The 55,851-nt window shown below is 72.2% G+C and carries 54 protein-coding genes and 1 pseudogene (2 of these 55 only partly in view); 28 read left to right on the top strand and 27 right to left on the bottom strand.

Translation table 11 applies throughout. The features are described 5' to 3' along the window. From AC6CKD_RS20650 to AC6CKD_RS20635, 4 genes are all read right to left on the bottom strand, one after another. Positions 1-637 carry the 5' portion of a TIGR04222 domain-containing membrane protein gene (locus AC6CKD_RS20650; RefSeq protein ID WP_498328907.1) on the bottom strand. It extends 56 nt beyond the left edge of the window, so only the first 637 of its 693 coding nucleotides appear in the window; it begins with the start codon at positions 635-637; the stop codon falls past the left edge of the window. Positions 638-887: 250 nt separating this feature from the next. After that, entirely contained in the window at positions 888-1,805 is a 918-nt protein-coding gene (gene pucL / locus AC6CKD_RS20645; protein WP_489405292.1) for a factor-independent urate hydroxylase, read from the bottom strand. A gap of 255 nt (positions 1,806-2,060) precedes the next feature. Then, positions 2,061-3,464 carry an aspartate aminotransferase family protein gene (locus AC6CKD_RS20640; protein WP_498328906.1) on the bottom strand — a complete coding sequence of 468 codons (1,404 nt, stop codon included), beginning with the start codon at positions 3,462-3,464 and terminating at the stop codon, positions 2,061-2,063. A gap of 98 nt (positions 3,465-3,562) precedes the next feature. Further along, on the bottom strand, positions 3,563-4,303 hold the full coding sequence (locus AC6CKD_RS20635) for an SDR family NAD(P)-dependent oxidoreductase (RefSeq protein WP_498328905.1): 741 nt from the start codon (positions 4,301-4,303) through the stop codon (positions 3,563-3,565). 247 nt (positions 4,304-4,550) lie between these two features. Here AC6CKD_RS20635 and AC6CKD_RS20630 point away from each other — a divergent pair, with 247 nt between their 5' ends. The 7 genes and pseudogenes from AC6CKD_RS20630 to AC6CKD_RS20600 all read left to right on the top strand — a co-directional run bounded on the left by AC6CKD_RS20630 (position 4,551) and on the right by AC6CKD_RS20600 (position 11,223). Beyond that, entirely contained in the window at positions 4,551-4,730 is a 180-nt protein-coding gene (locus AC6CKD_RS20630) for a hypothetical protein (protein ID WP_498328904.1), read from the top strand. Continuing rightward, complete coding sequence (kdpF, locus tag AC6CKD_RS20625) at positions 4,727-4,816, top strand: K(+)-transporting ATPase subunit F (protein WP_243330869.1); 90 nt, start codon at positions 4,727-4,729, stop codon at positions 4,814-4,816. Before AC6CKD_RS20630 ends, kdpF begins: the two co-directional genes overlap by 4 nt. Before the next feature lie 5 nt (positions 4,817-4,821). After that, positions 4,822-6,486, top strand: a complete 1,665-nt coding sequence (gene kdpA, locus AC6CKD_RS20620) for a potassium-transporting ATPase subunit KdpA (protein WP_498328903.1) — start codon at positions 4,822-4,824, stop codon at positions 6,484-6,486. After that, on the top strand, positions 6,483-8,594 hold the full coding sequence (gene kdpB, locus AC6CKD_RS20615; RefSeq protein ID WP_498328902.1) for a potassium-transporting ATPase subunit KdpB: 2,112 nt from the start codon (positions 6,483-6,485) through the stop codon (positions 8,592-8,594). Before kdpA ends, kdpB begins: the two co-directional genes overlap by 4 nt. A 72-nt stretch (positions 8,595-8,666) precedes the next feature. After that, on the top strand, positions 8,667-9,299 hold the full coding sequence (gene kdpC, locus AC6CKD_RS20610; RefSeq protein ID WP_498328901.1) for a potassium-transporting ATPase subunit KdpC: 633 nt from the start codon (positions 8,667-8,669) through the stop codon (positions 9,297-9,299). 409 nt (positions 9,300-9,708) lie between these two features. Then, positions 9,709-10,649: pseudogene (locus tag AC6CKD_RS20605) on the top strand (SMP-30/gluconolactonase/LRE family protein). Positions 10,650-10,692: 43 nt separating this feature from the next. Next, positions 10,693-11,223 carry a GNAT family N-acetyltransferase gene (locus AC6CKD_RS20600; RefSeq protein ID WP_498328900.1) on the top strand — a complete coding sequence of 177 codons (531 nt, stop codon included), beginning with the start codon at positions 10,693-10,695 and terminating at the stop codon, positions 11,221-11,223. A 144-nt stretch (positions 11,224-11,367) separates the two neighbouring features. Here AC6CKD_RS20600 and AC6CKD_RS20595 read toward each other — a convergent pair whose 3' ends face one another. Next, positions 11,368-12,954: an NsdA family TPR-like regulatory protein gene (locus AC6CKD_RS20595; RefSeq protein WP_498328899.1), complete on the bottom strand. Its 1,587-nt coding sequence runs from the start codon at positions 12,952-12,954 to the stop codon at positions 11,368-11,370. 128 nt (positions 12,955-13,082) lie between these two features. Here AC6CKD_RS20595 and AC6CKD_RS20590 point away from each other — a divergent pair, with 128 nt between their 5' ends. The 5 genes from AC6CKD_RS20590 to AC6CKD_RS20570 all read left to right on the top strand — a co-directional run bounded on the left by AC6CKD_RS20590 (position 13,083) and on the right by AC6CKD_RS20570 (position 17,374). Further along, complete coding sequence (locus tag AC6CKD_RS20590; protein ID WP_498328898.1) at positions 13,083-14,420, top strand: 3-oxoacyl-[acyl-carrier-protein] synthase III C-terminal domain-containing protein; 1,338 nt, start codon at positions 13,083-13,085, stop codon at positions 14,418-14,420. Positions 14,421-14,455: 35 nt separating this feature from the next. Then, positions 14,456-15,325: a hypothetical protein gene (locus AC6CKD_RS20585; RefSeq protein ID WP_498328897.1), complete on the top strand. Its 870-nt coding sequence runs from the start codon at positions 14,456-14,458 to the stop codon at positions 15,323-15,325. Between the two features lie 580 nt (positions 15,326-15,905). Next, positions 15,906-16,568, top strand: a complete 663-nt coding sequence (locus AC6CKD_RS20580; RefSeq protein ID WP_498328896.1) for a class F sortase — start codon at positions 15,906-15,908, stop codon at positions 16,566-16,568. A 133-nt stretch (positions 16,569-16,701) separates the two neighbouring features. Next, a complete protein-coding gene (locus tag AC6CKD_RS20575) occupies positions 16,702-17,082 on the top strand; it encodes a hypothetical protein (RefSeq protein ID WP_498328895.1) in 381 nt (126 codons plus the stop codon). A 133-nt stretch (positions 17,083-17,215) separates the two neighbouring features. Next, positions 17,216-17,374 carry a hypothetical protein gene (locus AC6CKD_RS20570; RefSeq protein WP_498328894.1) on the top strand — a complete coding sequence of 53 codons (159 nt, stop codon included), beginning with the start codon at positions 17,216-17,218 and terminating at the stop codon, positions 17,372-17,374. Positions 17,375-17,596: 222 nt separating this feature from the next. On the opposite strand, the gene AC6CKD_RS20565 is transcribed toward AC6CKD_RS20570, so the two are convergent. The 3 genes from AC6CKD_RS20565 to AC6CKD_RS20555 form a co-directional block, all read right to left on the bottom strand. Beyond that, positions 17,597-18,010 (bottom strand): hypothetical protein, encoded by a 414-nt coding sequence (locus tag AC6CKD_RS20565; protein WP_498328893.1) that lies wholly within the window; start codon positions 18,008-18,010, stop codon positions 17,597-17,599. A gap of 71 nt (positions 18,011-18,081) precedes the next feature. After that, entirely contained in the window at positions 18,082-18,477 is a 396-nt protein-coding gene (locus AC6CKD_RS20560) for a RidA family protein (RefSeq protein WP_498328892.1), read from the bottom strand. Between the two features lie 33 nt (positions 18,478-18,510). Beyond that, entirely contained in the window at positions 18,511-18,984 is a 474-nt protein-coding gene (locus AC6CKD_RS20555) for an RrF2 family transcriptional regulator (protein WP_498328947.1), read from the bottom strand. 121 nt (positions 18,985-19,105) lie between these two features. Between AC6CKD_RS20555 and AC6CKD_RS20550 the strand changes: the two genes are divergently transcribed. From AC6CKD_RS20550 to AC6CKD_RS20535, 4 genes are all read left to right on the top strand, one after another. Next, positions 19,106-19,933, top strand: a complete 828-nt coding sequence (locus AC6CKD_RS20550) for a hypothetical protein (protein ID WP_498328891.1) — start codon at positions 19,106-19,108, stop codon at positions 19,931-19,933. Between the two features lie 92 nt (positions 19,934-20,025). Continuing rightward, a complete protein-coding gene (locus AC6CKD_RS20545) occupies positions 20,026-22,053 on the top strand; it encodes an FUSC family protein (protein ID WP_498328890.1) in 2,028 nt (675 codons plus the stop codon). A gap of 97 nt (positions 22,054-22,150) precedes the next feature. After that, positions 22,151-22,876: a hypothetical protein gene (locus tag AC6CKD_RS20540; RefSeq protein ID WP_498328889.1), complete on the top strand. Its 726-nt coding sequence runs from the start codon at positions 22,151-22,153 to the stop codon at positions 22,874-22,876. Between the two features lie 16 nt (positions 22,877-22,892). Next, positions 22,893-24,149 (top strand): sensor histidine kinase, encoded by a 1,257-nt coding sequence (locus tag AC6CKD_RS20535; protein WP_498328888.1) that lies wholly within the window; start codon positions 22,893-22,895, stop codon positions 24,147-24,149. Between the two features lie 88 nt (positions 24,150-24,237). Here the strand turns inward: AC6CKD_RS20535 and AC6CKD_RS20530 are convergent, their stop codons facing one another. Continuing rightward, positions 24,238-26,328, bottom strand: a complete 2,091-nt coding sequence (locus tag AC6CKD_RS20530; RefSeq protein WP_498328887.1) for a PhoX family protein — start codon at positions 26,326-26,328, stop codon at positions 24,238-24,240. 292 nt (positions 26,329-26,620) lie between these two features. Here AC6CKD_RS20530 and AC6CKD_RS20525 point away from each other — a divergent pair, with 292 nt between their 5' ends. Continuing rightward, positions 26,621-28,327 carry a VWA domain-containing protein gene (locus AC6CKD_RS20525; protein WP_498328886.1) on the top strand — a complete coding sequence of 569 codons (1,707 nt, stop codon included), beginning with the start codon at positions 26,621-26,623 and terminating at the stop codon, positions 28,325-28,327. 25 nt (positions 28,328-28,352) lie between these two features. Here the strand turns inward: AC6CKD_RS20525 and AC6CKD_RS20520 are convergent, their stop codons facing one another. Together AC6CKD_RS20520 and aspS are read right to left on the bottom strand one after the other, a co-directional pair. Continuing rightward, positions 28,353-28,517 carry a hypothetical protein gene (locus tag AC6CKD_RS20520; protein WP_498328885.1) on the bottom strand — a complete coding sequence of 55 codons (165 nt, stop codon included), beginning with the start codon at positions 28,515-28,517 and terminating at the stop codon, positions 28,353-28,355. A gap of 248 nt (positions 28,518-28,765) precedes the next feature. Beyond that, the gene (gene aspS, locus AC6CKD_RS20515; RefSeq protein ID WP_498328884.1) at positions 28,766-30,571 is read right to left on the bottom strand and encodes an aspartate--tRNA ligase; all 1,806 of its coding nucleotides are present in this window, start codon (positions 30,569-30,571) and stop codon (positions 28,766-28,768) included. Positions 30,572-30,708: 137 nt separating this feature from the next. Here aspS and AC6CKD_RS20510 point away from each other — a divergent pair, with 137 nt between their 5' ends. Continuing rightward, the gene (locus tag AC6CKD_RS20510) at positions 30,709-32,907 is read left to right on the top strand and encodes a SpoIIE family protein phosphatase (protein ID WP_498328883.1); all 2,199 of its coding nucleotides are present in this window, start codon (positions 30,709-30,711) and stop codon (positions 32,905-32,907) included. A 38-nt stretch (positions 32,908-32,945) separates the two neighbouring features. Further along, positions 32,946-33,992: an AI-2E family transporter gene (locus AC6CKD_RS20505; RefSeq protein WP_498328882.1), complete on the top strand. Its 1,047-nt coding sequence runs from the start codon at positions 32,946-32,948 to the stop codon at positions 33,990-33,992. A gap of 26 nt (positions 33,993-34,018) precedes the next feature. On the opposite strand, the gene trpS is transcribed toward AC6CKD_RS20505, so the two are convergent. Continuing rightward, entirely contained in the window at positions 34,019-35,077 is a 1,059-nt protein-coding gene (gene trpS, locus AC6CKD_RS20500) for a tryptophan--tRNA ligase (RefSeq protein WP_498328881.1), read from the bottom strand. A gap of 196 nt (positions 35,078-35,273) precedes the next feature. Then, positions 35,274-35,882: a TetR/AcrR family transcriptional regulator gene (locus AC6CKD_RS20495; RefSeq protein WP_498328880.1), complete on the bottom strand. Its 609-nt coding sequence runs from the start codon at positions 35,880-35,882 to the stop codon at positions 35,274-35,276. Positions 35,883-36,003: 121 nt separating this feature from the next. Between AC6CKD_RS20495 and AC6CKD_RS20490 the strand changes: the two genes are divergently transcribed. After that, complete coding sequence (locus AC6CKD_RS20490) at positions 36,004-36,906, top strand: NAD(P)-dependent oxidoreductase (protein WP_498328879.1); 903 nt, start codon at positions 36,004-36,006, stop codon at positions 36,904-36,906. 35 nt (positions 36,907-36,941) lie between these two features. Here AC6CKD_RS20490 and AC6CKD_RS20485 read toward each other — a convergent pair whose 3' ends face one another. From AC6CKD_RS20485 to AC6CKD_RS20455, 7 genes are all read right to left on the bottom strand, one after another. Next, positions 36,942-37,250, bottom strand: coding sequence for a hypothetical protein (locus AC6CKD_RS20485; RefSeq protein ID WP_498328878.1), 309 nt, complete (start codon positions 37,248-37,250; stop codon positions 36,942-36,944). 349 nt (positions 37,251-37,599) lie between these two features. Beyond that, the gene (locus AC6CKD_RS20480; protein ID WP_498328877.1) at positions 37,600-38,601 is read right to left on the bottom strand and encodes a pirin family protein; all 1,002 of its coding nucleotides are present in this window, start codon (positions 38,599-38,601) and stop codon (positions 37,600-37,602) included. Positions 38,602-38,795: 194 nt separating this feature from the next. Continuing rightward, entirely contained in the window at positions 38,796-38,951 is a 156-nt protein-coding gene (locus tag AC6CKD_RS20475) for a hypothetical protein (RefSeq protein ID WP_498328876.1), read from the bottom strand. Positions 38,952-39,005: 54 nt separating this feature from the next. Further along, the gene (locus AC6CKD_RS20470; RefSeq protein WP_498328875.1) at positions 39,006-39,359 is read right to left on the bottom strand and encodes a peptidase inhibitor family I36 protein; all 354 of its coding nucleotides are present in this window, start codon (positions 39,357-39,359) and stop codon (positions 39,006-39,008) included. A 104-nt stretch (positions 39,360-39,463) separates the two neighbouring features. Beyond that, positions 39,464-40,423 (bottom strand): ArsR/SmtB family transcription factor, encoded by a 960-nt coding sequence (locus AC6CKD_RS20465; RefSeq protein WP_498328874.1) that lies wholly within the window; start codon positions 40,421-40,423, stop codon positions 39,464-39,466. A gap of 36 nt (positions 40,424-40,459) precedes the next feature. After that, entirely contained in the window at positions 40,460-40,933 is a 474-nt protein-coding gene (locus AC6CKD_RS20460) for an SseB family protein (protein ID WP_489405257.1), read from the bottom strand. A gap of 129 nt (positions 40,934-41,062) precedes the next feature. Continuing rightward, the gene (locus AC6CKD_RS20455) at positions 41,063-41,980 is read right to left on the bottom strand and encodes a helix-turn-helix domain-containing protein (RefSeq protein WP_498328873.1); all 918 of its coding nucleotides are present in this window, start codon (positions 41,978-41,980) and stop codon (positions 41,063-41,065) included. Positions 41,981-42,093: 113 nt separating this feature from the next. On the opposite strand from AC6CKD_RS20455, the gene AC6CKD_RS20450 reads away from it, so the two are divergent. The 5 genes from AC6CKD_RS20450 (at position 42,094) to AC6CKD_RS20430 (ending at position 46,922) form a co-directional block, all read left to right on the top strand. Then, positions 42,094-42,303: a hypothetical protein gene (locus AC6CKD_RS20450; RefSeq protein WP_498328872.1), complete on the top strand. Its 210-nt coding sequence runs from the start codon at positions 42,094-42,096 to the stop codon at positions 42,301-42,303. Beyond that, on the top strand, positions 42,300-42,659 hold the full coding sequence (locus AC6CKD_RS20445) for an ATP-binding protein (protein WP_498328871.1): 360 nt from the start codon (positions 42,300-42,302) through the stop codon (positions 42,657-42,659). The genes AC6CKD_RS20450 and AC6CKD_RS20445 overlap by 4 nt, the downstream gene beginning before the upstream one ends. Positions 42,660-42,775: 116 nt before the next feature. Then, positions 42,776-44,602: an acyl-CoA dehydrogenase gene (locus AC6CKD_RS20440; RefSeq protein WP_498328870.1), complete on the top strand. Its 1,827-nt coding sequence runs from the start codon at positions 42,776-42,778 to the stop codon at positions 44,600-44,602. A gap of 184 nt (positions 44,603-44,786) precedes the next feature. Further along, entirely contained in the window at positions 44,787-45,527 is a 741-nt protein-coding gene (locus AC6CKD_RS20435; RefSeq protein WP_498328869.1) for a hypothetical protein, read from the top strand. 99 nt (positions 45,528-45,626) lie between these two features. Next, a complete protein-coding gene (locus AC6CKD_RS20430) occupies positions 45,627-46,922 on the top strand; it encodes a M18 family aminopeptidase (RefSeq protein ID WP_498328868.1) in 1,296 nt (431 codons plus the stop codon). A gap of 72 nt (positions 46,923-46,994) precedes the next feature. Here AC6CKD_RS20430 and AC6CKD_RS20425 read toward each other — a convergent pair whose 3' ends face one another. From AC6CKD_RS20425 to AC6CKD_RS20410, 4 genes are all read right to left on the bottom strand, one after another. After that, positions 46,995-48,836 carry an NHL domain-containing thioredoxin family protein gene (locus tag AC6CKD_RS20425; protein ID WP_498328867.1) on the bottom strand — a complete coding sequence of 614 codons (1,842 nt, stop codon included), beginning with the start codon at positions 48,834-48,836 and terminating at the stop codon, positions 46,995-46,997. A 26-nt stretch (positions 48,837-48,862) separates the two neighbouring features. Further along, the gene (locus AC6CKD_RS20420) at positions 48,863-49,777 is read right to left on the bottom strand and encodes a serine hydrolase (protein WP_498328866.1); all 915 of its coding nucleotides are present in this window, start codon (positions 49,775-49,777) and stop codon (positions 48,863-48,865) included. A 201-nt stretch (positions 49,778-49,978) separates the two neighbouring features. Continuing rightward, entirely contained in the window at positions 49,979-50,854 is an 876-nt protein-coding gene (locus AC6CKD_RS20415) for a hypothetical protein (RefSeq protein WP_498328865.1), read from the bottom strand. Then, the gene (locus tag AC6CKD_RS20410; RefSeq protein ID WP_498328864.1) at positions 50,851-51,372 is read right to left on the bottom strand and encodes a SigE family RNA polymerase sigma factor; all 522 of its coding nucleotides are present in this window, start codon (positions 51,370-51,372) and stop codon (positions 50,851-50,853) included. Before AC6CKD_RS20410 ends, AC6CKD_RS20415 begins: the two co-directional genes overlap by 4 nt. Positions 51,373-51,709: 337 nt before the next feature. Here AC6CKD_RS20410 and AC6CKD_RS20405 point away from each other — a divergent pair, with 337 nt between their 5' ends. Next, a complete protein-coding gene (locus AC6CKD_RS20405; RefSeq protein WP_498328863.1) occupies positions 51,710-52,132 on the top strand; it encodes an SCO4225 family membrane protein in 423 nt (140 codons plus the stop codon). A gap of 60 nt (positions 52,133-52,192) precedes the next feature. On the opposite strand, the gene AC6CKD_RS20400 is transcribed toward AC6CKD_RS20405, so the two are convergent. Next, positions 52,193-52,993 (bottom strand): hypothetical protein, encoded by an 801-nt coding sequence (locus tag AC6CKD_RS20400; RefSeq protein WP_498328862.1) that lies wholly within the window; start codon positions 52,991-52,993, stop codon positions 52,193-52,195. A 32-nt stretch (positions 52,994-53,025) separates the two neighbouring features. On the opposite strand from AC6CKD_RS20400, the gene AC6CKD_RS20395 reads away from it, so the two are divergent. Continuing rightward, positions 53,026-53,529 (top strand): LURP-one-related/scramblase family protein, encoded by a 504-nt coding sequence (locus AC6CKD_RS20395; protein ID WP_498328861.1) that lies wholly within the window; start codon positions 53,026-53,028, stop codon positions 53,527-53,529. Positions 53,530-53,553: 24 nt separating this feature from the next. On the opposite strand, the gene AC6CKD_RS20390 is transcribed toward AC6CKD_RS20395, so the two are convergent. Further along, complete coding sequence (locus AC6CKD_RS20390; protein WP_498328860.1) at positions 53,554-54,189, bottom strand: hypothetical protein; 636 nt, start codon at positions 54,187-54,189, stop codon at positions 53,554-53,556. A gap of 220 nt (positions 54,190-54,409) precedes the next feature. Continuing rightward, on the bottom strand, positions 54,410-55,189 hold the full coding sequence (locus tag AC6CKD_RS20385) for a carbon-nitrogen family hydrolase (protein WP_498328859.1): 780 nt from the start codon (positions 55,187-55,189) through the stop codon (positions 54,410-54,412). Between the two features lie 171 nt (positions 55,190-55,360). Here AC6CKD_RS20385 and AC6CKD_RS20380 point away from each other — a divergent pair, with 171 nt between their 5' ends. Continuing rightward, positions 55,361-55,851, top strand: the 5' portion of a protein-coding gene (locus AC6CKD_RS20380; protein ID WP_498328858.1) for a maleylpyruvate isomerase family mycothiol-dependent enzyme. Its footprint extends 340 nt past the window's final position; only the first 491 of its 831 coding nucleotides appear in the window; the start codon lies at positions 55,361-55,363; its stop codon lies beyond the right edge, outside the window.

Raw genomic sequence — 55,851 nt, 5'->3', positions numbered from 1 at the left:
CTCCGTGGCCCCCGTGGCCTCCGCCACCTCCGTGGCCCCCGTGGCCTCCGCCGTCGGAGTGCGTGCCCGTATGCCAGCCGGGACCGGAGTCGACGTCCACGCGCGAGAACCTGCGCCCCGACGTCGGGCCCTGACCGCTGCTCCTCGGCGTCGGACCGGGGCGGGATGGAGCCGCCTGCGGGCGGCCGACCGGGCGCCGCACCGTTGGCTCCCTGAGCATGGCGCTTTCGACGAAGACGTACGCCGGCATGCGCGGGTCGCGCTCGGCCCGCTGGAGGTGTCGCCGGCCCGCACGGGTCGCCCGACGGTCCGCGCCCTCCACCAGGCCCCATGTGGCCAGCCCACGGGCGATCTCCTCGACCTCCCGGGAGCGTTGCAGGCCGGCGCGTACGGCGTCGATGCTCTTGGTGCGGCCGCAGAACGCGAACACGGCACGCTCGACCGCATGCCCGGGCAGCTCCCCGTCCACCGTGCGCACCTGCGCGGCGTGCACCACGAGCAGCCCGCGCCGGTTCAACGCGATGACCGCGCTGTCCACCACCCGCCGCGCCCCGCCCGCCAGGAACGCGACGTCATACACGTCCAGAGTCCGCGTCTCGCCCGAGCCCCTGACGATCCACCGGAACACCCACCCCATGTCAGACCCGCCCCCGCTCCGGCCCACTTCACCTGTCGGCAGTGTCACCTGACGGCGCAGCGCCCAACCCTCTTCCCGCCATCTCAGAGCAACACTTGAGCTTCACGGGCGCAGGGCGGGACCGACCGGGGCCTGCCGGACCGGGCGTACCGGGCGAGCCGGGCCTGCCGGACGCGTCCGGACCGTGAACGCGGAGCGGCCCGGACCCCGCGACGCGGTCCGGGCCGAAATTCCGTGGGTGGAGCGGGCGTTAGGCCACGATCCAGTCGCTCGTCGCGATGACCGGCTGGACGCCGTCGCGGTGCACCGTGCCCTCGATGAGGCCGTACATGCGGTCGGCCGCGAAGTAGACCTCGTTGTCGTTCTTGAGGCCGAAGGGCTCCAGGTCGACGAGGAAGTGGTGCTTGTTGGGGAGGTTGAGGCGCACCTCGTTGACCTTGGGGCAGTTGTCGAGCACGCGCTCGGCCATCTGGTTCAGGGTCTGCTGCAGGGAGTACGAGTAGGTCTCCGCGAAGGCTTCCAGCATGTTCTTGCGGACCTTCTTGTACGACTGGTCCCAGTCGTACCCGGCGTCGTCGGCGGCGAGCGCCGAGTGCGCCCAGCGCGCGGTGACCTTGGTCGCCAGGATGCGGTCGTACGCCTCCTGCAGCGTCGTGTACTTGTCCTTGATGAAGCCGTGGAACTCGGAGTTGGTCGAGTTCATCACGGTCAGGTCCTTCAGACCCGAGATCACCTGGAGACCGGTGGTCTCGCTGTACGTGATCTGCGCGGTGCGCACCTCGGTGCCCTTGAGGGCGAAGGAGTGCTGCTCCTTGCGCGTCGGAACCGGGATCCGCTCCCAGGCGTACTCCTCGACGCGGATCTGCGCCTCGCGGATCGGGGCCTGGGAGGAGACGAAGTGCTTGGCGAGCAGGATGCCAAACGCCTCGGGGGAGGCGACGCCGTGCTCCTTGGAGAAGGCGTACACCGTGTTCTTGGTGGTGTCCGTGGGCAGGCAGTTGGCATTGTCACCGGTGAGGTGGACGTCGCGGAACTCGCCCCGCAGCGCTACGGAGACGTTGAGGTCGCGGATCTCGTGCCAGGAACCGTCGCTGCCCTTGCGGGTGACCTTGACGATGCGGTTCTCGGCCTTGCCGTACTGGTTCTGGGCGAGGATGTGCTTGCTCATGCGCTGTCTTCCTTCGGGTACTCGGGAACACGGAGTCCGGTCGTCTGGATCCCGTACGCCCGGCGTCCGGCGGACGCGCAGCCCGCCCCCCGCCGTTCGGTCACGCCGATTCCTCGCGTGGACCGCCCCGGGACTGACGTGCATCCCGGTCCGTAGGTGCCTGTTGATTCCAGCACGTCCACATGCCGTTCGTAAGGGAGCGGATCCTCCGAGAACAGGCACCCACGGCTTGGGCAACCGTACGATCTGCGCAGGTCAGACCGTGTGCGCGTCGGCCACCGTCAGGGCCTCGTCGATGATCCGCAGCCCCTTCTCCACGTCCTCGGCCGACACGTTGCAGGGCGGCGCGACGTGGATCCGGTTCCCGGCGAGCAGCGGCCACAGCCCGGCCTTCTTCAGGGCCGCCCCGAACTCGGCCATCGGCGCGTTGTCGGCCCCGGCGGCGTTGTACGGAACCAGCGGCTCGCGCGTCTCCTCGTTCCGTACGAGCTCCAGAGCCCAGAACGTGCCCAGACCCCGGACCTCCCCGACCGACGGGTGGCGCTCCGCGATGGCGGCCAGGCCCGGCCCGAGCAGCTCCGCACCGGTGCGGGCGGACTGCTCGACGACGCCCTCCTCCTCCATGACGTTGATCGTCGCGACGGCGGCGGCGCAGGCCAGTACGTGCCCGGAGTACGTCAGCCCGCCCGGGTAGGGCCGGCGGGCGAAGGTCTCCGCGATGGCGGCCGAGATGGCGACCCCGCCGAGGGGTACGTATCCGCTGGTCACGCCCTTGGCGAAGCAGATGAGGTCGGGGGTGACGTCCCAGTGCTCGGAAGCGAACCACTTACCCGTGCGGCCGAAGCCGACCATGATCTCGTCGAGGATGAAGACGATGCCGAAGCGGTCGCAGAGCGCGCGGACGCCGGCCAGGTAGCCGTCGGGGTGCACGAGCACGCCGGGGGCGCCGCCGACGGTCTCCAGGATGATCGCGGCGATGGACTGCGGGCCCTCGAAGACGATGGTGTCTTCCAGGTGGCGCAGCGCGCGCTCGCACTCCTCGGCGGGGTTGGCCGCGTAGAAGGGCGAGCGGTAGGCGAAGGGGCCCCAGAAGTGCACGACGCCGGCGGTGGCGGTGTCGTTGCCGAAGCGGCGCGCGTCCCCGGTGAGGTTGATCGCGGTGGAGGTGGCGCCGTGGTACGAGCGGTACGCGGAGAGCACCTTGGGGCGGCCGGTGTGCACCCGGGCCATGCGGACGGCGTTCTCCACCGCCTCGGCGCCCGCGTTGGTGAAGAAGATCTTGTCCAGGTCGCCCGGGGTGCGCTCGGCGATGAGCCGGGCGGCCTCGGAGCGCACGTCGACGGCGAAGCCTGGGGCGACGGTGCAGAGCTTCCCGGCCTGCCCGGCGATGGCCGCGGCCACCTTCGGGTGCTGGTAGCCGATGTTCGTGTAGACGAGGGCGCTGGAGAAGTCGAGGAAGCGGTTGCCGTCGTAGTCCCAGAAGTAGGAACCCTCGGCACCGGCCACGGCGAGCGGGTCGATGAGCTCTTGGGCCGACCAGGAGTGGAAGACGTGACTGCGGTCGTCGGCCTTCACGGTGGCCTGTGCGGTGGCCTGTGCGGCGGCCTGTGCGGAGGTGGCCGGTGTGGCGGCGTCGCGTGCGTCGGCTTCTGCGTTCATATTCCGAGGGTAGTTGTCCACGATGTGGAATCCGGTGGGGAGGGGCCGGGGCGGCCGGGGCGGTGTCGGAGCCGCGCCGGCACCGCGTCCGAGCCGGGTCAGACGACGTGCCGGCCGCCGTCGACGGTGAGCACGTCGCCGGTCGTGTAGGCGGCGTCGACCAGGTAGAGCGCTGCATCGGCCACGTCCTCCGGGGTGCCCACGCGGCGCAGCGGGGTGTTCTCCGTGATCCACTCCCGCGAGCTCTCCCAGACCTGGTCCTCGCCTTCGTACCAGGGGGTGTCGATCAGGCCGGGTGCGATCGCGTTCACCCGGACGGCGGGTCCGAGATGGGAGGCCAGCAGCCGGGTCATGTGGTTGACCGCGGCCTTGCTGACGGCGTACGGGATCGAGCTGCCGAGCGCGCGGGTCGCGGAGACCGACGAGATGTTGATGATCGAGCCCGCCCCGGATTCCCGCAGGTGGGGCGTGGCGGCGGTGATCAGCTGCCAGGTGCCGATGACGTTGACCTCGAAGATCTCGCGCCAGGCGTCGGCGTCGGCCGCGTCCAGGTCTCCCAGGGGTATGAACCGGGTGACGCCCGCGTTGTTGACCAGGACGTCGAGCCGTCCGTACGTGTCGATCGCCGTCCGAACGATCCGCCGCGCGTCGTCGGCGTCCGCGACGTCGCCCCGTACGTAGACCGCGTCGGGGAGTTCGGCGGCGAGCGCCTTGCCCGCGCTCTCGCTGCGCGCCGAGTTCAGGACCACGCGGATGCCGGCCGCGGCCAGCCTGCGGGCGATGCCCGCGCCGATGCCGGAGGAGGAACCGGTGATCAGGGCGACACGACTCTCGGACATGGCATTCCTCCTGGCAGGGATTCGCTTCGCTTGCCGCTTGCCGCTTGCCGCTTTGCGCAGGCGGACGGCCGGAGCATAACGCGGGATACCACATGTCGGAAATAGATTTCCGGTATACGGAATCTTGCCTCTTACCTCTCGACCCAATATCGCCACATACCGGGCACATCAACACATATCCACTCACTCCGAGCGAACGGCACGTCCCCGCGCGTTAGAGACCCGTCAAGGCCGCGCCGACGGGCGTATGGGGCCCGTCAAGGAAGCCTGTGAGGAGCCGAAAAGGCGTTCCACTCAGAGGTGTCCGAAAAACGCCCGCCCTCGAACCCTCCGGGAGCTCACGATGGCCGATCTGGCCTTCGTCGTCACCACGATCGCGGTCTTCGCGCTGGTGGTCCTCGTCGCCAAGGGGGTGGCCAAGCTGTGAACGCCGAAAACGTCATCGGCCTGCTGGTCGCCGTCGCGCTGTTGGGTTACCTCGTCGTCGCCCTCGTCTTCCCGGAGAGGTTCTAGCGTCGATGAGTCCCGTCCTCGCCGGGGTGCTCCAGCTGCTCGCGCTCGTCGCGGCCCTGGCCCTCGCCCATCGCCCCCTGGGCGATCACATGGCCCGCGCCTACTCCTCGAAGAAGCACTACGCCCCCGAGAAGTGGATCTACAAGGCGGTCGGCGCCGACCCGGACGCCGAGATGCGCTGGCCGGCGTACCTGCGCTCGGTCCTCGCCTTCTCGGCGGTGAGCGTCCTCTTCCTCTACCTGCTCCAGCGCCTGCAGGGCCACCTGCCCGGCTCGCTCGGCTTCGTCTCCATCAAGCCGGACCAGGCCTTCAACACGGCCGCCTCCTTCGTGTCGAACACGAACTGGCAGTCGTACGCCGGTGAGCAGGCCATGGGACCGCTCGTCCAGACCGGCGGCCTGGCGGTGCAGAACTTCCTGTCCGCCGCCGTGGGCATGGCCGTGGCGGTGGCCCTCGTACGGGGCTTCGCGCGCTCCCGCACCGGCGAGCTCGGCAACTTCTGGTCCGATCTGGTGCGCGGCACCGTGCGCATCCTGCTCCCGCTCGCGGTGATCGCCGCGGTCGTGCTGGTGGCCTGCGGGGTCATCCAGAACTTCTCCGGCATCCACGGGGTCGGACAGTTCACGGGAGGGAACCAGCAGTGGAACGGCGGGGCGGTCGCCTCGCAGGAGGCCATCAAGGAGCTGGGCACCAACGGCGGCGGCTACTTCAACGCCAACTCCGCCCACCCCTTCGAGAACCCGACCCCCTTCTCGAACCTCTTCGAGATCTTCCTGATCCTCCTCGTCCCCTTCTCCCTCACCCGCACCTTCGGCCGGATGATCGGCTCGGTCCGCCAGGGCTACGCGATCCTCGCCACGATGGTCACCATCTGGCTCGGCTTCACCGCCCTCATGATGTGGACGGAATTCGGCCACCACGGCCCGGCGCTCCAGGCCGCGGGCGGTGCGATGGAGGGCAAGGAGGCCCGCTTCGGGATCGGCGCCTCCGCGATCTTCTCGGTCGCCACGACGCTGACCTCGACCGGCTCCGTCAACTCCTTCCACTCCTCCTACACCGGTCTCGGCGGCGGCATCCAGCTCCTGGGCATGCAGCTCGGCGAGATCGCGCCCGGCGGCGTCGGCTCCGGGCTCTACGGCATGCTGATCATGGCGATCATCGCGGTGTTCATCGCCGGCCTGATGGTCGGCCGCACCCCCGAGTACCTCGGCAAGAAGATCGGCACCCGCCAGATCAAGTTCGCCGCCTGCTACATCCTCATCACCCCGGCCCTGGTCCTCGGCTTCACGGCCCTGGCGATGGCCCTGCCCACCCCCGGGCACTCGATGTCCAACGGCGGCGCGCACGGCTTCTCCGAGGTCCTCTACGCCTACACCTCGGCCGGCAACAACAACGGCTCGGCCTTCGCCGGCCTGAACGCCAACACCCAGTGGTTCAACACGACCACCGGTCTGGCGATGCTGCTCGGCCGCTTCCTGCCCATGGTCTTCGTCCTGGCCCTGGCGGGCTCGCTCGCCGAACAGCAGCCGGTCCCGGCGACGGCGGGCACCCTGCGCACCGAGAAGCCGCTGTTCACCTTCCTGCTCGTCGGCACGATCGTCATCGTCACGGGCCTCACCTACTTCCCGGCCCTGGCGCTGGGCCCGCTCGCCGAAGGGCTCGCCTCATGAGCACCGTCACCCCCACCGTCACCCCCACCCGAGCCCCGCACGGGGACCTGCCCAGCGGTCACAAGCCCGAGAAGGCCAAGATCGGCGGCGGGATCTTCGACCCGAAGCAGCTGCTGAAGTCCTTCCCGGACGCGGTGCGCAAGCTCGACCCCCGCGTGATGGTCAAGTCGCCGGTCATGTTCGTGGTGCTGATCGGTTCCGTACTGACCACCGCGCTGGCGATCTCCGACCCGGGCAACCTCTTCGGCTGGGCGATCACCGCCTGGCTGTGGCTGACCACGATCTTCGCCAACCTCGCGGAGGCGGTGGCCGAGGGCCGGGGCAAGGCCCAGGCCGACACCCTGCGCAAGGCCAAGACCGACACCGTCGCCCGTCGCCTGAACGGCGCCGTCGAGGAGCAGGTGCCGGGCACGGATCTGCGTATCGGCGACCTGGTCGTGTGCGAGGCCGGGGACGTCATCCCCGGCGACGGTGACGTCGTCGAAGGCGTCGCGTCCGTGGACGAGTCGGCGATCACGGGTGAATCGGCCCCGGTCATCCGCGAGTCGGGCGGCGACCGCAGCGCCGTCACCGGTGGCACCAAGGTGCTCTCCGACCGGATCGTCATCAAGATCACCACGAAGCCCGGCGAGACCTTCATCGACCGGATGATCAACCTGGTCGAGGGCGCTTCCCGGCAGAAGACCCCCAACGAGATCGCGCTCAACATCCTGCTGGCCTCGCTGACCATCGTCTTCCTGCTGGCCGTGGTCACCCTCCAGCCGTTCGCGAAGTACGCGGGCGCCGAGCAGTCGATGATCGTGCTGACCGCGCTGCTGGTCTGCCTCATCCCGACCACCATCGGCGCCCTGCTCTCCGCCATCGGCATCGCGGGCATGGACCGCCTGGTCCAGCGCAACGTCCTGGCCATGTCGGGACGCGCGGTGGAAGCCGCGGGCGACGTCTCGACCCTGCTCCTCGACAAGACCGGCACCATCACCCTCGGCAACCGGCAGGCCTCCGAGTTCGTCCCCGTCACCGGCGCCAACGCCGCCGAGCTGGCCGATGCCGCCCAGCTGTCCTCGCTGGCCGACGAGACCCCCGAGGGGCGCTCCATCGTGGTCCTGGCGAAGGAGAAGTACGGCCTGCGCGAACGCCACCAGGGCGAACTGACCGGCGCCGAATGGATCCCCTTCACCGCACAGACCCGCATGTCGGGCGTCGACGTGGACGGCCGCAAGGTCCGCAAGGGCGCCGCCAACTCGATCACCGCCTGGGTCGGCGAACAGGGCGGTACGGTCGCCCCCGACGCGGGAGCCGAGGTCGACGCGATCTCCGGCGCCGGCGGTACCCCGCTGCTCGTCGCGGTGGAGGACGAGAAGGGTGCCCGCGTCCTCGGTGTCATCCACCTCAAGGACGTGGTCAAGGAGGGCATGCGCGAACGCTTCGACGAGCTGCGGCGCATGGGCATCAAGACCATCATGATCACCGGCGACAACCCGCTGACCGCCAAGGCCATCGCCGAAGAGGCGGGCGTCGACGACTTCCTCGCCGAGGCCACCCCCGAGGACAAGATGGCCCTCATCAAGCGGGAACAGGCCGGCGGGAAGCTCGTCGCCATGACCGGCGACGGCACCAACGACGCCCCGGCCCTCGCCCAGGCCGACGTCGGTGTCGCCATGAACACCGGCACCTCGGCCGCCAAGGAGGCCGGGAACATGGTCGACCTGGACTCCAACCCCACCAAGCTCATCGAAATCGTGGAGATCGGCAAGCAGTTGCTGATCACCCGGGGCGCGCTGACCACCTTCTCCATCGCCAACGACGTCGCCAAGTACTTCGCGATCATCCCGGCGATGTTCGCGGCGGTCTACCCGGGCCTGGACAAGCTCAACATCATGGGCCTGCACTCCCCCGACTCCGCGATCCTCTCGGCCGTCATCTTCAACGCGCTGGTCATCATCGCCCTGGTCCCGCTCGCCCTGAAGGGCGTCCAGTACCGGCCCACCAGCGCCGACAAGATGCTCCGGCGCAACCTGACCCTCTACGGACTCGGCGGCCTCGTCGCCCCGTTCATCGGCATCAAGCTCATCGACATGGCCGTCTCCCTCATCTCCGGCCTGCGCTGAACCAGGGCTCCGCTGATTTTAGGGCTCCGCTGATTTTAGGGCTCCGCTGATTTTAGGAACGTGTTGATCCCCATGAACAACTCCGTAGGCAACACCGGCCGCCTGCTCGGGGCCGGGCTGCGCGCCCTCCTCGTCCTCACCGTGCTGTGCGGGGTCCTCTACCCGCTCGCGATCACCGGCATCGCCCAGGCGGCCTTCGGCCACCAGGCCAACGGCTCCGAGATCAAGGACGCGAGCGGCAAGGTCGTCGGCTCCTCCCTGATCGGCCAGTCGTACGGGGACGACCTGCGCTGGTTCCAGGGCCGCCCGGCGGCGGGACTCGCCGAGAACACCGTCAACACCCAGTACGGGCTGCTGGTCTCCGGCGCCACCAACAAGGCGGCGGACAGTCCGGAGCTGCTCAAGTCGGTGCGGGAGGCGAAGGCCGAGATCCTGCTCGACAACACCGTGCCGGGCTACGCCCCGCGGCTCGCCCAGATCCCGGCGGACGCGGTGACCTCCTCCGGCTCCGGCCTGGACCCGGACATCTCCCCGGCGTACGCGGAGCTCCAGACGGCCCGCGTCGCACAGCGCAACGGGCTCCCGGTGGCGGAGGTCGCGAAGCTGGTGAAGGCCCACACCGAGGGCCGCACCCTCGGCTTCATGGGCGAGCCGCGCGTCAACGTCCTGGAGCTGAACACGGCCCTGCGGGACCTGAAGCGCTGACGGTGCCGGCCACTGACGCGCGGCCAGACCACGCCGGGGCCGGGCGTGTGCACGAGGAGGTTCTCCGACTCCAGGAGCACCGCGACCGCGGGGCGGTTCAGGCTCCGCAAGACGCGCCGGGCGAGGGACTTCAGGGAGGGGGCGGTGGCCGACATGGTGCTCCTTCGCTGGTGCTGGACCGGTTGCGGGGCGGGGCTTTGCTCCCCCTTTGAAGAGTGACCTCCGGACCCCTCGTCCCGCCTCGCCTTTCGGCCGGTCCCGGCTCGCTCCGGCTCGCCCCGACGGGGGGGGCAGCGGCTGTGATCCACGCCTCTCCCTTCGGAAGGATCTTGCGTTGGCCATACCCAATCTTGCAGTGTTGCTACTCAGCCGAAGTAGATTCGGCTCAGGTGGGGTGAGGGGGAATCTCATGTACGAGATGTTCGACGAGCGGTTCCGGACCGGACGGTGCATGAACGGGGACGACGGGCTGGAAGTCCTGTACACCGGCTGCCGCGGGCCGAGGGACCCGTCTACGTACCCGCGTGGCGCCAGGTCGTCTGGAGCGACATCCCCAACGACCGGATGCTGCGGTGGGACGAGGAGACCGGGGCCGTCGCCGTCTTCCGGCGCGGGGCCGGGCACAGCAACGGAAACACCCTCGACCGGCAGGGCCGGCTGATCACCTGCGAGCAGGGAAACCGCCGGGTGACGCGCACCGAGCACGACGGCACGCTCACGGTGCTGGCCGACCGCTGGCAGGGCAAGCGGCTGAACAGCCCGAACGACGCCGCCGTCAGGTCCGACGGCTCGATCTGGTTCTCCGACCCGGACTTCGGCATCACCAGCGACTACGAGGGCTACGTCGCCGAGAGCGAGATCGGCTCCAACAACGTCTACCGCATCGATCCCGGCACCGGTGAAGTGCGCCTGGCCGCCGACTGCTTCGAGGCCCCGAACGGCCTCGTCTTCTCCCCCGACGAGCAGCGGCTCTTCGTCTCCGACACCCGCGGCGGCCGCATCCGCGTCTTCGACGTGTACGAGGACGGCACCCTCTCGGACGGCAAGGTGTTCGCGGAGGCGGCGGCCCGCCCGGGGGCCCGCTTCGACAACCTCCGGTTCGACGACGGCGGCCGGCTCTGGGCGGCCGCCATGAGCGACGGCGTGCACTGCTACGACCCCGACGGCACCCTGATCGGGCGGCTCGACGTGCCCGAAGCGGTGTCCAACATCGCCTGGGGCGGGGCCAAGCGCAACCGGCTCTTCATCACCGCCGAGACCAGCCTCTACTCGGCGGTCATGGGAGTCACCGGCACCCACCCGACCGGACCGGGGCGCAGGCCCTGGCTGGACGGCCCCGGCCGTCCCTGAAATCCCGGTGCCCGGCGCCGGACTCCGCTGGCACACTCCCCGCATGGACGACGCCACCGGCGCGGATGAAACCCGCCACTCCGTACGCGAGATGACCGAGGCCGACATCGACGCCGTCGCAGCCCTGCGCGTGAGCGGCTGGCGCCACGCCTACGCCGGGCTGATGCCGCAGTCGTACCTGGACGGCCTGAGCGCCGCCGAGTACGCGGAGCAGCGCCGCGCCGCCTTCGCCGACCCCGCGGACCCCGCGACCAACCTCGTGGCCGAGGGCCCCGGCGGCGCGGTCCTCGGCTGGGCCGCCTTCGGCCCCGCGCAGGGGGGCGAGGGCGAGCTGTACGCCCTGTACGCACGCCCCGACGTCATCGGCACCGGTGTCGGCCGCGCCCTGCTGAACGAGGTACTGCGCCGGGCGCCCTACCCCGCGGTGCGGCTGTGGGTGCTCGAAGGCAATGCCCGGGCACGCCGGTTCTACGAGCGCGCCGGCTTCCGCCCCGACGGCGGTGTCCAGGTCGACGAGGCGGACGGCTTCCCGGTGCCCGAACTCCGCTACCGGCGGACCGCCGCCCCGCACTGAGCGGCCGCGGGGGCCGCCGTACCGTCCGGGGGACGCCGTACGCGCGGGGGACGCCGTACGTCCGGGGACGCCGTACGTCCGGGGACGCCGTACGCCCGAGGCCCGCCGTACCGCCCCGGAGGCCCTGCCGTGCCGCCGCGGGCGTCACGGCAGCCGTTCCGCCAGCGCCCGGGCCATCGCGATGGTCGGGACCGCCTCCCGCGTCCGCCGGTACGGGGTCAGGTCGCGCAGCAGCCGGCCGAGGGCCTCGCGCACCGCGCGCGACTGCACCGCCGGGGCCGCCGTGAGGAACGCCCGCCAGTGCTCGCACGCCCGGGTGAGGTGGCCCAGGCGCAGCAGGGTCTCGGCGAGGGCGGCGTGGGTGAGCGCGGTGGCCCGGTGCTGGCCGGCCGCGCGACCGCGCAGGGACCGCTCCAACGCGTCGGCCGCGGCCGGGAACTCGCCGAGGGCGAGGTGCGTCCGGGCCCGGGCGAAGTCGAGATCGGCCCGGGCGTACGAATCGAAGGGGCCGTCGGGCGGCTTCACCGCGTGCCGCCCGTGCAACCGGTCGGCGGCGGCCAGATCCGCGGCGGCGGGCGCCCGTTGACCGGCATGGGCGTGCGCGGCCGCGCGCTGCACCAGGAGGAACGCCAGCGTGCCGGGCTCCCCGTCGGCGGGTGCGGTCTCCACCGCCGTCCTGGCGAGCCGCACCGCGTGCGCGGGCTGCCCGAGCCGGCCGGCGTGCGCGCTCATCGCGCGCAGGGTGATGGCGTACATCCGCCGGTCCCCGGCCTGCCGGGCCAGCCCGAGGGCGATGCCGTGGTACTCCTGCGCGAGCCCGTGGTACCCGGAGTCGGCCGTCATCTCCCCGAGCAGGTGCGCCAATTGGGCGTAGCCGCGCCATACGTCCGCCGCCCCGCACCCCGGCCCCGCCACCGCCCGCCCGGGGGCCGCCAGTCCGGGGGCCGCCAGTCCGGGGGCCCACCGTCCGGTGGCCCGGCCGCGGACGGCGAGCCCCGGGCCCTGGTGGCGGGCCGCGAAGGCGCCCGCGTCCTGGGCCAGCCAGGCCGCCAGGGCCGCGCGGGTGTGGACGCCGCCGTGGGTGAGGTAGAGCCCCGAGAAACTCGCCGCGAGGGCCCTCAACTGCTCGGCGTGCGCCGCGAGGTGGCGCCGCGCGGCAAGCTCCGCTATGCCGGCACCCGCAGCCGTAGGCATGCGCGTACCCGTGGCCGTGGCCGTGCGCGCATCCGCACCCCCACCCGCTGCCGCACCCGCACCCCCGGCGGCCTCGCCCGGGCCGCCCTCCGCCGGCTGCGGGTCCCACACCGGAGTCGGCACCGGCACCGGCTGGTACGGGCTGCGCAGCAGCGGCGCCCTGCTGTGCGGGTCCACGTCCGCCCTGGCCTGCAGCGCCAGCCGGAGCAGCCCCTCGGCCCCGACTTCGGCCGCCGCCCCCGGACCGGGCCCGGGCCGTACGCCCGGCCCCTCCGCGCCGCCCGCCCCGAGCCCCGCCTCCGCGACCGTGACCAGCCGCCCGCACCGCTCCGTCAGCGCCGCCGCTATCAGCTCGGGCACGGGTCGGCGCGGCCGGGTGCCCGACAGCCAGTGCGCGACGGCGGTCCGGTCGTAGCGCAGGGCCAGCCCGTGCAGGGTCCCGAGCGCGTTGACGGCCCGCGCCAGTTCCGCTCCGCTCCACCCGGCCTCGGCCAGCAGGTCCCCCAGCCGGGCGTTGGCCACCCGCCGCCCGCTCACGCGGCCCGCCCCGGGAGAGATCCCGTATTCAACGCTTTCACCACTGCGCCCCCCGCATTGCCTTCTCCCCGTCCGCTCCCTGGTGTTCGCTGGAGCCGTCCCCATCGGATTCCACGGACCGGAGAAGCATGTCTGCCTCGGAAACGGCCAATCCCCCCGCCCCCGCCGCGTACGCGTACCCGTTCCCCTATCGGATTTCCGGCGTCGGCGCCCAGATCGGCGAGGTCATCTCCGTCGAGGAATGGGCCCGGCTCGCGCACATCCCGCACCGCAAGCGGGCCGGCGAGGAAATCAGCGGCTCCGATATCGAGCGCATACTCGGGGTCACCTCCAAGAGCTGGGACCGGGAGCGCTTCGCCTCGCTCGACACCGTCGTCGACGTCGCCCGCGCCGCCCTGCGCTCCGCCCTCGCCGAACCCGAGGACATCGACGCCGTCTTCGTCGCCACGTGCACCCCGTACGAGATCATGCTCGACCAGGACGCCTTCAACCTGCTGCGCCGCCTGCGCATCCCGGACAGCGTGCCACCCCTCCAGCTCGGCGCGGGCTGCGGCGGGCTCTCCCGTGTCGCCGCGCACCTGGCCCGGACGGGGGCCCGCCGCGCCCTGGTGATTTCGTACAACGCCGCGAGCCCCATCGGAATCGACGAGAACGGCATCATCTCCCAGTACAGCGGCGCCGATGGAGAGCATCCTTTCGCGCACACTCTGTGGTGTTCCGGGGCGTTGTTCTCCGATGCCGCTACCGCGCTCGTATTCGAGCGGGACGAAAGCTTCGAGGGCGGCCTCGGTTTCTATTCGCGCGACTCCCACGATTTCGGGGGCGATCCCGGATTCAGCGATCCGCTCATCCATTACCCGGGCGGCGGCGCCGCCCACCCGCCGGGCTTTCCCGGAGCTGCCGAACTCTCCGCATTCGGACTCAACGGACCGGAACTGGCCCGCTATTACTCGCGTGGCATGCTGCTGAACCAGGAGACCATGGACGCCCACCGCCCCGGCTTCGTGGACGAGGTCCGGCGGATCTACACGCACCAGGCCGGCCCGGCCCTGGTCGAGAACTACCACCAGCTCGCCGGGCTGGACACCCACAAGGCCCCCGCGCACGCCCGCGAGCTCGGCAACCTGGTCACCTCCGCCACCCCGGTGCTCTTCTACACCGACGTGGTGAACGGCCTGGTCGGCGCGGGCGACACGGTGTGCTTCTCCGTCATCGGCGCAGGTCCCGAGCGCGGTGCCTTCCTCACCCGGGTGGCGATCCCGGGCGAGGTCACCGTCACCACACCGCTGCCCCCCGTCCCGGCCGCCGCCGAGACCACCGGGGCCACCCAGGCCGCCCGGCCCGTCCAGTCCGCCCGACCCACCGAGCCCGACCGGTCGGTCCAGGCCGCCCGACCCACCGAGCCCGCCCGGGCCGTCCAGGCCGCCCCGGCACCCGGAGCCCCCGGAAGCACCGCCACCGCGTAGACGCACGCGCCCCACCCCTTCGAAACGAGTCCGCCGTGCACATCGCCCTCGCCGGGGCCGCCAGCCCCACCGGCATCCGGCTCGCCGCCGAGCTGCTCGGCCGCGGCCACCACCTGACCCTGCTCACCGCCACCGACGTACGGCAGAGCAGGCTGCTGCTGGCCCGTCAGCTCGCGCTGATCGGGCTCTATCCCGAGTACGTGGACCTCTTCGCGGCCCGCCTCGACGCGCGCCGGGGCGCGGAGGTCCTGGCCGGGGCGGCGTCCGCCCCGGCCGGCGCGCCCACCGGCCGTTTCGACGCCGTGTGGTGCGTGGAGCAACCCGCCGCCACCGCGGCCGCGCTGCTGCCGCTCGCCTCCGGAGGGGAGGGGCGTACGGCGTTCCACCTGGTCACCGTCGGGGAATCGGGTCCCGCCGGGCGCACGGTCGCCGCCGCGGCCGTACGGGACGGGTTCCCGGCCGGGGTGCACTGCCTGGCCCCGACCGTCAGCGACCTGGCCGACCACGCGGAGCTGCCCCGGCCGGCCTTCACCCGGCTCGCGGTCGCCGAGTCCGTACGGGCGGCCCCGGCGGGGGCTTCGGGGTTCGGGGCCCCGGCAGTGATCAGCCTGCTGCCCCTGGCCCCCGCCGCCCGCGCCCTGGCGGAGGCCGCCGGGGAAACGGGCTGGTCGGGGCTGCGCCGCATCGGCTGGGTGCACGCCCACCCCACCGAGGCCTCGGAGCTGACCCGGGCGGTCGGCCCGGAGCTGGCTCCGGGCCTGCTGCGGCGCCTGTCGGGGCTCCAGCCCGCGGCCGCCACCACCGAAGTGGACGCCCCGCCGCTCGGCACCGGGTACCTCACCCGGGCTGCGGCGCCCGTCCTGCCTCCCGTCCGGAGGCCCGCCCGGACACCGGAGCGGGTGTGAGCGCGGCGGGGCGACCCTGGCGGGAGCGGCGCGTGGTGGACGGCCTGGCGGACGCCCTGCGGGAGGCGGCTTCGGAACGCTTCCTGGGCAGCGGGCGGACACCGACGACGCCCGCGTCGGTGGCGGGAACGGCAGGCGCAGGGGCAGCGGCGTCCGAGGCGGACCGGGTCGGACCGTCCGGCGGGTCCGGCAGGCTCGGGAAGTAATGGGGCGCCATGACCAGGGCATATGCGTATGGATCATTCATGGTTCCAGGACAAGCCGCCCGGCCCACGCCCGCAACTCAAGCCGACGACTCGTCACATCGTCCCGCTCGACAGGTTTTCGCATGTGGCAGAACGTGCCGCCGATCCGACACGCCCAAGGCCCGCCCTTGACGTTCTCACCCGTTCGGCCGCACGCCCCCCACGGCAGGTCCGCACCCGGCCCACCGGCCTCCATCTGCGAAGACACGCCCCGCGGAGGACGTCACGGCAGTGACGTGCCGTCAGTTCGACGCGTGGGGCTCCCCACCGGGGGGCGGAGCGGGGTCCACTGCTCTCGGGACCGGCCGCCCGAGCCGGACCAGGAGGGATTCCCCATGCCCCGCGCCAAGTGGGTGGCCGGCGTACTGACGGTGGCTCTGCTGTGCACCGGCCTAGGGGTGTTGCACACCACCGAAGGCGGCCGGCCGTCCGCCCCGACCGCAGGCGACGCCCTGCCCTCGCGGGTCCTGGGGCTGTCCGGCCCGCGCCGTCTGGCCCGGCAGTTGGAGCACTCCGGCGGACACGCCACCGGCAAGGGCTCCCGGCGGCCCGGGCGGTCGACGGCCGCGACCCTTCCGGCCTGGCGGCCGCTGCGGCTGGTCATCCCGGGCCTCGGAACGGACCTACCGCTCACGGGCGGTACCCCGCCGGACGGCCTGGAGGGACGGCAGGGCACGGGGGACTCGGAGCCCGGGGCCGCCGACGCCAAGCCCCCCGTCACGGACAGCGCCACCTGGGACTCCTCGGGCCCGGCACCGGGCTCGACCGGCACCGCCGCGGTCTCCGGAGACCTTCCCCGGCTCGGCGAACTCCGGCGCGGGCAGACGATCGAGATCCCGCGCGTCGACCGGCGTACGGCGGTGTTCACCGTGTACCGGGTCTCCCCCACCGGGATCGCCGAGCGGGGCGTGCCCTCCGGACGGGCCCAACTCCGGCTGACCAGCGGCGAAACGACCGTCCTGGCCCGCCTCACCGGCCACCGCCGCACCCCCCGCTGACCGGCGGCGGCACCCGAAAGACGGACACCGCCTGCGGCCACCTGACGGCCGTGGGGGGTGTCTTCGTCCCCCGGTCGGGGGACGCTGCGGTCCCGTTGGAGAGTCCGCCCGCGTGTCGGGGCACACCCTCCGCATGAGCGGTATCCGGCGTGCGCAGACGGCATCGGACAGGGCCCTGAAGACGGCCCTGACGGTGCTCTGCGCCGTGCTGCTGTGCCTGTTCGGCTTCGGCGGATCCGGTCCGTCCGGCGGGACGGCCGAAGGTGCCCGCTCCGCGCCCAGCGCCCCGGCCGAGCCCGCCGAGTCACCGGCCGATCCGGCCGGCGATCCCGAAGTACGGGCAGCGGTACGGGTTCCCACGCGCGGGGTCCCCGGCGTACGGGGACCGCGGCGGCCCGTGTTTCACGTGAAACCTCCCCGGTCCGGCCCCACGGCACCGGACCCGCGCCCGGCGGGGATCGGCGCACCGCCGGCATCCCTGCGGGCGGTACGGGGCGTGGTGCTGCGCTGCTGACCGGACCGGGAGGCCGAGCAGCAACACCGCGCGCCCCGCACAGCCGACTCACCGGGCACACCCGGCTCACCCGGCACTCCCCATGCCCTTGGCGCGCGTCCCCCACCCCCCCGAAACACCGTGAGGTTCCGCCATGCCCTTCGACCCGTACCTCGCCCTGAACGCCATGCTCCGCGCCGAGGCCGCCCGCTTCTCCCCGCCGGCCCCGCCCGTACGCCAGCAGGAACCCGAGCCCGCCAAGACCGCCCAGACCGCCGCGGAACCCCCGGCCGGGGACGACACGGCCGCGTAGGACGTCGCGCAGGGGCATCACGACATGAGGAGGCACCGGTTCCCGCGCCCTCGGCAACGGAGAGTGGTCACGTGAGGTTCGACCACGGAGCGCGGGAACCGGCGCCTCATCCAGTCTCATCCACCCGACCGCCCACGAACATCGGTCTTCCGTCCCGACTACCCGGCCGAAAGTACTGTTCAGCCGAGTTCCGCACCTTGCTTCGCGGGCCGCCCGGCCCGCCTACGAGGCGTGGCGCGTGTGGTAGCGGTAGTAGGCCGCCGCGCCGACGCCCGCGCCGACGAGCAGGCCCAGGCCCGAGCTCTTCAGGATCGACTCCCCGGCCAGGCTGTAGAGGTAGCCGAACGAGATGCCTGCGAAGATCCCGTACGCCGCCGCGTGCGGCTCCTGCGCCAGCTGCGGGCCGATCCGGGCGAGGGCCACCAGGCAGGCGGCGAAGATCGCGCCGCACAGGATCCCGTAGAAGACGTTGCCCGCGTCGACGGGCCCCATCTGACGTTGCATGAAGGCGGCGTAGACGCCGTAGACCAGTCCCATGAGCAGGGGTCGCACCAGGGCGGACCTGCTCGTGTGGGCCGTCGTACGGGACGCCGGCTGCCGGTGCCCCCGGGGGGCGGTGGGTGCCGCATGTGCCATGACGGGCTCCTCTCTCCCATCCTCCAGGGCACACCCGCAACCCGGGACCGGCAACCGGAGCAGTCGGCGGCCTAGGCGCGCACCGCCACCGCGTCGATCTCGAAGAGCATGTCCGGCAGGGCGAGCGCGGCCACGCCGATCAGCGTCTGGGCGGGCAGTTCGGTGCCCCAGGCGGCGTGCAGGTGCTTGAGCAGCACCTCCAGCTTCCGCTGGTCGTGTCCGACGACGTACGTCCCGATGCGGACCACGTCACCCAGGCCCAGGCCCACCGCCTCCAGGGCGGTGCGGAGGTTGGCGAAGGCCTGCCCGACCTGGTCGTCGAACACGTCGGAGACCACGTGACCGGCCGGATCGGAGCCGTACTGGCCGGCTATGAACACCTGCTGTCCGGGCGCGGAGACGACGTGGCTGTAGCCGTAGACGGTGGGGTCGTGGAGTTCTGCCGGGTTGGTGATGCTGCGCGTCATTCCAAGCTCCTGGGTCAGTTGTCCAGAGGGTGTCTAGCGGGCGGCGGCGAGCCAGGCGCGGAGCCGCTCGGGGGCTTCGGGGGCCTGCCGTTCGGCCTGCTGCCGGATCTCGTCGAGGGTCTGGGCGGCCAGCGCCCGGCGCCAGGCCAGCTCGGCCCGGCCCATCGCGTGGGCGATGGCGCAGTCGGCCGCGGGCGGCTCCTCGCCGCCGCCGGGGCCCTGCCGCCGGATCTCCGCACACCGGAAGGCCTCGTCCGGCCCTTCGACGGCGGCGACCACGTCCATCAGCGAGATGGAGTCGAGCGGCCGCGCCAGGCGGAAGCCGCCCCGCGGACCGGGGGTGGAGGTGACGATGCCCGCCCGTGCCAGGGCCTGGAGCTGCTTGTTGAGGTATGCGGCGGGCAGCTCGTGCCAGGCCGCCAGCCGGGCCGCCGAGACCGCCCGGCCGTCACCGCTCCAGGCCAGGTTGAGGCAGCTGTGCAGGGCCCATTCGACGCCCTCACTCATCTTCATAATCTGGATATTAGATGTCCAGATTAGAAGGGCCAAGGCGGACGCGCCCGGTCCGCACCACCCGGCCGCAGCAACCCGGCTCGCGCCGCGCGCCCGGCCCCCTTTCCCTGGTGACGTGCGGACCTTCCTCTCGGCGGTACTCATCGCGCTCGTGGCCCTGCTGGTGCCCGCGAGCGCCGTCGCGTACTGGGCCGATCACGAACTCGGCAGCGCCGACCGCTACACCGCGGCCATGTCCCCGCTCGCCTCGGATCCCGCCGTGCAGAACCTCGTCGTCACCCAGGCCGGCCGGGCCCTCTCCGGGCAGATCGACGCCGGCCCCTTCCAGGGCGGGGTCGACGCCCTGCTCGGCGAGGCCCTGCACTCCTTCGTCGGCACCCCGGCCTACCGAACCGCCTGGGACGCCGCGAACCGCGCCGCCCACGGAGCCTTCCTCCAGGCACTCACCACCGGCGACGGCAACGCCGTGACCATCGACCTCGCGCCCGTGATCGCCCGGGTCAAGGGCGATCTCGTCGACAACGGCGTGCCGTTCGCCGACCGCATCCCCGAGACCCGCCTCTCGGTGAAGGTCATGGAGTACGACAACCTCGGTGCGCTCCGGAAGGGTTTCCGCATGCTCCAGATCGCCGGGGTCTGGCTCCCCGTGCTCACCGTGGTGCTGGCCGCGGCCGCTATCGCCGTCGCCGTCCGGCGCCGCCGGGCCGTGCTGGCCACCGGGCTGGGGCTGGCCGTCGGCGCCGCCCTGCTGTGGGCGGCCGTGGTGCTGTGCCGCCGCCTCACCCTGGACGACCTGCCGGCCGACATCGACCGGGCGGCCGCCGAAGCGGTGTACGACGCGCTCACCGCGTTCCTGCGGACCACCACCTGGGTGGTGCTGGCCGTCGGACTGGCCGTCGCCCTGGCCGCCTGGCTGACGGGCCGACTGCGCCGCACCCCATAAGCTCGGAACGGCGGATTGGCACGCAAATCCGTAGAACATCCCGTAGAACAGCACAGAAGAACCGATTCACGAGCGGCGGCACGGAAGCGGGAATGAGCACCGAACGCACCGAAGACATACGGTCCGGGCGGGCCGGGCAGGCGGCCGGACGGTTCAGTCCGCTGGCCCCGCCCGCCTGGCTGCTGAAGGGGCTGCGGCCGAGTTCCGCACCGATCCCCTGGGCCGCCGCGCTGCGCGCGGCCGTCGCCCTGGCCCTGCCGCTGGCCGTCGGCTTCGCCGTCGACGAGCCCGAGTACGGCGCGCTCGTCTCGATGGGCGCCCTGTCCGGGGTCATCGGCGACACCGCGGACGCCTACCGGATGCGGATCCTGAACATCGCCGTGCCCCAGCTCTTCGGGGCCGTGGGCGTCGCCCTGGGCACCCTGGTCTTCGGGCACGGCTGGGTCGCGGTCGGCGTCCTCACCCTGATCGCCCTGGTCTCCGGGATGATCTCCTCCATCGGCACGGTGGCCTCCGTCTCCGGGCTGCTGCTCCTGCTGAACGCCGTCGTCGGGGCCGGCCTGCCCATGCCCCGGCCCTGGTGGACGGCTCCGCTGCTGCTGAGCGCCGGCGGCCTGTTCGTCCTCCTGCTGACCCTGCTGGGCTGGCCGCTGCGCGGCCGGCGGCCGGAGCGGGCCTCGGTGGCCGCCGCGTACCGGGCCCTGGCCGACACCCTGGAGGCGGCGGGCGGACCGGGACCCGCGTACGAGGAGCGCCGCCAGCAGGTCACGCAGGCCCTCAACCACGCCTACGACCTGGTGCTGGGCCGCCGGGCCCGGGTACACGGCCGCAGTCCCTCGCTCGTGCGGATGCTGGCCCAGTTGAACGTGCTGATCCCGCTGGTCGAGGCCGCGCCCGCCGCCCACCTGCGCCGCAGGCCCCTCTCCCCCGCGATCCCGGCGGCCGTACGGGAACTGGCGGCGGCCGTCGAGGAGGGCCGCACGGGGACCCCCGTGCTGGACCTGCCCGCGCCCGACAGCCAGTCCGAGCGGGCCATCGACGCGGCCCTGCGGCACGCGGCCACCATCGTGCTGATGGCCGAGCCGGATCCGTACAACGTCGACGACCGGCTCGGCCGGCCCGCCGCGCTCCGCGTCCGGGCCCGCCGGGCGGTGCGCGACATGATGTTCTCCGAGGCCTCGTGGCGGTACGGGCTGCGGCTCGCGCTGTGCATCGGGCTGGCGCAGTCCCTCGTATCGGTGGTGGAGATCGAGCGCTCCTACTGGGTCGCGCTGACCGTCACCTTCGTCCTCAAGCCCGACTTCGGCTCGGTGTTCTCCCGGGCCGTGCTGCGCGCGCTGGGCACCGCGGGCGGACTCGTCGTCGCGGCCGCCGTGCTCTCGGAGGTGCCGCGGGGGTGGTGGGACGTGCCGGTGATGGTGGTCCTGGCGGCCCTCATCCCCGTCTTCTCCGTGAAGGGGTACGCCTTCCAGACCGCGGCGATCACCCCGGTCATCCTGCTCCTGTCCGACCTGCTCAACCACCAGGGCTTCGACCTGGTCCGGCCCCGGCTGCTCGACAGCCTGATCGGCTGCGCCATCACCCTGATCGCGGGGTACCTGCTGTGGCCCGAGAGCTGGCACACCCGGATCGGCGACCGGCTCGCCGACGCGGTGGACGACGCCGCCCGGTACGTGGAGCGCGCCTTCGGCTCCGCCCCCGACACCGATGCGGGCCAACGGGCGGGCCGCACCGCCCGGCTCCAGGCCCGCCGGCGCATCTACCGGGACCTGTCGGGCGTGCGCAGCGAGTTCCAGCGGGCGCTGACCGAGCCGCCGCCGACCGGGGAGCGGGCCGCCGCGTGGTGGCCGCTGGTGGTCGCCGTCGAGCGGATCGTCGACGCGACGACGGCCGCGCGGGTCCGGGTCAACCACGGCGCGGAGCCCCCGGGACCTCACGAGGTCGAGGCGATCGCCGAAGACCTCCGCGCCCTGGCCCACGGCGTCCGCCGCGTCCACACCCCCACCCAGCTCCGCCCCGCACCACCCCCCGAGGTCGACGAAACCTCCGTCCTCGCCCCGGTCCGCCAAGAACTCACGGCAGCCCGAGCCATCGCGGACCCGACCCGCGGCTCCCGGTGAGCCACGTCCGGCCCCACCGGCGGAGCCCGGCGCCGCGCCGTCCCCCCAATGGCCCCGCCCCCGGGCCACCCCGCTCACGGCGGGAGAGCATCAGCACATGAGGTCCTTCCGCCGGCGCAGCCGGGCCCTCCTCCTGGCGGCCGCCCTGTCGGCAGCCGCGGGCTGCGCCGACGTGGAGGGCCTCCAGAGCGACGGCGACCTCGGCACGGCCCGCGCCCCCCGCACTCTGTGGAAGGACATCCGCCCCGACCCCCCGGCCCCCGGCCAGCAGCCCGGCACGGCCACCGCCGTCCCGGGCCTGGCCAAGGTCCCCGAGCTGTCCATGCGGGGCGTGAACGCCGTGGACGTCGTACGGGCCGACATCACCGCCGCCACCACCGCGGACGCCGGCACGGGCCGGCTCGTCGACCCCCGCGCGATCCAGCGCATGGCGCTCTGTACACAGGCTGTGGACGGCGGCCCCGACTGCCCCGTCCGGCCCGCGGTCCTCGCCGATGTGACGGGCAACGGCAGGGCGGAGCTGATCACCGCCCTGGACATCGACGGCCGGGTCAGCGAACTGCGCGTCTACACCGTCCGGGACGACGGGACGATCGCCCGCATCCTGTCCCGGCGCGGGGTCCTGGAGGGCGTGGAGGTCGCCGCCGAGCACCTGGCGGTCCGCGAGCCGACCTCGAACCCGAAGAAGGTCTCCATCTCCGACTACGTGTGGGACCCGGAGGCCGGGATCATGAACCTCGACCAGCTCACCCTCGACGAGTGCCCGAACCAGGGCGACGCCTCCCCCTGCCCGGCCCCGGGCACGGGCGCCGGCACGGGCTGAGGGGGCCGGGACCACGATGGGCCGGACGAGCAGCCTGCGCTGGAAGATCGCCATGACCACCACGGCGGTGTGCTGCGCCGTCGCGGCCGTGCTCGGCATCCTCGTGCACAACGTGGTCGCCCGCCAGCTCGTCGGCGAGGTCCGCAAGGACGTGGACCGCGAGCTGGACTACGCCCTGAGCCAGTACGAATACGGCACCGCGCACGGGGACGGGAACAGCGCCCTCGACCCGCCCGGCCTCCCGGCCCCGCTGCGCGAGCTGGTCGCGCGCGGGCTGACCGGCAGCATGACCGGCACCCAGGACGGCAAACCCGTCATGTGGGCGGCCGGGCCCGCCGACGGCAAGGCCCTCGCCGTCTGGGTCCCCTACGAGAGCACCCGCACCCGGCTCCGGGAGACCGACGCCGCCATCCTGGTCTCCGCCGTCCTCGCCGCCGGGCTGGTGGCCCTCGCCGGTCTCTTCCTCGCCAACCGCATCAGCCGCAGGCTCGCCACCACGGCCGCCGTGGCCCGCCGGATCAGCGCCGGGGACCTCGACGCGCGGGTCGGATTCCCGGCCGGTGCGGAAGGGCCCCGACCGCGCTCCCGCGACGAGGTACGGGACGTGGCACAGGCCCTCGACTCGATGGCAGCCTCGCTCCAGGCCCGGCTGGAGGCGGAGAAGCGGTTCACGGCGGACGTCGCGCACGAGCTGCGCACCCCCCTCACGGGGTCCCTGGCCGCGGCCGCGCTGCTGCCGGAGGGCCGGCCCAAGGAGATGATCAACGACCGGCTCAACGCCCTGCACCTGCTCACCGAGGACCTGCTGGAGATCTCCCGGCTGGACTCCGGCGTCGAACGGGCCGACCTGGCCCGGGTGGAACTCGGCCGCGCGGTGGAGCGGGCGGCGGCGGGCACCCGACTGCCCGTCGCGGTACGGATCGAGCGGGACGCGGTGGTGCTCACCGACCGGCGCCGGCTAGACCGGATCCTGGCCAACCTGCTGGTCAACGCCCACAAGCACGGGCGGCCGCCGATCGAAGTGACCGTCACCGGACCGCTGGTGACCGTACGGGACCACGGACCCGGCTTTCCGGCCGAGTTGATCGAGCAGGGGCCGCGGCGCTTCCGCACCGGGGATCCGGGGCGCGGGCGTGGCCACGGGCTGGGCCTGACCATCGCCGCCGGGCAGGCGGAGGTGCTGGAGATCGACCTGCGCTTCTCCAACGCCCCCGACGGGGGCGCGGTGACCACGCTCCTGCTGCCGGTCGGGCGCCTGCCGGACGTCAGTTGAGCGGCGCCGGCCGATGTTTCACGTGAAACACGCACGCGCATCGGCCGGCGCCCACCGGCTCAACTCACCTCGGCGCGGTTGCCAGACGTCAGACTCCGATGTTCTTGCCGTCCTTGCGCCAGACCGACACGACCGCCGGGCGGACGAGCTTGCCGGGACCGTCGGGCCACGCCGACTTCGGGTTCTCGACGGAGGCCCCGTCGATCTCGCCCGGGTGCTGGACGGCGACCAGGACGCGCTTGTCCTGGATGATCGGGCCGCAGGTCTCGGCGCCGCTCGGAACGGTCAGGAACTGCTTGAGCTCACCGCGGCGCTCACCGGCGGTCGCGACGCCGAACAGGCCGTCGTGGGAGCCGAGCTGGTTGCCGTCCGTGGAGATCCACAGGTTGCCGTGCGGGTCGAACGCCACGTTGTCCGGGCAGGAGATCGGACTGACCTTGTCCTTCGGGAAGCCCGCGAAGTAGGTCGACGGGTCGTTCGGGTCACCGGCGACGAGGAAGAGCCGCCAGGCGAAACCATCGCCCGCCGGGTCGTCGAAGTTCTCGGCGAGCTCCAGCACCTGGCCGTGCTTGTTGCCGTTGCGCGGGTTGGCCTCGTCGGCCGGGGCCTTGCCCGCCGCGCCGCGGTCCTTGTTGTTGGTCAGCGCGATGTAGACGCGGCCGGTCCGCGGGGACGGCTCGACGTCCTCGGGGCGGTCCATCTTGGTGGCGCCCACCTTGTCGGCGGCCTGGCGCGTGAAGACGTAGACCTCCTCGGCGGTCATGCCCTCCACGTGCGAGACGTTGCCGGTGGCCAGCTTGATCCACACGCCGGAGCCGTCGAACTCGCCGTCGTCGGGCAGCTTGCCCGAGCCGTCGATCCGACCGGCCGGTGAGTCGCCGGTGAGCTTGGCGACGTAGAGGGTTCCCTCGTCGAGGAGCGTGAGGTTGTGCTCCTTGGCGGCGCGCGAGCCGCCCTTCTTCATCTGCTTCGACGAGACGAACTTGTAGAAGTAGTCGAAGCGCTCGTCATCGCCCATGTAGACGACGGGGCGGCCGTCCTCGGTCAGGCGGGGCTGCGCGGCCTCGTGCTTGAAGCGGCCGAGCGCGGTGCGCTTGCGCGGGGTGGAGTCCGGGTCGTACGGGTCCAGCTCGACGACCCAGCCGTGGCGGTGGGACTCGTTGGGCTCCTGCGTGACGTCGAAGCGCTTGTCGAACCGCTCCCACTTGCGCTCGGAGGCCGCGCCCGAGATGCCGTAGCGCTTGAGGCGCGCGGCCTGGACGGGGTCGGTGACGCCGGCGCCGTTGGCGAAGTACTGGTTGAAGTTCTCCTCGCCGGACAGGATCGTGCCCCACGGGGTGGTGCCGCCGGCGCAGTTGTTGAGCGTGCCGAGCACCTTGGTGCCGGTGGCGTCTACGGAGGTCTTCAGCAGGGCGCCGCCCGCGGCCGGACCGGTCAGCCGGAACTCGCTCGTGGCGGTGAGCCGGCGGTTGAGCCGGTGGCGGTTGACTGCGGTCAGCTTGCCGCTGCGGTGGTCCTCCTGGACCACGACCACGGACAGGCCGTGCGCGGCCCAGGCGATCTCGACCTGCTCGCGGGTCGGGTTGGCCGCGTCGTACGCCTTGAACATGAGCTGCTCGTCGGTGTACTCGTGGTTGGCCACGAGCAGCTGCTGGCGCTCGTAGGCGCCACCGAGCGGGAGCAGGCTCAGGAAGTCGTTGTTGTAACCGAACTGACCGGCTTGGGCGGCTGCGGTCTGCTTGTCCGGGTTGAAGCCCGGTGCGCCCTTCAGGATCGGGTCGCCCCAGCGGATGACCACGTTCTGCTCGTGGCCCTCGGGGACGGTGACCTGGTCGGCGGTGTTCGGCGCGACCGGCTTGAAGCGCAGACCGCGGGCACCCTCGGCGTTGACCCCGGCGGCGCCGGCGCGCTGCGCCTCGACCGTGGGGTCCGCGGAGGCGGAGGAGCCGTTGCCGCTCAGCGTGACGGCGGTACCGGCGGCCGAGGCGACCGTGACGACGGCGGCCGAGCGGAGCATCGCGCGGCGGGAGTAGGCGCGGGCTATGACATCGCCGGCGTACTCGTTGTCGCTGGTGTTCGGCACCTCGTGGAAGCAGGCGTCGCCGCAGCGGTAGCGGCAGGTGAGAGCGGAACGGCCGCCCCCGTGAGAAGTGCCGATGAGCGGCAGGAGCTTGCGCACGAGTGTCCTCCGTAGATGCACGGTCCCCGACAACGTGTCGGAACAATCCGTCGGTGACGCTATGGGCGGGTTGCGCCGAAGCGGCGGCCGCTGGGTGAACGCCCGGTGAATCCGGCACGTCGGGGCGGAAGTTCGGGGGCGGAACGGGTGTGTTTGAGCAGTGGGCGCCACGAAAGGTGCCCCTCCCGAAGTTCCAGCCAAGGGGCCGATAACCTTACGTGTCCACTCTGGGCAGGGATCTACCGCGCAGCACGGACAAATGACGTACACACTCATGCGAAAGGCCTGGCCCATGGGTATTCGGAGCTTGTTGCGCAAGGTGTTCGGACGGACCTCTGAATCGGTTCCGGAGACGACCGGCACCACTTCGGCGGCCCTCCCGAGCCAGACCGAACGCACCCCCCTGGACGCGGCGGCCGAGCTGGTCGCCGCCTCCTTCGACAACCCCACTGTTCCCCCGCAGTCCACCCCCCGGGACCTCGAACCGGGCACGGTGCTCACCGCCCCGGCCCCGGCCCCCAACCCGGACCCCACGGTCCCGGAGGCCCGCCGGTCCCCCACCGGGGGTTCCCCGGCAGCCCCCGCGGCGCCGTCCGCCACGACGCCCCCGGCCACCACCGAAGCGGAGCCCGTAGCCGCCGAAGCGGAACCGGCCGCCGAGCAGAAGCCCCCGGTCGCCGAAACCGAGCCCGTGGCCGAGACTGCGGCCGAGGCCGTGGTCGAGGCCGAGCCCAAGGCCGTGGTCGAGGCTGAGGCTGAGGCCGAGAACGTGGTCGAGCCCAAGGCCGCAGCCGAGGTCGTAGTCGAGGACGAGCCCGACGCCGCAGCCGAGGTCGTGGTTGAGCCCAAGGCCGCAGCCGAGGCCTTGGTCGAGGCCGAACAGGCCGCCGAGGCAACGCCGGAGCCCCTTCCGGCCGAGGCGGACGCGACCGCGCCCGCGGCCGCGCCCGCAGCCGAGGTGGCGGAGGCCGAAGCCGAGTCCTTCACCGCTCCGGCGGACGAGGCCGAAGCAGCCGCCGCCGTCGCCCCGGCGGAGCCGGCCGAAGCCGAGCCCCTCGCCGCCGAGGCCGAACCGGCCCTGGCCGCAGCACCCGAGGAGGAGCCCGCCGCCGAGGCGCCCACCGAGCCGCAGGCCGACGTAGCCGCCCCGGAAGCGGACACCGAGACGGAGCCGGAGCCGCAGGCCGCCCACGAGCCCGTGGCGGCCGACGCCGAGGCGCCGCAGGCGCAGGACACCGCCGAGGCGGAGCCTGTCGCGGCCGAGACCGAGGCTGAGGCCGAGCCCGAGGCTGAGGCCGAGCCCGAGGCCGAGCTCCTCACCGCCGATGCCGCCGCAGGCGGCCCCGCGCACACCCTCGCCGCCCTCAAGCGGCAAGCGCCCCCGCTCGCGGCCGCGTACAAGGCCGCCGGACAGGCCCTGCGCACCAAGGGCAAGACCGGTGCCCGCGCCAGCGTGTTCCTCGTGCTCGACCGGTCGGGCTCGATGCGCCCGTTCTACAAGGACGGCAGCGTCCAGCACCTCGCCGACCACGCCCTCGCCCTCGCCGCGCACCTCGACGAGAACGCCACCGTCCACACGGTCTTCTTCTCCACGGACGTGGACGGCACCGCCGACCTCACCCTCGACGGCCACGACGAGGCCTGGGTCGAGGCCCGCCACGCCGAGCTCGGCCGCATGGGCCGCACGAGCTACCACGTCGCCGTCGAGGCCGTCGTGGAGCGCTACCAGAAGGACGGCGGCGAGGGTCCGGCCCTGGTCGTGTTCCAGACGGACGGCGCGCCCGACAACGTCCGCCCCGCCCGCCAGGCGATCGCCGACGCCGCCACCGCGGCCCCCGGCATCCACTGGCAGTTCGTCGCCTTCGGCGAGCACGACGCCAAGGCCTTCGACTTCCTGCGCAAGCTGGACGCCGACAACGCCGGCTTCTTCCACGCCGGCCCCGCGCCGGCCGAACTGACCTCGGCGGCCCTCCTCAAGGGCTTGCTGGAGAAGTTCTAGGGGCGCTAGCCCCCCGGCCCGTCGTTCACCCCCGAGGGGAGGACAGGCCGGGGGACCGGACCTCCAGGAGGCGGCCCTCCGCGACGAAGCCGACCGTGCCGCCGACGTGCACGCCGAAGCCATCGACGGGTCCGTGGGCGGCGACCGTCGTCTCACCGGTCCGTCCGGTGAAGCGGCCGCTGCCGGCCATGTGAAGCCAGCGGCCGGCCGCCGCCGTCCCTGGCCGGCCCGGCGCGCGGCCTGGGCACCCCGTGGGAGCGGCGCCGCGGTCCGGGAGAGGGTCCGGCCCGGCCACCCGGCCACCCGGCCACCCGGGCCCACCGGACGACGCCGAAGGGCGTGGGTTCCCTACGGAACCCACGCCCTTCGGCATGCGTACGACAGCCCCGGCGGGCCCGGGCGGAGCGGAGCCCCGCGGCCGGACCCGCCCGCGCCGGCCTACTGGTGCGGCTTGACCGACTTCTCGACCGGCTCCGTGGACTTGGTCTCCACCGGCTTGCGCAGCGCGATGTTCAGCTCGCGCAGGCGGGACTCCTCCAGGATGGTGGGCGCGCCCATCATCAGGTCCTGCGCGTTGCCGTTGAGCGGGAAGGCGATGGTCTCGCGGATGTTCGGCTCGTCGGCGAGCAGCATGACGATGCGGTCCACGCCCGGGGCGATGCCGCCGTGCGGCGGGGCGCCGAGGCGGAAGGCGCGCAGCATGCCCGCGAACTCGCGCTCGACGGTCTCGGCCTCGTAACCGGCGATCTCGAAGGCCTTCAGCATGACCTCGGGCTCGTGGTTGCGGATGGCGCCGGAGGACAGCTCGATGCCGTTGCAGACGATGTCGTACTGCCACGCCAGGATGTCGAGCGGGTCCTTCTCCTCCAGGTCCTTCATGCCGCCCTGCGGCATGGAGAACGGGTTGTGGGAGAAGTCGATCTTGCCGGTCTCCTCGTCCGCCTCGAACATCGGGAAGTCGACGATCCAGCAGAAGCGGAAGACGTTCTCCTCGAACTGCCCGGCCCGCTTGGAGGCCTCGACGCGGACGCCCGCCATGATCTTGGAGACCTCGTCGAACTCGCCCGCGCCGAAGAACACGGCGTGACCGGCGGCCAGACCGAGGCGCTCGGTGAGGACCTTGACGTTCTCCTCGGTGAGGAACTTGGCGATCGGGCCGGTCAGCGCGCCGTCCTCGCCCACGCGGACCCAGGCCAGGCCCTTGGCGCCCAGCGAGATCGCGTACTCGCCGAGGCCGTCGAAGAACTTGCGCGGCTGGGCGGCGGTGTCCGGGACGGCCAGGGCGCGCACGTGCTTGCCGGCGAACGCCTTGAACTCCGAGCCCTCGAACACGTCGGTGATGTCGACGAGCTCCAGCTTGGACCGCAGGTCGGGCTTGTCGTTGCCGTACTTCATCATCGACTCGCGGAACGGGATCCGCGGGAACGGCGAGGTGACCGCGCGGCCCTTGCCGAACTCGGTGAAGATCTCCGTCATGAGCCGCTCGATCGGCTGGAAGACGTCCTCCTGCTCGACGAAGGACATCTCGACGTCGAGCTGGTAGAACTCGCCCGGCGAGCGGTCGGCGCGGGCGTCCTCGTCGCGGAAGCAGGGCGCGATCTGGAAGTACCGGTCGAAGCCGGAGATCATCAGCAGCTGCTTGAACTGCTGCGGCGCCTGCGGGAGCGCGTAGAACTTGCCCGGGTTCAGGCGGGACGGGACGACGAAGTCACGGGCGCCCTCGGGAGAGGTCGCGGTGAGGATCGGGGTCGCCATCTCGTTGAAGCCGAGCGCCACCATCTTGGAGCGGATGGAGGCGATGACGGCCGAGCGCAGCATGATGTTGCGGTGCATGCGCTCGCGGCGCAGGTCGAGGAAGCGGTACTCCAGGCGGCGCTCCTCGTTCACCCCGTCGTCGGTGTTGATGGTGAAGGGCAGCGGGGCGGCGGCGCCGAGCACCTCGACCGCGGTGACCTCGACCTCGATGTCGCCGGTGGCGAGCTCGGGGTTGACGTTGTCCGCGCCGCGGGAGACGACCTTGCCGTCGATGCGGACGACCGTCTCCTTGGTGACGCTGCTGAGCGCCTCGTTCGCGGCCGTGCCGGGACGGGCGACGAGCTGCGTGATGCCGTAGTGGTCACGCAGGTCGATGAAGAGGATGCCGCCCAGGTCTCGACGATTGTGCAGCCAGCCGCTCAGCCGGACGTCGGAGGCGACGTCGGAGGCACGAAGCTCGCCGCACGTGTGGGACCTGTACCGATGCATCAGTCATCCAGTTCTACGTGATACCAGGGTGGATTCAACCGTCCCAAGGTTACCGTCCGGCGCGCGACCCCGTGCGGGCCCGCTCGCCCGGGGTGGTGAACAGGCACGTCAGGTGGATGACCTGTAAAGATGACCAGGTGCGCACAGAGGACGTCCTGGCCGCCATCGCGACCGGTTTGTGGCGATGGGACAACGCGTCCGGGACGGTCACCCTCGACAGCGAGGCCGCCCGGCTGCTCGGGCTGCCCGCCGAGCCCGTCGCGCTTCCCGAGGTCGCCGTGCGCTCCCGCTTCCACCCGGTGGACTGGAACGAGATCAACGGCATCGTGAACCTCGCGGTCGCCGAGGGCACCCTCGCCGAGGCCCGGCTGCGGATCATGGACGAGGACGGCCGCGTGCTGCGCACCGTGCGCAGCCGCTCGAAGCCGCTGGAGAACCGCGCCCCGGACGGCCGCCTCGACTACGAGCTGATCGGCACCATCCAGGAGATAGCCGAGGCCCAGCCCGGCACCACGGCCGCGCACACCCCCATCACCGGCGACTGGCGCCGCTCGCGCGAGGCGTTCCTGCTCGACGCCGGGCGGGCGCTGGCCGAGGCCCGCTCCACCGCCGAGGTGCTGCGGGTGGCGGCCTCGCTGTCCATGCCCGGGTTCATCCCCGACGGGCTGGCCGTCTTCGGCGTGTCCGGCGACCGGCTGTCGATCATCGGGCACCACGGGCACGATCCGGGGGACGAGGGCCCCTTCGCGGACATGCCGCTGCTGACCGACTACCCGGCCGCGGAGGTCGTCCGCACCGGGCGGGCGATCTACCTGCCCAGCCCGGAGGACTACAAGCGGCGCTTTCCGGCCACCTGGCCGCTCGCCCGGCGCTTCGGCCGGATCTCCTGGGCCTTCCTGCCGCTGATCGTCGCGGGACGGACCATGGGCGCCTGGATGGCCGCGTTCAAGCACCCGGTGTCCTTCTCCCCCGACGAGCGCTCCGTCCTGACGACGGTGGCCCGGATGCTCGCGCAGGCGCTCCAGCGCGCCGGGGTGGCCGAATCCGAGCGGGAGCTCACCACCGGCCTCCAGCGCTCGATGATGCCCCAGCTCGGCCCCGAGATCCCCGGGATGACCATCGCCGCGCGGTACGTGCCGACCGGCGGCGGGCTCCAGGTCGGCGGCGACTGGTACGACATGATCCCGCTGCCGTCGGGACGGTTCGCGCTGGTCATCGGCGACGTCCAGGGCCACGACGTCCGGGCCGCCGGGCTCATGGGCCAGCTCCGGATCGCGGTGCGCGCGTACGCCTCCGAGGGCCACCGGCCCGACGCGGTGCTCTCGCGCGCCTCCCGCTTCCTGGCGGGTCTGTGCTCGGAGCAGGACACGGGGTCGGACACGGGCCCGGGCACCGGCGGGGGCGGCGCGGACTCCGACTTCCAGAGCCCGCGCTTCGCGACCTGCCTCTACGTGGAATGCGATCCGCAGACCGGCCTGCTGGAGGTGGCCCGCGCCGGGCACCCCGACCCGGCGGTGCGGATGGCCGACGGCACGGTCCTGATGCGGCCCACGGCGGGCGGGCTGCCGCTCGGCATCGTGCCGGACACCGACTACCCGACGACCCGGTTCACCCTGGAACCCGGCGAGACGATGATGCTCTGCACCGACGGGCTCATCGAGACGGGCGGGCACGACCTCGACACGGGCTGGGCCCGGCTGCGGGCCATCCTGGAGTCCCAGCCCCCCGCCTCCGAGGACCCGGAGCCCCGGCACCTGGAACGGCTGGCAGACCTGCTGGTCCAGGCCGTGCACGGCCCGTCCTCGCACCACACCACCGGCCCGCTGGCCGACCGGCGCGAGGACGACATCGCCGTCGTCCTGCTCTGCCGCGAGGGCGAGGGCTGCGGCTGCGAGACCCCGCTGCTGCACCCCTCGCGCCCGGCCCGGCGCACCATGACGACCGTCGCCCAGGCGGAGCCGGAGCGGGTCGCGGGGGTCCGCCAGCAGATCCGGGAGCTGCTGCACGACTGGGCCGACCCCGAGCAGGTCGACGCGGCGGTGCTGATGGTCTCCGAGATGCTGACGAACGTACTGGTCCACACGGACGGGGACGCGCTGCTGATCGCCGAGGCCGTGGGCGAACTCGGCTCGCGCCGGCTGCGGGTGGAGGTCGCGGACGCCTCCGACGAGCTGCCGCACAAGCGGCATCCGGGAGAGATGGCGTCGAGCGGGCGGGGCGTCCTGCTGCTGGAGATGCTGGCGGACGACTGGGGCGTCGACCCGCGCGGCGAGGGCAAGTCCACGTGGTTCGTACTGAACGAACGTTCCAAACCCGAACCCGACCCGCTGGACTGACCTTCGGGTGGCGGCCCCGGGCCGTGTTTGGATGAGCCGTGCCGACAACTCCCCTGCTGCCCGAGCCCGTACGCCGCCTCGCCGCCTGGTGCGTCGTCGTCCTCCTCGCCACCGCCGTCCTCGCCCTCGTCGTATGGCTGTGCACCGTCTTCCGGGCGGTGGTCACGCCCGTGCTGCTCGCCGTCCTCGGCACGGCCCTGCTCGGGCCGATGCACGGGCGGCTGGTCCGCATGAAGGTCAACCGCTCGCTCGCCGCGGCCCTCACCTGCCTGACCGTGGCCGCCGTGGTCGGCGGGGCCGGCTACATCGTCGTCCTCGCGCTCATCGAGACCGGCGACCAGATCATCGACTCCCTGCGGAAGGCCGGCACGGACCTCGCGCAGCACTTCGGGGCGCTCGGCACCTCCCTGGAGGACGTGGCCAAGAACTCCAAGGACCTGCTCACCAAGTTCGGCGGAACGGCCGCCTCGGGCGTGGTCACCGGTCTCAGCGTGGTCGCGACGATGATGGCGACGGCCCTGCTGGCCATGGTGCTGATCTTCTTCTTCCTCCGCGACTCCGACCGGGCCGTGGGCACCCTGCGCTCGATGGTGCCGACCCGCTCGGGCGACCTGATGGAGGCGATGGGGCGGCGCGCGTACGGGGCCGTAGAGGGCTTCATGCGCGGGACCACCTTCGTGGCCTTGGTCGACGCCCTGCTGATCGGCGCGGGCCTGCTGATCCTGCAGGTCCCGGGCGCCGTGGGGCTGGCCGCCCTGGTGTTCGTGACCGCCTACATCCCCTACCTCGGCGCCTTCCTCTCCGGCGCCGTGGCGGTCCTGGTCGCCCTCGCCGACCGCGGCTGGGTGATCGGCCTGTGGGCGCTGGGCGTGGTGCTGGCCGTCCAGATGATCGAGGGGTACATCCTCCAGCCCATGGTGCAGAGCCGCACCGTGCAGATGCACCCGGCGGTGGTCATGGTGGCGATCACGGCCGGAGCGAGCGTCGCCGGCATCCTCGGGATGCTGCTGGCCGTACCGCTGACCGCGGCCTTCTTCGGGGTCGTCTCGGAGCTGCGCTCCCGCTACACGGCGGAGGCCGCCTGATCGGGCGGCCCGATCGGGCCGCCCGATCAATACGTGGTCCCCATCGCGGCGCGGACCTCGGCCAGGGTGGTCTCGGCGACCTCGCCCGCGCGCTCGTTGCCGCGCCGAAGGACGTCCCGTACGTGGCCGCGGTCGGCCGCCAGCTCCGTACGGCGCGCCCGCATCGGGGCCAGGTATTCGTTGACGGCCTCGGTGACGACCTTCTTCAGCTGGGCCGCGCCGCCGTCGCCGATCTCCTCCGCGACCGACTCCGGGTCGCGGCCCTGGCACAGCGCGGCGAGCAGCACGAGGCTGGAGACCTCGGGGCGGCCGGCCGGGTCGTAGCCGATGCGGCGGACCGCGTCGGTCTTGGCGCCCTTCAGGAGGCGCGCCGTCTCGTCGGCGGTGGCCGACAGGGTGATCGCGTTGCCCCGGGACTTGCTCATCTTGGTGCCGTCCGTGCCGAGCAGCAGCGGCGCGGCGGACAGCAGGGCCTCCGGCTCGGGGAAGACCGGCCCGTTCGCCCCGTAGCGCTCGTTGAATCGGCGGGCGATGGTGCGGGTGACCTCCAGGTGCGGGAGCTGGTCCTGGCCCACGGGCACCACGCCGGCCTTGCAGAAGAGGATGTCGGCGGCCTGGTGCACCGGATAGGTGAACATCAGCCCGCTCACCGAGGCCTGCCGGGAGTGCGCGATCTCGTCCTTGACGGTCGGGTTGCGGCCCAGTTCCGCCACCGACACCAGGGACAGGAAGGGCAGCAGCAGCTGGTTGAGGGCGGGCAGCGCGCTGTGCGCGAAGACCGTGGACCGTGCGGGGTCGATCCCGGCGGCCAGGTAGTCGAGGACGAGCTCCTCGACGTGCTCGCCGAGGTGTTCGGCCACGTCCCGGTCGGTGAGCACCTGGTAGTCGGCCACGATCACGAAGGTGTCCACGCCCAGGTCCTGGAGCCGTACCCGGCCCTGCAGGGTCCCGAAGTAGTGCCCCAGGTGCAGCCGCCCGGTCGGCCGGTCCCCGGTCAGCACCCTGAACCGCCCCGGATCGGCGCCGATCCGCTCCTCCAGCTCGGCGCTGCGCCGACGCGCCGCCGTCAGGTCGTACGTACTCACGGTCTGCTCCTGACTCTCCGCGCGGGACCGGAAGAATCCAGGTATAGCCGAAGAAAAGGGGCAGTTGCTCGCGCACCTGCCACAAAGGGGAAACCGGCGGGCCGATTGCCGACCAAAGGCCCGGCGGCACATAGGGCCGAGGGTCCCGGAACTCGGCCCGCAGCCCCACAGCCCCGCAGACCGCAGGCGTCAGCACTCAGCCGCCGAAGGCCTGGGCGTACGAGGAGACCAGGCGCGACAGGTGCCGGCCCGCCAGGAGGAGCGGGGTGCGGCTCTGCGTGACCTGGGAGGTCATCTCGGCGCCCTCCAGGGTGTTGATCACGGTGACCGCCAGCTCGCGCGCCTCCGCCTCCGGGTGGCCGCAGGCCAGGAGCTTCGCGGCGACCAGCGCCTGCCAGCTCGCGAAGGCCTGGGCGCAGGCCGCCTGGAGCTCCGGCAGCCGGCCGACCGATTCGAGCGCCGTGGTCGTCACGGGGCAGCCGTCGCGCCAGTCGGATGCTTCGAGCGCCTCGGCGAGCAGCTCCGCGACGGCCTCCATGGCGCGTGCCGCATCCGCGTGCGCGGACAGCCCGGAGCGGAGCAGCTCGGCGAACTCCTCGTCGCCGAAGTGGATCGCGGCGACCGCGAGCTCCTGCTTGCCGCCGGGGAAGAAGTGGTACAGCGAGCCGAGGGTGGCCTGCGCCTCGCGGACGAGCTGCTTGACCGGCGTGTTCTCGTACCCGCCGCGCTGGAGGAGGCGCGAGGCGGTACGGACCAGCCGCTCCCGCGTTCCGATTCCGTCTGCCGTCTTCGTTGCTGTCGCCATGGGCGGAACCCTACCCCGGATCTAGATAGAGCGTTCGCTCTAGTCCGTGCTACGTTCGTTCCGAGCGCTAGATAGAGCGTTCGTTCTAGAACTGTGGACATCGACCGAGGAGAGCTCTGCCATGCACGCCATGCACCAGGTCACGAACCCCATCTCGAACCAGGCCCCGCACCAGGTCTCCGTCATCGGACTCGGCCCCATGGGCCGGGCCATGGCCGCCGCCTACCTGGACGCCGGGTACGAGGTCACCGTCTGGAACCGCAGCCCCGGCAAGGACACCGATCTCGTGGCGCGCGGTGCGCGGCGGGCCGACAGCGCCGCCGACGCGGTCGCCGCGAGCGGGCTGACCGTGCTCAGCCTCATCGACGTCGACGCCATGTACACGGCCCTCGGCGACGCCGACCTCGGCGGCCGGGTCCTGGCCAACCTGTCCTCCGACGTACCCGACAAGGCCCGGGCGGCTGCCCGCTGGGCGCAGGAGCGCGGGGCCTCGTACCTCACGGGCGGGGTCAACGTCCCGCCCACCGGCATCGGCCAGGAGGGCTCGTCCGCCTTCATCAGCGGGCCCGAGGACGTCTACGCCGCCCACCGCGCGGCACTCGACGTGCTCGCCGCCACCGACTACCGGGGCGCCGACGCCGGTTACGCGCAGCTCCACTACCAGCTCAACATGATCATGTTCTGGACCGCGTACACCGGCTGGTACCAGGCCCTCGCCGTGGCCAAGGCCAACGGCCTGACGGCCGCGGACATCGTGCCGTACGCCGGCTACACGGGCGACACCATGCGCGGCTTCTACGAGGGCTCCGCCCCTCTGATCGACGCGGACGCGCACGAGGGCACGTACGAGCGCCTCGCCATGTGCGCGGCGAGCGTGGAGCACATCCTCCACACCGCCGCCGACTCCGGTGTGGACACCGGCATCCTGACCGCGCACGCCGACCTGTACCGCCGCGGAGTCGCCGCGGGCTTCGGCGCCGACAGCAGCTCGCGGCTGATCCAGCTGCTGGGGGCGGGCGCCTGAGGGGCCGGCGGCCTGAGGGCGGGCGCCCTCCGGGCCTAGCCCGCGGCGACTTCGAACGCGATGGTCTTGCTTCCCGTCTGACCCCATTCGGTGCTGATGTCGGCCTGCAGCGTGTAGCTGCCGACCTCCCTGAGGCTGTCGTCGAAGGCGAAGAGGGTGATGCTCGGCGGCCGGCAACGGCCGCTGCGGTGGAGCTTGACCACCTCGCCGCCGCGTTTGAGCGTCCACTGCACGTAGCAGCTGGTGTCCAGGCGGCCCGTCGCGTCGTAGACCTCGGTGTTGGCGCCGGGCGTGGACCGGGTCCGATAGACGTTCGGCGCGATCTTGCCGCTCGACCCCATCACGATGCGAACGGTCAAAGGGCCGGTGTGCTGCGGGGACGGACGCGGAGCAGGCGCGGAGGGTGGGTTCACCGGCTGCGAGCTCTTGAACCCGGACCCGGGCTGCCGCTCCGGCGCGGTCGGCTCGTCGGACCCGGACGGTTCCGTCTCCCGCGCGGGAGACGGCACGCGCGTGGCGCTGCCGGTATCGGGCGACGCCGGGCCCGCCCCTGCGGGCGAATGCCGACGCCGCGTCGTGCCGGCTCGACCGCCGCCGTGCCCGCCCCGCCCGGCGCGCCAACGGCGTCCGGCCGGTCCGGGCTCGCGCCCGGCCGGCCGGTGACGTACTCGGATCGAGGTCCGAACCCCGGGCCTACGCCTCGGTGTCGGCCTCGCCCGTGCCGCGGTGGCCGAGGCCGGTGCGGGCGGTGGTCGGGATGCGGCCCAGCCGGCCCGCCTGGAAGTCGTCGAACGCCTGCTGCAGCTCGTGCTTGCTGTTCATCACGAACGGCCCGTAGTGCGCCATCGGCTCCCGGATCGGCTGCCCGCCGAGCAGGACGATCTCCAGCGCCGGGGCGTTGGCGTCCTGGCCCTCGTCGGCCCGCAGGGTGAGCGAGCCGCCCTCTCCGAAGACCACGGTCTGCCCGGTGTGCACCGGCCGCCGGTCCTCCCCGACCGAGCCGCGGCCGGCCATGACGTACGCCAGGGCGTTGAAGTCCTCGCGCCACGGGAGGGTGATCTGCGCGCCGGGTGCGACCGTCGCGTGGATCATCGTGATCGGGGTGTGGGTGATGCCGGGGCCCTGGTGGCCGTCCAGCTCACCGGCGATCACGCGGAGCAGGGCGCCGCCGTCCGGGGTGGAGAGCAGCTGGACCTGGCCGCCGCCGATGTCCTGGTAGCGCGGGGGCATCATCTTGTCGGAGGCGGGGAGGTTCACCCACAGCTGGAGGCCGTGGAAGAGCCCGCCGGACACGACGAGCGACTCCGGCGGGGCCTCGATGTGCAGCAAGCCGCTGCCCGCGGTCATCCACTGGGTGTCGCCGCCGTTGATGACTCCGCCGCCGCCGTTGCTGTCCTGGTGGACGAAGGTTCCGTCGATCAGGTAGGTGACGGTCTCGAAGCCGCGGTGGGGGTGCCACGGGGTGCCCTTGGGCTCGCCCGGGGCGTACTCCACCTCGCCCATCTGGTCCATCATGATGAACGGGTCGAGGTACTGGTAGTTGATCCCGGCGAACGCACGGCGCACCGGGAATCCCTCACCCTCGAAGCCACCCGGGGCGGTCGTGACGGCCAGCACCTTGCGGGCGGTCGTCTCCTGGGCCGGCTCCCCGACGCGCGGGAGCGTCAACGGGTTCTCCACAGTCACTGCAGGCATGGTCGGAACCTCCTTCTGGCGTCGAGTTTAGTTGAAACCCGAACTTTCTGCCACCCGCCAGAACACCGCGCCCCCCGCCGTCATTCCCGCCCCCGCCCGGCCCCGGTCACGGCTCGCTCCGGGACGGCCCGTCGCGGAACGCAAGCGGCCCCGGGGGGAATCCCCCGGGGCCGCCAGCCGTGCCGTGCCGTGGATCAGGTGTTGCAGGCCGGGTTGGCGTCGCGGCACAGGTGGGCCGTGGCGGCCTGGGCCGGAGCCGCGGCGAGGACGCCGACGCCCATGGCCAGGGCCGCCGTGGCCAGGACCGCGGCCGCCTTGACGCGGAGCGCCTTGCGCGTGGTTCGAGTCATCGCTGTCTCCTCATGTCGTGTCGTGCGAGCGTGGCGCGGGAGCGGGCCCGGCGGCTAGCAGGGGTCGATGGAGGCGACCGGGCCCCAGTCGACGGCGGGGTTCTGGGAGTAGGCGCCTGCGGTGTAGAGAGTGCCGCCGCCGACCATGCCGAACCGCGCACGTGTGCCCGAGGTCTGGTTGTTGATCCACGAGCCGGTCCCGTACCACGGCATGGCCCGGACGTCATTGCACTGCCAGGTCATGATCGGCGTACCGACGAAGTTGGCCTGCGGATAGGCGCAGAAGTACTCGTACGGGCAGGCCACGGCCGCCTCGGCCGGGGACGCCGCCAGGACCCCCGTGCCCAGCGCCATCACCCCCGTGGCCGCCACTGCCGCGAGCTTCGTGCGTAAGGACGTACGTGCCATTGCGGTCTCCCCTGGTCAGTAGGAGCGGGCTTTCCCCCGCAGCACTGATACTCGGGACCCCCGGCCCGCGCCGCGATCCTTTCGGGTACCGCCGAAACCTGCGTTCAGCCGCCGCTGTGCAGCAGGTCCACGCCCAGCGCCGTCGCGGAGTGCAGGACCGCCTTGCCGTCCCGGGCCGTGGTGATCAGGCCGGCCGCGCGCAGGGTGCGGGTGTGCTCCGAGACCGACGGGAGGCTGATGTCGAGGTCCCGGGCCAGCTCGGAGGTGGTCCGCTGCTCGATCAGCAGCTGGAGCACGGCCGCCCGGGTCCGCCCGAGCAGCGCGTCCAGCGCGCCCTCCGCCCGGTCCGGGGAGACCAGGGGCAGGGGGGTCAGCGCCGGGTAGAGGAGTACGTACGTCCCGTCCGGGTGGTCGTCCAGCAGCGGGCGGCCCGTCCAGAACGGCGACGGCATCAGCACCAGCCCGCGCCCGCCGAGCCGGACCTCGTAGTCCGGCGGCCGGCCCACCTCGAAGGCCAGGCCCGACCAGTCGGCCGCCGGGTGCGTGCTGGCCAGGCAGGCCTTGATCCCGTGCGCGGCCAGCAGCCGGGTCCGCCAGGCCACGTCCGCCTGGAAGGACTGCCGGATGCGCGGCCACTGCGGGGCGATGAGCACGTCGTACGCGGACCGGATCGCGGAGTCGAGCTGGTTCCAGGCCTCCCGGTCCTGGCGCCACAGGGCACGCAGCCAGCTCGGGGACCCGGGCGCGCGGACGGCGGCGCGGGCCAGCCCCTCCGGCGTGAGGAAGGGGACCCGGTCCCGGATGACGGTGAGGCCCTCCTCCAGGCTGCGCGCGTACGGCTCCACGAAGTGCGGGTTGTCACCGTCGGGGCGCAGCAGGTCGAACAGCGGCCGCACCCGCCCGGGCAGCTCCCGCGCGGCCAGGCTCCGCCAACGGCCGAAAACCGCCTGCTGGTCCGTACGCTGCGCGGCGACGAGCGCGAGGGCCAGCTCCACCAGGGGCAGCGGTTCGCTCGCGAAGGTGACGTTGAGCAGGTCCTCGGCCTCGAAGTGCACGCGCAGCATGGCAACCCCCCTAGCGGCACAGCCCTGTGTGCCTGCCTAGCCGTACATGCGGCGCATGGCGAAGTCGACCATCTGCTCGACCGCCTTCGCGTCGAAGACCATCCGGTGGTCGCCCTCCATGTCGAGGACGAAGCCGTAGCCGGTGGGCAGCAGGTCGATCACCTCGGCGCCGGTGATCACGAAGTACTTGGACTCCTTGCCGGCGTACCGGCGCAGCTCCTTGAGCGTGGTGAACATCGGGATGACCGGCTGCTGCGTGTTGTGCAGCGCGAGGAATCCCGGGGTGTCGCCGCGCGGGCAGTAGACCTTCGAGGAGGCGAAGATCTGCTGGAAGTCCTCGGCGGACAGCGACCCGGTCGTGAAGGCGCGTACCGCGTCCGCGAGGGAGGGCGGCGAGGGCTCGGGGTACAGCGGCTGCTGAGGCTGCTGCTGCGCGTAGCCCTGCTGGGGCTGCTGCTGGGCGTAGCCGCCCTGCTGCCCCGCGCTCACGTTCTGGTCGTAGCCGTACATGGCCCGAAGCCTACCGAGGCGGTGGCCCGCGGGTGCGTCGAGTTCCGGTCAGTGGACCGAAGTGGGCCTCTCGCCCCGCGAAGGGAGGCCCCACCCTCGGCCGCGCAGCCCGGAAGGGAGCGCTCCTGATCAGCCCGCCCGCCTGGACTCTGTGCCCCATGGGGGTGGTGCTGTAGCCAGGTGGCTGCGCTCAAGGCGCCGTGCATGGCTGCCACTTCCGTAATCTTCGGCTGCGGCTTCGATCATCTTCAGGGACGCCTCGGGCGGTAGCGCGGACGCCCGGAGGCGGTCGTACGCCTTCTGGTACTGCACCACAACGCTTGGGTCGTCGATCATCTGTCCGCTGTACATGCTCTCCATGTACACGACCGGCGGAGCATCGCTGAAACTCATGAAATGGGTCGCACCCATCATGAAAGGGTGCGCACCGGCATTGCACGGCAGGATCTGCGGAATGTATCGGCGCCGTCGGGCCACAGCAGCCACATGGGCCAGCTGCTCCGCCATCGCCTCGTCCCCACCGACCGGCTGCCGAAGGAGCGATTCGTGGATGACGACCCAGGACGCGGGCCCATCGGCATCCTCATAGACCCACGCTCGGTCACGCCTCGCAGCGACCAGCCGGGCGACTCGCTCCTCACCTGCTAGCGGTTCGGCAGCGTGGACCAGCTCCCTGATGTACGGCTCCAGCTGCAAGGGCCCCGGGAGGACCATGGGGTTCCACTCCTCGATCTCCTCCGCACGCGACTCCAACTCCAGGGCTTCCGCGAAGTACGGCGCCACGGCATCGCTTCGCGCCTTCCGCACGTCCTCGCAGCGGCGCGTAAGGAACCCGTCTGCGCCCAGGATCCGGTCGAGGTGTTGGGCCAGGTCCAACGGGATCCGTCGATTGCCCCGCTCGATCTCGCTCAGGTAGCTGACCCCGTAGTAGCTGCCCGCGACGGCCTCTCGGAGGGTGAGCCCCGCAGCTTCGCGCCGCCAGCGCAACTCCGCGCCGTAGAAGGCCGGCACGCTCGCCGAACCGTCAATGTCCTTGCCTGCGGCCATCGTCGGAACCTGCTTTCCACACTTCGCACTGTGGACCGGAAACGCTTCCCACGCTACGCGGACCCACGCCAGCCTGTGAGCAGTTCGTCACCCCCAGCTGCGAAGGAATCCGCATGAGCGACCATCCCCAAGACCGTGAGGCGACCACCGCCCTGGACAACCTCCGAGCCGCACTCGCAGGACACGGCATCACCCTCCCCTCCCTCGACCTCCACCTCCTCTCCTACGCCGGGCGGTACGACTCCCCACCCCTCATCGCCCTCGGCAACTGCAACCCGGCCACCGCGCAGCGCCTCGCCGAAGCCCTGGCGGGCACCCCGTGAACAGCGACCTCACGATGCGCCTCCTCGTCACCCCCGGCGCCATCCCCCTGGCCCGCCAAGCGGTACGCGAGCACCTGGGGAGCCACACCGTGGAGCTCTGCGTCAGCGAGCTGCTGACCAACGCCCTCGCCCACCTGGGCAACGGCACGCCCGTGACGCTGCGGATCACCGGAAGGGCAGCCCGTATGCGGGTCGAGCTCACCGACCCCGATCCGCGCGCATGGCCCGTACTGCGGCAGGCAACGGAAGGCGACGAATCCGGTCGCGGCCTGGCCCTGCTCGACGCGCTGGCGCTGCGATGGGGGGGTCGTCCAGGGGCCCCGGAGCAAGACCGTCTGGTGCGAGTTCGAACTTGACCCTGGTCACAGTCGCCACCGAAGGGTTGCCGTTATTACCCACGGGTAGCATTATTAGGTTACCGATTGGTATGCACGACGAACCACTCTCACCGAGCCTTAACGGAGCCGTCGCCATGGGGCACTACAAGTCGAATCTCCGCGACATCGAGTTCAACCTCTTCGAGGTGCTCGGCCGCGACAACGTGTACGGCACCGGCCCGTTCGGTGAGATGGACACCGAGACCGCCAAGACGATCCTCAGCGAGATCGCCAAGCTCTCGGAGAACGAGCTGGCCGCCTCCTTCGAGGACGCCGACCGCAACCCGCCGGTCTTCGACCCGGCGACGAACACCGCGCCCGTCCCGGCGTCCTTCAAGAAGAGCTACAAGGCCTTCATGGACTCCGAGTACTGGCGCCTGGGCCTGCCCGAGGAGATCGGCGGCACCACCTCGCCCCGCTCCCTGATCTGGGCCTTCGCCGAGACGATCCTGGGCGCGAACCCGGCCGTGTGGATGTACTCCTCCGGCCCGGCGTTCGCCGGCGTCCTCTTCGAAGAGGGCAACGAGGTACAGAAGAAGATCGCCGCGCTCGCGGTCGAGAAGCGCTGGGGCTCCACCATGGTGCTCACCGAGCCGGACGCCGGCTCGGACGTCGGCGCCGGCCGCACCAAGGCGGTCCAGCAGGACGACGGCTCCTGGCACATCGAGGGCGTGAAGCGCTTCATCACGTCCGGCGAGCACGACATGGAGGAGAACATCCTCCACTACGTCCTCGCGCGCCCCGAGGGCCACGGCCCGGGCACGAAGGGCCTCTCCCTCTTCCTGGTCCCGAAGTTCCACTTCGACTGGGAGACCGGCGAGCTGGGCGAGCGCAACGGCGTCTACGCGACGAACGTCGAGCACAAGATGGGCCTCAAGGCCTCCAACACGTGCGAGATGACCTTCGGCGACCAGCACCCCGCCAAGGGCTGGCTGATCGGTGACAAGCACGACGGCATCCGCCAGATGTTCATGATCATCGAGTTCGCCCGGATGATGGTCGGCACGAAGGCCATCGCGACCCTGTCGACCGGCTACCTGAACGCGCTGGAGTACGCCAAGGAGCGCGTGCAGGGTCCGGACCTGGCCGAGTTCATGGACAAGGCGGCCCCCAAGGTCACCATCACGCACCACCCCGACGTGCGCCGCTCGCTCATGACGCAGAAGGCGTACGCCGAGGGCATGCGCGCCCTGGTCCTGTACACCGCCTCGATCCAGGACGAGATCCAGCTCAAGCAGGCCGCCGGCGAAGACACCGCGTCCCTGGTCGGGCTGAACGACCTGCTCCTGCCGATCGTGAAGGGCTACGGCTCCGAGAAGTCCTACGAGCAGCTCGCGCAGTCGCTCCAGACCTTCGGCGGCTCGGGCTACCTGCAGGAATACCCGATCGAGCAGTACATCCGCGACGCCAAGATCGACACCCTCTACGAGGGCACCACGGCCATCCAGGGCCAGGACTTCTTCTTCCGGAAGATCGTCCGCGACCAGGGTGCCGCCCTGAACGTCCTCTCCGAGACGTTCAAGAAGTTCCTGGCCGAGGGCCCCGGCGGCGAGGACCTCGCCCCGGCCCGCGACGCGCTCGCCAAGGCGGCCGTCGACCTGGAGGCCATCGTCGGCCAGATGATCGTCGACCTCACCGCCACCGGCGAGGACGTCAAGAACATCTACAAGGTCGGCCAGAACACCACCCGGCTGCTGATGGCCTCCGGTGACGTGGTCGTCGGCTACCTGCTCCTCAAGGGCGCGGCCGTGGCCGCCGAGAAGCTGCCGACCGCCTCCGCCAAGGACGTGCCGTTCTACACCGGCAAGATCGCGGCGGCGAAGTTCTTCGCCTCCCAGATCCTGCCGGGCGTCTCGGTGGCCCGCGCGCTCGCCGAGGCCGTCGACAACACCCTGATGGAGCTCGACGAGGCCGCCTTCTAGGCCCGTCACTCCTCCCGCAGCTGTACGCGGTGTACGTACGCGCAAACGGCCGGGTCCTCCGCACGGGGGCCCGGCCGTCGGCGTGCGCGCGGGAGGCGGTGCGCGCCGGCTCTTCCAGGGCCCCGTACCGCCTGTGGGCTGCGGGGTTCCCGGGATGTGGGTGGTTCGTGGGACGCTCGTGGGTATGAGTCCACAGGAGCAGCAGCGCGGCAGCAGGGGGTATTCGGTCCCGACCGGGCGCCCCTATGCCCTCAAGGAGCTGCAGTCCGCCGTGGGCAGCCTCGGAGACCACCTCAAGGAGCTCTACGAGGGCGCCCACCCCACCGAGTACGAATCGGTGGCCGACGCCCTCTACACCGCCTTCCAGACCGCCGCCGGGCTCGCCCCCGCCAAGAGCTACACCGGCTGTCCGGAGCACCCCAACGGCGCCCTCGACCCCGAGGCGCCCGACGGCTGGGGGCGCTGCCTGATCTGCAACGACCGGCGCCGCCTCGGACTGCGCGCGCAGGGTGCCCGGGCCGCGTCCGCCGCCCCGCCCGCCGGGGAGCAGCGCCGCCTCGGGTACCCCGTGCCCGAGCCCCCGTACACCCTCCAGGCGCTGCAGAGCCGCCTGCGCACGGTCGAGGAGCGGCGCTTCCACCTGAGCCTCTCCTCGCCGCCCGACGACTTCGTCGCGATGGCCGACGACCTGCACCGCGCCTTCATCGTGGCCCGCGAGCTGTCCCGGCCGCGCAACGCCTCGGGCTGCTCCGAGCACCCCGGCGCACCCATCGATCCCGACGCCCCTCCCGGTGAGGCCTGTATCTTCTGCGCCGGACGCAAGAGGCGCGCGCAGCGCTCCGCGCAGACCCCGGAGATGCTCCCGCGCATTCGCCGGGGCGAGCGCAGACAGTTGCAGCGCCGCTTCGACCGTCCGCCGGGCTGACCAGGCTCCGGGCGCCCGGGCCATCGCCCGCGGCCCCGTCCTCCGGTTATCCGCCGCAGTCCGGCCATGACGAACACGACCGTCGTTAAGGTGAACCACATGAGCTCTCCCGCCGCCCGCTTCGACCGCGGCCACACCGACGACCTGATGACCTTCCTGGCGGCGAGTCCGTCGCAGTACCACGCCGTGGCCAACGCGGCCGAGCGGCTGGAGAAGGCGGGATTCAGGCAGTTGGCCGAGACCGACGCGTGGGACGCGAGCACGGGAGGCAAGTTCGTACTCCGCGGGGGCGCGATCATCGCCTGGTACGTGCCCGAAGGCGCGGCCGCGCACACCCCGTTCCGGATCATCGGCGCGCACACCGACTCCCCCAACCTCCGGGTCAAGCCGCTGCCCGACACCGGCACCCAGGGCTGGCGGCAGATCGCCGTGGAGATCTACGGCGGCACCCTGCTCAACACCTGGCTCGACCGCGACCTGGGCCTGGCCGGACGGCTGACCCTGCTCGACGGCACCGAACGGCTCGTCAACATCGACCGTGCGCTGATGCGCGTACCCCAACTCGCCGTGCACCTGGACCGGTCGGTGAACACCGACGGGCTCAAGCTGGACAAGCAGCGGCACATGCAGCCGATCTGGGGTCTCGGCGACGTCCACGAAGGCGACCTGATCGCCTTCCTGGAGGACGAGGAGGGCCTCGACCGCGGCTCGGTCGCCGGCTGGGACCTGATGGTCCATTCGATCGAGCCCCCGGCCTACCTGGGCCGCGACCGCGAACTCCTCGCGGGCCCCCGCATGGACAACCTGCTGTCGGTCCACGCGGGCGTCGCCGCCCTGGCCGCGGCCTCCACCGCCGCCCACCTCGACCACATCCCCGTCCTGGCCGCCTTCGACCACGAGGAGAACGGCTCGCAGTCGGACACCGGCGCGGACGGGCCCCTGCTGGGCAACGTGCTGGAACGTTCAGTCTTCTCGCGCGGCGGCACCTACGAGGACCGCGCGCGGGCCTTCGCCGGCGCGATCTGCCTCTCCTCGGACACCGGCCACGCCGTGCACCCCAACTACGCGGAGCGGCACGACCCGTCGCACCACCCGCGCGCCAACGGCGGCCCGATCCTGAAGGTCAACGTCAACCAGCGCTACGCGACCGACGGCAGCGGCCGGGCCGTGTTCGTGAACGCCTGCGAGCGCGCCGGCGTCCCGTGGCAGACCTTCGTCTCCAACAACTCGATGCCGTGCGGCACGACGATCGGCCCGATCACCGCCGCGCGCCACGGCATCCAGACCGTCGACATCGGCGTGGCGATCCTCTCCATGCACAGCGCCCGCGAACTGTGCGGCGCGGACGACCCGTACCTCCTGGCCAACGTGATGCAGGCGTTCCTGGAGAACTGAGCGTCCGTCACCACGCGTTCGTGACCGTGCCCGCCGGGGCATCTCCCCCGGCGGGCACGGTCATGCCGCGTCTCAGTCGTCCATCCCCGCCAGCACCAGCGGCAGCCGGGTCGCGCCCCCGGCGGTGATGCTCACCGGCACGCCCCAGTCCTGCTGGTGGACGTGGCAGGCGGGGTACTCGTTCTCCGGGTCGTCGTCGCAGGATGCGGCCATCGCGGAGACGTGCAGGACGCCCCCGGTCAGCTCCGGGTTCAGCGCGAGCTCCCGGAACAGGTCGGTCCCGGCCCCCTCGCCGCCCGTCAGCAGCTCGGGCGGCGTCGAGGAAACCAGCAGCCGGGTGGAGGGCCCGTAGCGGGTGTCGAGCTTCTGCCCGGACGGCGCCTGGAAGACGACGTCGAGCCGGAGCGTGCCGGGGGCCACCTCGGTGGCGGCCCGCTGCGTGCGGTGGGCGACCGCGTCGACCCGTACGGCCTCCTCGGGAAGCCGCAGCCGGGTCAGCCGGTGCCGGGCCGACTCCACGACCACGATGTCGTCCCCGACGAGCACGGCGTCGCTGGGCTCGCGCAGGTCGGTGGCGAGGGTGGTGACCTGCCCGGTGGCGGGGTCGTACCGCCTCAGGGCGTGGTTGTACGTGTCGCACACCGCGACCGACCCGTCGGGCAGCGCGGTGACGCCGAGCGGGTGCTGGAGCAGCGCCTGGGCGGCGTCGCCGTCCCGGTGCCCGAAGTCGAAGAGTCCGGTGCCGACGGCGGTGCTGATGACGTAGCCGCCGTCCCCGTCGGGGTGGACGTACCGCAGGGCGCTGCTCTCGGAGTCGGCGATCCACAGGCGGTCCGGGGTGGCCGCGAGCCCGGACGGCTGGGAGAACCAGGCCTCGGCGGCCGGCCCGTCGTGCAGCCCCTCGTTCGTCGTCCCGGCGGCGACCTCCACGGTCCCCGTCTCCGGGTCCCACGTCCACAGCTGGTGCACGCCCGCCATCGCGATCCACACCCGGCCCCGCCACCAGGCGACGTCCCACGGCGAGGACAGGGACACGTCCAGCGCCGGCCCGAAAGTCGGGGAGCCCTGCCACCACTGCCGCCCGGTCCCGGCGACGGTCTCCACGGCCCCGGTCACGGGGTCGAACCGACGCAGCGCGTGATTGACGGTGTCGGCGACGACCACGGACCCGTCGGGCAGCAGCGCCAGCCCCTGGGGCTCGCTGAAGCTCTCGGCGGTGAACCCGCGCTCCCCGCTGCCGAAGCGCCGTACGACGCTCTCCCCGTCGGCAGCCAGCTCCACCAGCTGGTGCCGGGTCGTGTCGGACACCAGCAGGTTCCCGGAGGGCAGCAGCAGCGCCTTCCCGGGGAACCGCAGGTCCCCCGCCACCGGGTCGGGCGCCACGTACGGCCCGTCCCCGCGCCGCAGCGTCCCCTTGGCCTCGTGCTCGGCCTCCAGCTCCTCCACGAGCTTCGCGATGGCGTGCGCGTGCCCCTCCCCGGCGTGCTGCGCGACGACGTACCCCTCCGGGTCGATCACCACGAGCGTAGGCCAGGCGCGGACGGCGTACTGCTTCCAGGTCGCGAGCTCGGGATCGTCGAGGACGGGGTGGTGCACCCCGTACCGCTCGACGGCGTCGACGACGGCGGAGTGGTCGGCCTCGTGCACGAACTTCGGCGAGTGCACCCCGACGATCACGACGGTGTCCCGGTGCTTCTCCTCCAGCTCGCGCAACTCGTCGAGCACGTGCAGGCAGTTCACACAGCAAAAGGTCCAAAAATCGAGGATCGTGATCCGTCCTCGCAGGTCGGCGAGGGTGAGTTCCTTGCCTCCGGTGTTCAGCCAGCCGCCCTTGCCGATCAGCTCGGGGGCGCGGACACGGGCACGGCGGCGGGGCACGGGCGCGGGGGTGGGCGACGGGGCAGCATCGTTCATGCTTCAAGCTTGCCATCCTGAGGCTTTCAGGGAGTGCGCAGCACCAGCGCCCCGACCGCGGCTGCCGCGGCCCGCTCGACGAGTGCGGTGCCGGCCTCCCGCGTGGGCTGGCCGTCGGTGAGGACGACGACCAGCAGCGTGTGCCCGGCGCGCTCGACGAGGCCCGTGCTGTTGACGGCCCAGAGCGCGGGCGTTCCGACCGGGAGCCAGCCGTTCTTGAGCACGGGCCGGTCGCCGGGGGCTGCCGCTGCGCCGACGCCCCAGTTCTGTCCGCCGGCTATGTCGCTCATGAGGGCGCGTACGTACGACCGGGATGCGGCGGTCAGCGGCGAGTTCTGCGTGAACACGGCCTTCAGGTGGGTGATTTGGTCGTGGACCGTGGTCCGGGTGAGTCCCCAGGGCCCCCGTTGGCCGGCGTGTGCCGGGGCGAATCCGAGTCGGGCGTTGGCCGCGTCCAGACCCCGGCGTCCGCCGATGCCGATCCAGAGTTCCTGAGCGGCGTCGTTGTCGCTGAAGCGGATCATGTCGGAGGCCAGCCGCCGCTGGGCGGAGGTGAGCCGGACCCCACGGTCCTGGGCCCGCAGCAGCAGGGCGGCCAGGATGATGCTCGCGGAGGTGAAGGTCTCGGTGGACGGGCCGTAGGCGGCCGCGCGGCCCGAGGTGAGGTCCTCGACGGCGAGCGCGTACCGGCCGTGGTGCGCCCCGAGCCCGTCGAGCGCGCGGCGCACGGCCTGCTCCGCGGTCGCCGTGTCCGCAGTCGCCGTGTCCGCGGGGGCGGGTCCCGGCCGGGGCGGCAGCGTGCCGGGCGCCGTCGGGGCTGCCGCCGTCGGCAGGGGGCGGGGAGGCGTGCCCTGGGCGAGACCGGGGACCAGGAGGTGGGCCACCAGGGCGGCGCCCACGAGCAGGGGCAGGAACGGCAGGAAGGCTGTCCGACGCTTCATACCGGCACTCGCTTTCGGATGTCGGGCCCGGGCACGCGGACATCACCCCGGGGCGTGGCAGGGCCTGCCGATGCGGGTGGGGGCATGTCAGGGCGTGGCAGGGCTCCGGACGTGCCGCCGTACGGGCTCGGTCCGGTCTCGTCTGGTGCTGTCGCCTGCGGTCGGCTGCTGTCGCGCCTCAGCGGCAGCCGCTGGTGCGGGTCACCCGCCGCAGGATCTGGCGATCTTCGCGTTCTCGTCGATCTCGACCGGGAAGTGGAAGTCGCCGCCGAGGTGCACGGTCCAACCGTGGGTGAGGGTGCCGGACGAGGGGTTGTCGGCGAGCCAGAGCAGGGGTGCGGTGGAGGAGCAGGTGCCGGCGGTCGCGCCCTGGGCGGAGCGCAGTTGCTCGGTCACGTACTGCTTCCCGAGCGCCGCCGCTGCCGTGGAGTCACCGGACTTGGCGGCCGCCACCAGCCCGCCGTAGAAGCCGGAAACCGTGGGGTCGCCCGCCTTGCCGCCGCCGGTGCTCGTCGCGCAGGTCAGGTCGGTCACCTTGCCCGTGGTCCCGTCGAAGGCGAGGGAAGGGGTCCGGTCGAGCCGTTCGGTCCCCCGGTACAACAGGACCTCACCCGCCGCCAGCACGCCGTCGACCGTGACGCCGCAGGTCACACCGAGCGAGTCGGCGCCCCAGATCCGCTGGTACGTCGGCTCGTTGGCGAACAGCGCCGCCACCTCGGCCGGAACCACGCCGGAGCGGGTGGCCGGGTTCTGGTAGCGCAGGGCGGCGAGGAACAGGGTGTTCGCCGTCCGGGCCGGGTCGGCCGGCGGTGCCGTGGGCGGGGGAGGCGCGTCGGCACTCGGCGCGGTCGCTGCCGGTACGGGCGCCGGGGCGCGGTCCTGGCCCTGTCGGGCGAAGAACCCGCCGCCCAGGGCCACGATCGCCACGGTTGCCGCCGCACCTGTCCGCAGGCGCAGGCGGTGGCGCCGGCGCACCGACCCGATGAGGCCGTCCACGTCGTAGCCGCGCGGCGGTTCCTGCCGGGTGCGGTCGAGCATGGCCGCGGCCAGCTCCTCCTCCAGGTCGAAGTCCTTCATGCCGCCTCCTCCGAACGTGCGCGCAGTGCGTGTGTGCCGACGGTCGACCGGAGCTTCGACAGGCCCCGGGCCACCTGGGACCGGACCGAGCCGGCCGAGATGTTCATCAAGCGGCCGATCTCCGCGTCGTCGAGGTCTTCGAAGTACCGCAACACCAGCACGGTCCGCATGCCGACCGGCAGGGACTGCAGTGCGCGCATCAACTCGTCGCGAACCACGAGGCCCTTGTACGGATCGACGTGCCCGCCCCCGATGCCGTCGTCCAGGGGTACTTCCGCCCGGCCGCGCAGCTTGCGCCACCGGTCGTTCGCGAGGTTCACCAGGATCCGGCGCGCGTAGGCCTCCGGTGCGTCGGCGGAGCGGACCTTGCGCCAGTGCCGGCACACCTGCTCCAGCGTGGACTGCACCAGGTCGTCGGCCACATGACGCTCGCCGGTGATCAGCAGCGCGGTCCTGAACAGCGCCGACGACCGTGCCTCCACGAAGGCCGTGAAGGCAGGGACGTCAGCGGTTCGCATGGCCACCCGGCCCGTGCCTCTTGAGCATCTGCGTCCCTCCCGAAGCCCCCTTGGCTCCCCCGCCCCACCTGACGGAGCCCGCTCCCCGACTGCTGCACGCGATCTCCGACCGTGACCCAAGCGTTATCCCCTCCGGCCCCTCGGAGGCGTGCGCGCCCCCCGGCACCCATCCCCTGCACGGCTCTGACCAGGTACGCGGGGCAGCACAGGATGAGTAGGCGTACTCAGGTGGCGGGACCCGGCAGCTTCGAGACTGGCAACAGAACGAACGAAGCGGAACGCAGAACGGGAAACGGAGAACGTCATGGTGCGGCGCTGGTCAAAGGCTGAGATGTGGGTGCCCGGTGCGTACCTGGCGCTGGTGGTCGCGATGCTGGTCTACATCGCGGTCGGCAGCCGGACGGGGGACATCGGGATCTTCGCAGTCTGGCCGATCCTCGCCACCGCGCCGGTCAGCCTCCTGCTGCTGGGCGTCTTCGGACCCGCGGCGGACGCCCTGGACGAGTCGGCCCCGGTCGAGGGGCCCATCTACGAAGGCTCGCAGCCGCCCGAGCCGCCGCCCACGGCGTTCGCACCGGGGTCCGCCCCGCCCTCGGACTGGGTGGCGCCGGACACGTCCTACGAGGGCAAGCTCGACATGGGGGCCGAATTCGGCTTCTACGGCGCGATCCTGGTCAGCGCCCTGGTCAACGCCGCGGCGATCTGGGGCCTGCTCCGCTACGTGGCGCGGCGGCGCACCGCCAGGCCCGCCCAGGGTTAGACGAAGAGGGCGCTCGGGCGCGGGAGAGGTGCCCCCCGAGGCTCGCAGCCGGGTCCGGCATCAGGCTCCGAAGCTCTGGAGGGAGCGGACGAGGGCCGTCACGAAGGCGTCCCGGGCGTGGGCGGGGAGGAGGTCCAGGGACAGGTACGGGTTGAGGTCCTCCAGTTCCACCAGGAGGAGGTCGCCCGAGGGGGCCCGGCAGGCGTCCACGCGCTGAATGCCGTGGGTGAGGGTGTTCCAGGCGATGAAGGTGCGGGCGAAGGAGAGGTCCGCGGGCGTGGGGTCGTAGGGGGCGAGCTCCCAGCGGCGGGCCGGGTCGGGGGCGTAGAGGGCGTACTGGAAGGTGTCGTCCACGAAGTAGAAGGAGACTTCGTAGGAGAAGTCGATCCGGGGCTGGATCAGGAACTCCCCCGGGGCGCAGTCCGGGTGCGGGGTGAAGGTCAGGCCTATCGAGTCCGCTCCCTGTTTCGGCTTCACCGCGTAGGTGGGGGACGGGGGCAGGAGGTGCAGGTGCGCCGGGTCGTCGATCGTCGGGATGACCGGGTGGCCCGAGGCGGTCAGGTCGACGAGGTACTGCTTGCCCGCCATGTCGCCGCGGCCCGTCAGGGGGTTGTAGACGCGGGTGCCGGCGGCGAGGGCGGCCGCGCGGAACGAGTCGTAGGCCTGCTGGTGGTGGATGACCGGGCCGCTGTTGCGGACGACGACCGTGTCGAAGGCCGGGAGGAGGGCCTCCGCGTCCAGGGGGTGGCAGAGGGCCAGCGGGAAGTGCTCGCGCAGGCGTGCGGTGAGGAAGACGTCCTCGTCGCCGTAGCGGCGGCCGCGCGCCGGGTACGCCAGGTCGGTCACGTAGAGGAGTGGCATGACGGGAACCTATCGCGGGCAGCGATGAGGGCGTGAAATACCTGGTACGGGACAAAATGCTGGCCATCGGGGACGACTACTGGATCGAGGACGAGGACGGCCGGCACGCCTTCCTCGTCGACGGGAAGGCCCTGCGGTTCCGGGACACCCTGGAGTTGAAGGATCCCGACGGGCGGATCCTCATCACGTTGCGGGAGAAGCTCTTCGCCCTGCGCGACGCGATGACCCTGGAGCGCGACGAGCGGCGGCTCGCGGTGATCCGGAAGAAGCGGCTCTCGCTGCTGCGCAACCACTACCTGGTCACGCTCAACGAGGGCACCGAGCTCGATGTCAGCGGGCGGATCCTGGACCGGGAGTTCAAGGTCGAGTACGAGGGGGAGCTGCTCGCCCTGGTCTCCCGGCAGTGGTACCGGATCCGCGAGACGTACGCCGTCGACGTGGTCCGCGAGGACGCCGACGCCTCGCTGCTGATCGCCGTCGCGGTGTGCGTGATCCGGATGGCGGAGAAGGAGCGGGAGGGCCCGGGCGAGGAGTAGCCCCGCTCGGACGCGTCGTACCGCTCAGTCGCAGTCGCCGCTGCCGCAGTCCTTGAGCGGGCCCGCGCCGGGGATGGCCGTGAGGGCCCGGCGCAGAGCGGCGCGCTCGGATCCGGTGAGGTTCTCGTCGTACGTCACCTCCAGGCGGGTCCCGGGAGCGACGAACTTCTCGTGGAAGCCCGTCACTCCGGGCAGCCGGAGGTCCGCCTTGGCGACGCCTTCGTCGCTGTACAGGGAGCCGGGCATGTCCACGGAGTAGGCGTACGAGGGCCTCAGATAGACCTGGTACGCCATCGCGCCGACGCCCATCAGCACCGCCCCGGTCACCAGCGCGGCGACGCCGGCGTACACGCGGGCGGGGGCCGGGCCGCGGCGCGGATCGGCCGAGCGGGCCAGGAGCAGCACGACCGCCGACGGGATCACCGGGAACAGGCCGAAGTCGGCCAGCAGGATCCCGAGGAGGAGCCCGCCCGCACCGATGGCGAGGCACAGGGCGCGGAAGGCATCGCGGTCGCGGACGAAGAGGGTCGATGAGATGACGACGAGGGGGAAGAACATGATCGGGCCGAGCGGGGACGCCAGCCCCCAGGCCGCCGTGGCGGCGGTGAGGAGGGTGGCGAGGCCGGCCACCGACCGCTGGAGCCAGTGGGTCCGTTCCACCGGAACGGAGGCCGGTTCGGGCTGCGGCACCGAAGCCGGTGCCGGTGCCGGTGCCGATTCCGCTTCCGCTTCCGCTTCCGCTTCCGAAGCCGGTTCGACCGACCGTGCCGGTTCCGCCGCCGTCATTCCGTTTGCCATGGCCCCCACCCCGTCCGTGTACGCGTCCCCCGAGGGCTCCGCGCGAGTAAACCACGCACGTGTGCCGGGACCGTCCGCGGGCTCAGAGGCCGAGACGGCGGTCCTTCAGGGCCGGGAACTGCTCGCGGGTTTCGCCGACCTTCTTCGGGTCGAGGTCGACCGTCAGGACCTCCTCCCCCGGGCCCGCCTCCGCCAGGACCTCGCCCCACGGGTCCACGACCAGGCTGTGGCCGGCCTGTTCCACGCCCCCGTTGGTGCCGGCCGTCCCGCACGCGAGGACGTACGACTGGTTCTCGACGGCACGGGCCCGGTTCAGCAGCGTCCAGTGGCCCCGGCGGCGGGCCGGCCAGCCCGCGGAGACGACCAGCGTCGTCGCCCCGGCGTCGACCAGACCGCGGAACAGCTCCGGGAAGCGCAGGTCGTAGCAGGTGGCGAGGCCGAGGGTCTGCTCCGGCAGGGCGACCGCGGTCAGGGACTCGCCCGCGGACATCAGGACGGCCTCACCCTGGTCGAAGCCGAAGCGGTGGATCTTGCGGTACGTGGCCGCGAGCTCGCCCGTCGGGGAGAGGACGAGCGCGGTGTTGTAGAGGGAGCCGTCGCCCGCGCGCTCCACGAAGGAGCCGGCGTGCAGCCAGACGCCGGCATCGCGGGCGGCGGCGGCCATGGCCCCGTAGGTCGGTCCGTCCAGCGGCTCGGCCTCCGTCTCGAACTGCTCGTAGGCGAAGGCGCCCACGGTCCACAGTTCCGGCAGGACCACGAGGTCCGAGCCGGACTGTTCTCGCACGAGGTCAGCGGCACGGGAGCGGCGGGAAACCACCGACTCCCCCTCATTCACCGCGATTTGGATCAGGGAAGCGCGCACAGTACCACCGTCCTGGCTATCAAGCCGTCAACTCGGGCCTACGATCGTCACACGAAAGCACTGCCGGGGTGCTCACCGGCAGCGTAGTTTTGAAGCCATTGCACAAGCTTCCAGAACGCGCCAATGAGCCAACGCGCCAACAGGCCAATGATCAGCACGCTAGGGGTCCCGTTGACCGTCCATCCGCATCCCAGCCTTCAGCCCTACGCCGACGCGTGGACCCACTCCGTCGAGGCGATATCCGAGCTGGTCCTTCCGCTGACGGAAGGCGAGTGGAACCGGGCGACGCCCTGCCCGAACTGGTCCGTGCGCGATGTCGTCTCCCACATCATCGGCATCGACTGCGAGCAGTTGGGCGACCCGCGGCCGATCCACACCCTGCCGCGGGACCTGCGGCACGTGGTCGACGAGTTCTCCCGGTACATGGAAGTGCAGGTCGACGTGCGGCGCCACCACACCGCGCCCGAGATGACCTCCGAGCTGGAGTACACGATCATCCGCCGCTCCCGGCAGCTGCGGAACGAGAAGCGGGATCCGGCCACGATGGTCCGCGGCCCGCTGGGCGAGCCGGCCACCCTGGAGCACTCGCTGCGACTGCGCGCGTTCGACGTGTGGATCCACGAGCAGGACCTGCGGGCGGCCCTGGGGGCACCGGGGAACTG

It is taken from the genome of Streptomyces sp. GQ60 (assembly GCF_059758875.1).
The sequence above is the reverse complement of the archived record's forward strand: the minus strand, read 5'-3'. Positions and strand labels throughout refer to the sequence as shown.

Coding starts and splice junctions, on each gene's coding strand:
- AC6CKD_RS20415 (WP_498328865.1), bottom strand. CDS start 50,854: ATGAAGGACTTCGACCTGGAGGAGGAGCTGGCCGCGGCCATGCTCGAC.
- AC6CKD_RS20440 (WP_498328870.1), top strand. CDS start 42,776: ATGGGGCACTACAAGTCGAATCTCCGCGACATCGAGTTCAACCTCTTC.
- AC6CKD_RS20465 (WP_498328874.1), bottom strand. CDS start 40,423: ATGCTGCGCGTGCACTTCGAGGCCGAGGACCTGCTCAACGTCACCTTC.
- AC6CKD_RS20630 (WP_498328904.1), top strand. CDS start 4,551: ATGGGGCCCGTCAAGGAAGCCTGTGAGGAGCCGAAAAGGCGTTCCACT.
- AC6CKD_RS20600 (WP_498328900.1), top strand. CDS start 10,693: ATGGACGACGCCACCGGCGCGGATGAAACCCGCCACTCCGTACGCGAG.
- AC6CKD_RS20635 (WP_498328905.1), bottom strand. CDS start 4,303: ATGTCCGAGAGTCGTGTCGCCCTGATCACCGGTTCCTCCTCCGGCATC.
- AC6CKD_RS20430 (WP_498328868.1), top strand. CDS start 45,627: ATGAGCTCTCCCGCCGCCCGCTTCGACCGCGGCCACACCGACGACCTG.
- AC6CKD_RS20420 (WP_498328866.1), bottom strand. CDS start 49,777: ATGAAGCGTCGGACAGCCTTCCTGCCGTTCCTGCCCCTGCTCGTGGGC.
- AC6CKD_RS20525 (WP_498328886.1), top strand. CDS start 26,621: ATGGGTATTCGGAGCTTGTTGCGCAAGGTGTTCGGACGGACCTCTGAA.
- AC6CKD_RS20470 (WP_498328875.1), bottom strand. CDS start 39,359: ATGGCACGTACGTCCTTACGCACGAAGCTCGCGGCAGTGGCGGCCACG.
- kdpC (WP_498328901.1), top strand. CDS start 8,667: ATGAACAACTCCGTAGGCAACACCGGCCGCCTGCTCGGGGCCGGGCTG.
- AC6CKD_RS20410 (WP_498328864.1), bottom strand. CDS start 51,372: ATGCGAACCGCTGACGTCCCTGCCTTCACGGCCTTCGTGGAGGCACGG.
- kdpA (WP_498328903.1), top strand. CDS start 4,822: ATGAGTCCCGTCCTCGCCGGGGTGCTCCAGCTGCTCGCGCTCGTCGCG.
- AC6CKD_RS20570 (WP_498328894.1), top strand. CDS start 17,216: ATGCCCTTCGACCCGTACCTCGCCCTGAACGCCATGCTCCGCGCCGAG.
- aspS (WP_498328884.1), bottom strand. CDS start 30,571: ATGCATCGGTACAGGTCCCACACGTGCGGCGAGCTTCGTGCCTCCGAC.
- AC6CKD_RS20540 (WP_498328889.1), top strand. CDS start 22,151: ATGAGGTCCTTCCGCCGGCGCAGCCGGGCCCTCCTCCTGGCGGCCGCC.
- AC6CKD_RS20560 (WP_498328892.1), bottom strand. CDS start 18,477: ATGACGCGCAGCATCACCAACCCGGCAGAACTCCACGACCCCACCGTC.
- AC6CKD_RS20400 (WP_498328862.1), bottom strand. CDS start 52,993: ATGCCACTCCTCTACGTGACCGACCTGGCGTACCCGGCGCGCGGCCGC.
- AC6CKD_RS20425 (WP_498328867.1), bottom strand. CDS start 48,836: ATGAACGATGCTGCCCCGTCGCCCACCCCCGCGCCCGTGCCCCGCCGC.
- AC6CKD_RS20520 (WP_498328885.1), bottom strand. CDS start 28,517: ATGGCCGGCAGCGGCCGCTTCACCGGACGGACCGGTGAGACGACGGTC.
- pucL (WP_489405292.1), bottom strand. CDS start 1,805: ATGAGCAAGCACATCCTCGCCCAGAACCAGTACGGCAAGGCCGAGAAC.
- AC6CKD_RS20590 (WP_498328898.1), top strand. CDS start 13,083: ATGTCTGCCTCGGAAACGGCCAATCCCCCCGCCCCCGCCGCGTACGCG.
- AC6CKD_RS20565 (WP_498328893.1), bottom strand. CDS start 18,010: ATGGCACATGCGGCACCCACCGCCCCCCGGGGGCACCGGCAGCCGGCG.
- AC6CKD_RS20495 (WP_498328880.1), bottom strand. CDS start 35,882: ATGGCGACAGCAACGAAGACGGCAGACGGAATCGGAACGCGGGAGCGG.
- AC6CKD_RS20575 (WP_498328895.1), top strand. CDS start 16,702: ATGAGCGGTATCCGGCGTGCGCAGACGGCATCGGACAGGGCCCTGAAG.
- AC6CKD_RS20460 (WP_489405257.1), bottom strand. CDS start 40,933: ATGTACGGCTACGACCAGAACGTGAGCGCGGGGCAGCAGGGCGGCTAC.
- kdpB (WP_498328902.1), top strand. CDS start 6,483: ATGAGCACCGTCACCCCCACCGTCACCCCCACCCGAGCCCCGCACGGG.
- AC6CKD_RS20450 (WP_498328872.1), top strand. CDS start 42,094: ATGAGCGACCATCCCCAAGACCGTGAGGCGACCACCGCCCTGGACAAC.
- AC6CKD_RS20455 (WP_498328873.1), bottom strand. CDS start 41,980: ATGGCCGCAGGCAAGGACATTGACGGTTCGGCGAGCGTGCCGGCCTTC.
- AC6CKD_RS20435 (WP_498328869.1), top strand. CDS start 44,787: ATGAGTCCACAGGAGCAGCAGCGCGGCAGCAGGGGGTATTCGGTCCCG.
- AC6CKD_RS20640 (WP_498328906.1), bottom strand. CDS start 3,464: ATGAACGCAGAAGCCGACGCACGCGACGCCGCCACACCGGCCACCTCC.
- AC6CKD_RS20555 (WP_498328947.1), bottom strand. CDS start 18,984: ATGAGTGAGGGCGTCGAATGGGCCCTGCACAGCTGCCTCAACCTGGCC.
- AC6CKD_RS20545 (WP_498328890.1), top strand. CDS start 20,026: ATGAGCACCGAACGCACCGAAGACATACGGTCCGGGCGGGCCGGGCAG.
- AC6CKD_RS20480 (WP_498328877.1), bottom strand. CDS start 38,601: ATGCCTGCAGTGACTGTGGAGAACCCGTTGACGCTCCCGCGCGTCGGG.
- AC6CKD_RS20535 (WP_498328888.1), top strand. CDS start 22,893: ATGGGCCGGACGAGCAGCCTGCGCTGGAAGATCGCCATGACCACCACG.
- AC6CKD_RS20490 (WP_498328879.1), top strand. CDS start 36,004: ATGCACGCCATGCACCAGGTCACGAACCCCATCTCGAACCAGGCCCCG.
- AC6CKD_RS20475 (WP_498328876.1), bottom strand. CDS start 38,951: ATGACTCGAACCACGCGCAAGGCGCTCCGCGTCAAGGCGGCCGCGGTC.
- AC6CKD_RS20580 (WP_498328896.1), top strand. CDS start 15,906: ATGCCCCGCGCCAAGTGGGTGGCCGGCGTACTGACGGTGGCTCTGCTG.